This is a genomic window from Flavobacterium sp. SP2 (assembly GCF_057626655.1).
On record NZ_JBVHBT010000006.1, the window covers coordinates 173,014 to 230,684 of the forward strand.

Sequence of the window (57,671 nt, forward strand, 5' to 3'; positions counted from 1 at the left end):
TCAAGATGCACAAAATACCCTTGCAATCAACCCAACTTCAGTTTTGGCACAAGGCATGTACTTAGTACAAATAACCAATCAAGGAACCACTATTACTAAAAAAATAACCATACAATAATGAAAACACTAGTTTCAACCACACAGCGCTTTGTAGTATACCTATTTTTAGCTTTCATTTTACCGGTTGCTACCACTTGGGCAAACGAAGAAGATCCGTTTGCCGATGATACGCAAGATGTACCTACTGCACCCATAGACGATTTCATCATTCCCTTACTCATAACGGCGATCGGAATTGGCTTGTATCTTTTGCAAAAGCAAATCAGAGCCAACAGAAATCTAGAAAACAACTTAAACCAGTAATTCAAAAATCAATACAAATACAAAAGATGAAAAACATATTTTTAGCACTAGCAATAAGCCTTTTCGCATTAAACGCAACGGCACAATCTGTAGCCATCAACACCGATGGTAGCGCAGCCGACAATTCGGCACTATTGGATTTAAAAAGTACCAACCAAGGTGTTTTAGTACCTAGAATGACTGCATCACAAAGAGGTTTAATTGCCTCGCCTGCAACAGGATTGATGGTGTATCAAACCGATGCTCCTGCTGGGTTTTATTTTTATAATGGAACGGCGTGGACCAGTTTGAATGGTGCAACAGGTCCGCAAGGAGTTCAAGGTCCTGCAGGTGTTCAAGGACCACAAGGACCAGCGGGTAACAACGGACAAGGAGTACCTACTGGTGGAACAACTGGACAAATACTTTCTAAAATTAATGCAACTGATTTTAATACGCAATGGGTTACACCTAACATAGGAGGAAGTGGTGCAACAGTTCAATTATTTGCTAATAAAGTAGGAGGATCTTCTGAAACTTTACCTGTTGCAACGTCATCAACTCCAACAACTATTGTGTTTAATAATGTACTGAATGCGCCAAATTTAGGTTCTTACAACACCACCACTGGAATATTTACTGTTGGAACTACAGGTGCTGGCACCTATCTTATCCAAGTAAAACTATTATGTAATGACGCAACTCCAGCAAGTAGTACGGTTCCACCTTACTTAACTTTGATTAAAAATAATGCAGCTTATGGGTCTACTAGTGGAGATCTGTATTATGGTGATTATGCTACTTTACATAACGTATTGCCAACCGGAATTAGAGGACAGGGATCTTTGAATAAAGTTGTTCAATTTGCGGCAGGCGATACATTCAGAATTGTGGCCGTAAGTGCTAATAGCTCAACAGCTGCACAGCCTACTTCAACAGTTGCAGGCTCAAATATTACAATTATTAAGTTATAATTCCCAATCGTATAAAAATACTCAAAAGTATAGGCTCGGCATTGAACGCAGTGCCTATAATCAAAAAGTCTTGTGATTTTACGCACTATTTAACATCAACAATAAACCAATGAAAAAATTACTATTTATAGCAGTAAGCCTTTTCGCATTAAACGCAACGGCACAATCTGTAGCCATCAACACCGATGGTAGCGCAGCCGATAACTCGGCACTATTGGATTTAAAAAGTACCAACCAAGGTGTTTTAGTACCTAGAATGACTGCATCACAAAGAGGTTTAATTGCCTCGCCTGCAACAGGATTGATGGTGTATCAAACCGATGCTCCTGCTGGGTTTTATTTTTATAATGGTAGTGCTTGGGCAACATTAAACGGCACGAACGGTCAAGGCGTACCAGTTGGTGGAACTACAGGTCAAGTCCTTTCTAAAATTAATGGCACAAATTTCAATACACAATGGGTTACGCCAAGTGCGTCGAGTGCTTATCCTAGTATTGAATTGGATATTAGAAACAATACTACTCAATCTATCACAAGTTTAGGAAATGGAACTTCGGCAAATCAAATTACTTTTTCTGGCACATCATCAAATACAACGCTCACAGGTGGGAATACATGGAACGGGAATACATTTACTGTTGGTGCTACTGGTGCGGGATGGTATCAAATAAATGCACAAATTGTTGGAACTACAACCGATGGTGTAAGTTCAAGCAATATTGGAATACCTTTTTATATGGATTTAAATAACGCCATAGGAGGCACTATGACTAGTGCAATTTTATATCGCTCAAATTACACTTCTACAACTAATCACGTACATTTAAAAAATAATAATACAATAAGCACTGTACTTTATTTATCGGCTGGTAATACATTAAACTTTTATGGTTTTAGTGCTAGTAATACAGTGGCAGCTAATACAAGTAATAATGGTAGTACTTATTTGAATATAGTGAGAATTAAGTAATCCCACTGGCGCTCGTTAGTAACGAGTGCCTACTTATCTTATAAAAATAAGTCGTAGCGTTTGCAACGCGGCAAACTAAAACAGGAATAACTTTAAACAAGTATATGCTACCGCACGACCCGAGCGAAGCGAACAGACGAAGTAATCCTTTCTTTTGGTTCAGTCAATAATAAATTAAAATAAAAAACGCATCAAGATACACCAATCTTTGCTCACTATTAAAATATATCACACCAATGAAAAAACTTTTCTTTTTAGGCCTTAGCCTTATTGCATTAAACGCAACAGCACAATCTGTAGCCATCAATACTGATGGTAGCGCAGCAGACAACTCGGCACTATTGGATTTAAAAAGTACCAACCAAGGGGTTTTAGTACCGAGAATGACACAAGCGAACCGCAATGCTATTGCTAGTCCAGCAACAGGTCTTATGATTTTTCAAACCGACAATACCCCAGGATTTTATTATAATGCTGGTACGCCAGCTACTCCGAATTGGCAAGTTGTTGGTGGTAGCTCTGCGAGTAGTGGTCCAACTTTATTGGTGCGTGCCTCTGCTAATTCAGCTATTACAGTACCATTTGCTACAACAACCCCTTCAATAAATCCAAGTCCTGTTATTGCCAATTGTTTCGGTAGTGTAGCTGCAAATGTTGGCGCAGCATACAACGCAACAACAGGCGTTTTTACCGCACCTTCTGCTGGTTTATATTTAGTGAGTGTGCAAGTAATTACAGCACCTCCTGTTACAACAGCAGCTATTATCCCTTATTTAGATGTGAACAATGATTTTATAAATAATACGAGTAATACCGACACTGTTTTAGGACCCGATTTTTTAGGAACAGCTACGGCTTCAGCCTTGTCACTTCCTGGCACGCAGAACAGAGGCACATTAACGACCCAAGTTTATTTAACTGCTGGGCAAGTATTTTCAATCCGTTTTTATCAAAATAGTACAGCCGTACAACCTATTAATAGCACTAACGGCAGTACCAATTTTACAGTGGTAAAATTGTTGTAACAACAACAAAAAAGCTACGGAAAGTTTTTTTTTAGGTAATGAATCATAAACCCGAATGTACCACCATTCGGGTTTCTTTTTTTTACACTAGCACAGCAACGTCTCCAAGCCTCCAAAAGTTATCATGCACTATTGTTAATAAATTTACACGTATCGCTATATTAAGTATAAAAATTTATATTTATGTTTGAATAATAATCAATTTATTAACACTTAAACCCAATTTACCATGCCTTTTGAGAATTTAACCAACGTGCATTACACCGCTGCCGAAAAAACAGCCGCACAAGACGCATTAACTAGCTTAGAAACAACGCTAAGCGCAAATTTCAGGAACCTAACGCCCGACGAACGCCGCAAGTACGGCAGCATAAACGAGCAAAACAAGCTTATCGTAAACAAAGCGCTAGACTACCGCAACAGCCAACCAGCCTTGAGTAGTGCCGATGTTGATTGGGTAGAGTTTCAAAACGATTTCGACTCGCGCAATTTTATTGAAGCTACCGTAGCCCGATTACAAAACATTATTGATGGACTAACCAACAACAAAATTTTGCACGATTACGACAACTACCAAGCAGCGCTCACCGATTATGGCTACAGCCAATACAAAGCCGGTACCAAAGCTGCAGGTTTTGAGAACAAAGTAACCCAAATGGCACAATTTTTTAACCGTACTGGGACTACCAACAGCACACCAACACCGCCAGACACGCCAACGACCTAATACAAAACTAGCACACCACACAACCCTTTCGCTAAACCGAAAGGGTTTTTTATGCACAGTAGCCCAACTACGCCATACTTGGGGTTCGCAACCCCAAATTTGGCAATCTTAACGCCATACTTGGGGTCTTATACATAAAATTTGGGGTTATATAACGTTAATCTTGAGGTTGTTCATGTCAAACGTGGAGCTTTCTACGTCATGCATGGGGTTGTACACCTCATATTTGGGGCTAGTCCCACAAGTGATCGTGGTTTTTATTATTGTATACCGTTGGTATGTGCCAATTGGTGTTGTTTTTATAAAAACAACTGCTGCGGCACTATGCTATTTTTGATTTTAATTGTATGTTTACTTTTTTAAAAAACAAAGGTTATTATGACACTTGCACACTACCTTACCAAAATAGACACGTTGTACCGCACCGGCAACGCTCGCGAACATTCGTACCGTGGCGATTTAGCCAACCTTATTATGGCTATTTTACCTGAGATATTGGTTACCAACGAACCAGCAAGAGTAGCTTGTGGCGCACCAGATTATGTGTTGAACAATCTTTATTTATTATTTTAAAACAACTGTTAAAAGTTTTATCCTAGAATATATACATTTAATTTATATTTTAGCAATTGAAAACAAAACTCAATAAAAAAAATGAAAAATAAGTATGTAGATTTTATTTCAGATGAACACTTTTTAGATTGCGTAGCAAATCTTCACAAGGCATACTTAAAAGCCAAAAACAACATTACAAAAAAGAATTTTTACAATAATAAAGTTGACACTATAAAATTAACCTTTGATGCTAAATTCAATGATATTGATGAAGAAAGTTTAATTCAAGCTGAAATATTAAGGCAAATTGACAAATCTATAAACAATTCTATTGGAACTTTTCACGAGCAAATATTAGGTGGAATAAATGGTTTTGAGGTTGGAAATTTGAGTGGTTTTGATATAAAAGCAAAAGATGATACTTTGTTCGCAGATATTAAAAACAAACACAATACAATGAATAGCAGTTCAGCAGAAGCTCTTTTTCAAAAACTATCAAGATATGCTGACACTTACAAAAAATGCAAATGTTATTGGGTTCAAGTTTTAGCAAAAAGTAGTTTCTGTGAACTTTGGAAAGGTGAAATTAACGGAAAAGAATACAGCCACAGCAGAGTTTACAAAATTTCAGGCGACCAATTCTATGCATTACTTTCAGGAAAAGAAAATGCACTTTTTCAACTATACAAAAATCTTCCAATTGCAGTAAAAGACTATCTTAATTCAGTTGAAAAAAATGAATCTGTAAAAGAAAATTCTGCATTAGACGAAATCAAAAAGGAAACTAAAACTTCAAAAAGAACAATCTTAGACCAAATAACTTTTGAAAATTACAGTTATTATTTAGGTTTTGACAAATTGTAATAGCTATTCAAGAACTTAACAATTGAATAACCAACTTCTTTTCCTAAATTAACAGGAACGGCATTTCCAATTTGCTTATATTGTTGCGCAACAGAACCTTCAAATTTCCAATCGTCAGGGAAAGTTTGAATTCTCGCATATTCTCGAACCGTAAACGGTCGAGTTTCTTCGGGATGACATCTTTCAGTTTGTTTTTGTGCTGGACTACAAGTTAACGTTAAACAAGGTTCGTCCCAACCTATTCTTCTTGCAATTCCAGTTTTTCCACCACCAAGATGGAAACTTCCGCCCATAAACTCCTTTTGAATATCAACAGGCAAATCTCTCCAATAACCTTTTTGCGGAACTAAATCTAAAACATCAATCTTACTTTTTGGATATTTTGCACCTTCAGATTTTGGAACATCACAATCAAATAATTCGCCTTTTTTCAGAGCATCTTTTAAATTATAAACTTTCTTATAAGGATTTGGATATTCATATTTCAAATCAATGTCTTTTCTAATTCCAACTAAAATTAATCGTTCTCTTTTTTGTGGAACATTAAAATTAATTGCCTTAAGAACTTGAACAGGAACAACATTATAACCTATTTCATCCAAAATAGAAATCATTCCTTGAAGGGTTTTACCATTTTCATGACTTAATAAACCACGAACATTTTCACCAATACAAATTGGAGGATTTACTTCTTTTACAACTCTTGCAAACTCATAAAATAAAGTTCCTCTTGCGTCAGCTAAACCTAATTTTTTCCCAGCATAACTAAATGCTTGGCAAGGAAATCCACCAGTTACAATATCAACTTTATTTTTATATTCTGTAAAACTAAAAGATTTAATATCGCCTTCTAAAACATTCCAATTCGGGCGGTTTTTTCTCAAAGTGTTGCAAGCCCATTTATCAATTTCATTTAAAGCTACACATTTCAAACCAGCTTTCTCCATACCAACAGCTAAACCTCCAGCTCCAGCGAAAAGCTCCAAAACTGTATATTCATTATGCGGTTCAACATAGTTTGAAATTTTTTCATTTATTTCTTCATTTAAAAATTCTGAGAATAATGTATCAACATCAGATTTTCTATAAACTCTGTAATTACTCATTGGTTCACGGACAGCTGGCAATTTTCCTTCTTTATCCCAACGTCTTAAAGTTTCTTTACTTTTTCCGATATATTCAGAAGTTTCGGACAGCGTCATATACTCATTCATAACCAAATTATTTAACCTTACACAATGGTTACAAATTTAAAAGAAAAAAATTAATAACTATATGATTATACAGAAAAATTAACCAATTAGTTTATTATAAAACTCGCATACTCTACCCCGAAACCACGACCCAACAAAGTTTATTAGACGAAGTAGTTCGCACGCCCAATTTAAACATGGAAATAGTCAATAAAATGGCTACTGATTTGGGTATGTTTTTTTCACCTGAAAAACCCGATCATAATAAACAAACGGCAGAAGAAAATATGCTTTGTCCAATTGACATTTTAGATTATATCTATGCCGTATTACATTCGCCAAGTTATAGAGAAAAATACAAAGAGTTTTTAAAAATTGATTTTCCTAGAGTTCCTTATCCAAAAAACCAACGTCAATTTATTGATTTAGTAGATTTAGGAAGTCAGTTGCGTGAGATACATTTGCTAGAAAGCGAAGTAGTAGATAAATTAATTACGCAATATCCTGAAGATGGTGATAACATAGTTATAAAACCGCGATTTGAAAAAACAAACACAATTTTTAACGAGGGCGTAAATTCCCCTCCTCTGGAGGGGTGCCCGAAGGGTGGGGTGGTTCAAGATGTAATGATAAACTCCACTCCCATCTACTTTAATCCAAAATTAGATTTGCCGTGCAACATAAAACTTAAACCAAGAGCTAAAGAATTAAGACAAGCTGAAAATCTTTCAGAAGTCTTATTTTGGATGCAAGTCCATAAAGGGCAGTTTTACAACATAGATTTTGATAGGCAACGGATTATAGGTAATTACATTGTAGATTTTTATGTAAAAAAATTAGGTCTAATCATCGAAATTGATGGTCCGAGCCACGACAACAAAGAAAAATACGATGCCGAAAGAGACGCTTATTTTGAGTCTTTAGGTTTAAAAGTGTATCATATTCCTGTTGTAGAAGTACTACAACAAATGAAACTGGTTATGAAAAAATTGGAGGAATTTATTATCAGTACCTATAATACACCACCCCACCCTGCGGGCACCCCTCCGAAGGAGGGGAATATAGGAAGTGTATACATCAACGAAACGCAATATTTTGCCAACGTGCCCGAAGTAGCTTGGAATTTCTACATTGGTGGTTACCAACCAGCGCAAAAATGCTGAAGGATCGAAAAGATAGAGCGTTGAGTTATGAAGACATTCGTCATTATCAACAAATTATTGTGGCACTTACCGAAACCGACAGGTTGATGCAAGAAATAGATGGGATCAAATTTATGGAGTAGTTGGTAATAGCCATCGTATTGTAATAAACGAGTTATAGTAGTTTAAAACGCAGCATGAAAAAGTACATTATAGAAGACGTACCCTTAGAAATACTGTACACTCCAGGTAATGGCGCTTGGACGTACCAACTCATCATTCCCAATAGTAAAGACATCAAAGGCAAATGGGGTGATATAAAAGTGAATGGCACGATAGATGATTACGAAATACGCAACAAGAATTTGGCACCACTAAAAAATGCCGATAAGAAACTGGCGCTAAATTCTGAAATTAGAAACAGTATCGGTAAAGGCGCTGGTGAAATGGTTATGGTTACGTTGTATTTAACAAATCAAAACGTTGCGCCAATAAACAACCACAATATACTTTTGGACTGTTTTAAAGATGCTGGTGTTTTAAATACCTTTAACCAACTTCAGGTTATTGCACAAAACGAAATGATTACTGCTGTAAATAGCTGTACAAGTGAAGAGCAAAAAGTAGCACTCATTTTGAAATATATTGCAAGGTTGGAACGCCACACTTGATGCAACTGCAAGTTATTACTTCTTCAACATCCTAGCTTTCATTTTACTAAAAAACTCGGGTGTCACACCAATGAAAGATGCTATTTGTTTCTGAGGGACTTTTTGTAACAACGTTGGGTATTTTTTACAAAACTTCTCAAAACGTTCTTCGGCAGTCAAACTCAAATTATCCATCAACCGTTCTTGATTGGCAATTAACGAATTTTCGATTAAAATTCTAAAAAATCGCTCCAACTTTGGAATTTTGAGATACAATTGCTCTTGATTTTTCTTACTTAGAATTTCGACTTCAGCATCTTCTAAAACTTCAATAAAAAGATTACCGGGTTTTTGCGAAAGCAAACTGTACATATCACCAATCCACCAACCTTCACAAGCAAAACTCAATACATGCTCAACAATATTGTCGTTGATGTTGAAACTTCGTAGCAATCCTGAATTTACAAAATAGCCCTCAGTACATATTTCGCCTGAACTTAGCAGTATGGTTTTGGCTTTAAATTTCTTTGTTTCTAATTTAGATACAAACAATGCTTCTTCTTCTGGCGTTAACGAAATGATTTTGGATATGTTTTGAAGAATAGGTCTCATTGTACAAATATTTTCTTAGAGGGTTGGCAATAATTGACTCTTTCGGCAATTTTATTTACGAATAGCGCTGTTGGTAACTCGACATCTTCAAAGATACAAAATTGAAATTTTATTAAATACTACAAAGAATTCTTTTAACATCGTTTAGTAGTTCAAATAGTAGTTCTGTTAGTCTAAACAATATAAATTTTAACGTCTAATCACGTGCTGTAACTAAAACAAGAGTATAATTACTTGCGAAATTTTTGCATTTTATTAGTTAAGATTACAAATAGTAGCGACAAATTATCTAAGAAAATAAAAAAAAATTACATTATTTAACTGATATATTGTAAATTGTTGCCAAATTAACTTCTAAACAACACTTTATGAAAAAAACATTACAATTCATTACTTCGATTGCCTTAATTTTTCTGGTCGCTCCGAGTAGTACAGCTCAAAACTTACAAACAATTTCCATCCAGAGCGGTTTTAATGCCGACGTAATTGCCAATGGCGTTGGCGCTGCTACAACCTCAACAAATACAGATGTTGATGGAGTGAGTTACGCATTTATCTCAAGAGATTTTCAATTGACTTCTACCAGTCCTACCTTAACGTATGGCTTACCAATCAACGGACTTTTTACTAGCGCAGCAACTACTCCAGCAGGATTAACCTATCAATTGGCACCGTATAGCGGTAACAATGCACTACGCCTTCAAAATACAAACGACTCGGGCACTTTAGTTTTTTCAACACCTTTGGCAGCAGTCAATTTATACATGTTGGCTACAGGCGGTAGTGGTGCTTGTACCGTAAATGCAACAGTGAATTTTACAGATGCGACTACGCAAACTTTCACCAATATTGCCATTGCCGATTGGTATGGTGGAACTAATTTTGCAATTCAAGGTATTGGAAGAATTAATCTTACCAACAATAATTTAGAAACTGGCGGCGGTACCAACCCAAGGTTGTATCAACTGCCTTTGGCTATTAGCGTAGGTAACCAGTCTAAATTGGTACAAAGTGTAACGGTAACTAAAGTTGGAACAGGTGGGATTCCGAATGTATTTGGTTTCTCTGCCGATGCCTACACAAGTTGTCCTGGACCAAGTAACATAACTTACACTTCTACTACCGATGGTGGAACCTTCAATTGGACAGCACCAGCAAGTGCACCTTCCTCTGGATATGATTATTACTACAGTACAACTGCCACACCACAACCTACTGCTACGACAACACCAACAGGTAGCGTTGCTGCTGGTGTAACAACGTTAACATTAACTGGTCTTAACACAGGAGCAACGTATTACTTATGGGTACGCTCTAACTGTGGCGCACAACAAGGATTCTGGCAACTGAGAATGTTCACTACAGGTCAAGTGGTAACCACGTATACGTCTGGCGATATCAATACCGAGTTTTCTTCTGGACCAACAGTTACAAGTACAACAGCATGTCCAGGTTCGTTAACAGTAAGTGTACCAACTGGATATCAAATTGCTTCTACCAATGTTTCCTACAGCATGACTACTGTAAGTAATGGATACATGAGTGAACAAAAATCATTATTAGTGTGTACCACAAATTCTACTGCAGAAGGAGCGATAAGTTCAGGCGTTGGAAGTACAACAGGAACATATTCTTACAACCGAACTGGCTTGACTATTGCAAACGGTCTTACTGGAAATGTAAATTTCGAACTTAGAGCTTGGAGAACTTATGGAAGCTCTGCTTGTAATGCCGATTTCAACAAAGTAGACAACAATTCTTGGAAAGTCACTGTTACACTGCAACCATTATTGTCAACTGGTGAAGCTACAGCTCAGAAATTTAAAATCTATCCGATGCCATTTACCGATTTTATCAATTTAGATTATGCGCAAGAAATACAATCAATTTTGATAACCGATGTTACAGGAAAATTGATAAAAACGATTGCTAAACCGCAACAAAGCATCAATTTGGCAGAATTAAAATCAGGACTGTATATACTAACAATGAACATGGAAGACGGCAGCATTGTTACTACAAAAGCAATAAAGAAATAACAACAACTAAAAAATGGGTCAAAAACGACCCATTTTTTTTTACCTACTTGTTTGAAAAATTATCTTATTACTTTATAGTTTATTTACTATTTTATTTGGTTTTGAAGTTTTGCAAAGCCCACATGAGCAATACATTTTTCTCTTTAGGCAAACCCAATTTCGAAATAATGTTCGCCCGATGTCCTTCAACTGTTCTATCGGAAAGAAATAACAATTCGGCAATTTGTTTGCTCGTTTTTTGTTGCGCAATAAGTTCGATGACTTTTTTTTCTGTAAGCGTTAGACTAGTCAAAGCGTCGTTTCCATTTGCCACATCTAAAATTAAATCTTCGTTTAAATGTTCGCTAGTATATCTATTACCTTTCCCAACTTCCGCCAAACACTTTTCCAGTTCCGTATGTGCATATTCTTTAAGAATATAGCCGTAAATTTCATATTCGGTAGCTTTATTGAAAATGGTCATTTCTTTGTGCATGGTCAATAAAACAACTTTAGTTTTGAGCTTATGCTCTTGCACTTTTTTGGCCACATCCAAACCGTCTAATCCGGGCATATTGATGTCTAAAATAGCGATATCTGGTGCATGCATAGAAATAGAATTGAAAGCCGATATTCCGTTTGAACAGGTATCGATAACTTTGTATCCATAAGATTCTACAAAACTTTTGGTTCCTTGTAACGTAAATGGATGATCATCAGCAATTAGAATTCGCATATTATTTTTTTATTTCAACAGTTACAATTGTTCCGTTTTTATCCGAAATTATTTTGGCTTCGCCACCAATAGCTCTGCTGCGTTCGATAATATTGTGCAAACCGAAAGCGTGTTTACCAGCAAGAGTTTCGGCAACATCAAATCCTTTTCCATTGTCTTTTATCTCAATAAATATGCTATCTGTTTTGTCTATAATAGTAATTTTAGCCGCAATGGCGTTAGCATATTTTATAATATTCGATAACGATTCTTGCACAATACGATACACTTGTAACTCATTGGATGAAGACAACGAATTCTGATATTCAATTTCTGCTGTAACCATAAAATTATTTACCGATTGCGTGCGTTCTACAAGCTGTTCGATACTAGATTGCAAACCAATTTTATCAAACATTATTGGATGTAAGTTTCGACTAATAATACGAATATCATTGATAATCGAATCTATCTTTTCATTGGTAATGTCATTCTTCTCTTGAAATAAATTTTTCAAACTCAACAACTCATGACTTACACTATCGTGCAAATCGCTTGCAATACGTTTGCGCTCTTCCTCAGTTTTGTCCAACAATTGTTTGGTATATTCTTGGGCATTAAGTTTTTCGAGTTTCAATTTTTTTTGCTTTTGTTTGGTACTATAAATTACTACAGTCAACAACATTCCGATAAATAAAGAGGCTAACAATGCTATGGTGGTGTTTTTGTTTATAATTGTCTTTTCTTGAAGCGCTATTTGTTGTTCTTTTTTCTGAGTTTGATATATCGCTTCCAATTCGGCTATTTTACCTTTTGTGGCTATATTTCCAATGCTATCGGCAATAACTTTCTTTTCTTTCTCATAACGCAAGGCGTCTTTATAATCGTTATTTTCAATAGCGCTTTTTTGTAATACGCCGTAAAACATATTTACTTTTTCATATTGCTGATTGGTAATTAACGTGGGTAACGCCTTCTTGATGTCATCAAAATCCGAATAGTTAGGATCTTTCTTTATCTGATACAAAGCCTCTGAAACTTTATATTCTTGAATAAAATCATCCGAACCTACTTTCTCAACAAGAGCTTTAAACGTGTCTAAAGTCTTCTTTGCTTCGTCTAATTTATTTTCATTAATAAGATTATCGACTTTAAAACCATATAACTTTATCTTTAAAACATCGTTATTATCATTAGTTTTAAAATAGGCTTGGTACGTTGAGTCAATCAAAGCTGCTTTTCGTGTATCGTTTAGAAAATCATAAATCGAAATTTTATTGATTAATCCAATATATACATTATACGTGTTATCGATACTTTTATACGACTGAATTGCCTTGTCGGCATTATGAATGGCTCTTTTTTTATCACCAATAGCAGTATAAATATTAGCATAATTAGAATATACAAAGGCCAATCCTTTAGGATTATCAATCTTGCTAAAATATTCGAACGCCTTTTGATTGGCTTCTAAACTAAGATTTTGCTTTCCTTTTATATAATACAAATACGACAAATCGTAATAGGCTCGAGCAATATTGTAACAACTGTTATAGTCATTTGGCTCTAGCGCGGTTACTTTTTTAAAGTATTCTTCAACCTTGATTAAGTCGTATTTATCAAAATAGTAGTTGGCAATGTAAGCGTCTACAAAAGTGGTTTTTAGGGCTGGAACTTCTTTTCGGTATTTTGCATCAAACTCTTTGACCGTTTGCATAAACTTGTCATTAAAATCATAAGAATCGGCAAGAAAAACACAAGCAATATCTAATACTTTAGTCGCTTTTAGATAATCTTTATCTTTTATTTTTTGATTGTAATACTTATAAAATACAGGCAAATAATTTTTGGTTTTGCGATAATGCTCTACCTTATGAAGCCATGCCATTGTAGCATCTTCTTTTTCAACTGGCTTTTCATATACTACGCTAGTCGGTTTTTCTTCCTTACAAGATTGGAAGAAACAGAAACTGATACCCAAAATAAAGAATAGTACTATTTTTTTTACGGTCATTGTAGATTGGTATTTTAAACAAATGTATCTATTTCAAATTAATAACAAAATTTTCATTAAAATTCACGTAGAAACCCCTAAATAAAATTTAGTTGCAATTATGGACAAAATGCTATATTTGAACTACAAATAAATACCATAAGAAATGAAAACCGAAAAAGAAAAAATGTTGGATGGCGAAAACTATCTTGCCAACGATAAAGTTTTAGTTTCTGAACGCACTTTCGCCAAGAAATTATTACACAAGTTGAATGTCACCGAATATCTAATGAATGGCAATGCAAGAAATATTTTGCGTCAGCTGATGCCTAATGCGCACAAGCGACTCTACATAGAACCACCATTTCATTGCGATTATGGTTACAACATTCATTCGGGTGAAAATGTGTATTTTAATGTAAACTGCGTGGTTTTAGACACTATGAAAGTTACTATTGGAGACAATGTTTTCTTTGGTCCAAGTGTACAAGTTTATACTGCAACACATCCACTTGATGCAATTGAAAGACGAACGGTAGAATTTTCTAAGCCAGTTTCAATTGGAAATGATTGTTGGATTGGAGGAAACTCAGTAATTTGTCCAGGAGTCACTATCGGAAATGGCGTTACCATTGGTGCTGGAAGTGTTGTTACAAAAGATATTCCAGACAATTCACTTGCGGTTGGAAATCCAGCGAAGGTGATTAGAAAACTGAATGAATAAAAAAGCGGAAAATGAATTCCGCTTTAGTATTATTTTTTTTCTTGAGGCAATAACTTAAAGGAAGTTGCTACGTATTTTTCATTTACAATTTCGCCAGCAACTTCGGCTTTTCTTATGGCAGAGCAAAATCCGTCTGCAGCATGAGCATCGCCATGATCGTCTAATTTCGTGCCTTCAACGAAGTAGCTTTTTCCGTCAATTCTTATGGCTAAGTCACAACCTTTTTTGCTGGTCATTCCAAACTGACACTGTCCGCAAGAAGCTTCTACAATTTGAGTTTTTGGTGTTTCTTTTTTGTCTTGTGCAAATCCTAAACTAAAAGTTAGAATAAATAATACAGTTGCAATTGATTTCATAATTAGTATTTTATAGTTATTAATTTTGCAGCACTTTTAGCTTTCTCAACTACTTCTTCAATTGGTGTTTCTAACGTGTCATTTACTAATGAAACGCCCATTCTTCGGTAAGGTCTTGAGGTTGGTTTACCAAAGATACGAAAATCGGTTTTTGGTAAAGAAGCGATATTTTCAATTCCCGAGAAAGTTGGGTTTGTAGAATTCTCTGAAGCTAAAATTACGGCACTTGCTCCATTTTTTTCTAAAGTAATTTCGAAGATTGGCAAGCTTAAAATCGCACGAAGATGCAATTCAAATTCGTTGAAGTTTTGCGTCCCAGCTAAAGTTACCATTCCGGTGTCGTGTGGTCTTGGAGATAATTCTGAGAAATAAACCCCATCATCAGCCAAGAAAAATTCTACACCAAAAAGTCCAGCGCCACCAAGAGCTTCAGTTACTTTTTCTGCCATGTCTTGCGCTTCAAATAAATCTTTGTCAGAAATTCGTGCTGGTTGCCAACTTTCTTGATAATCACCACGTTCTTGCCTGTGGCCAATTGGCGCGCAGAACAAGGTTGGATTGTTGTTTTGAGTTACAGTTAGCAAAGTGATTTCTGAATTGAATTTTACAAATGCTTCTACAATAACTTCTACCACATCGCCACGCGAACCTTCGACAGCGTAGCTCCAAGCTTTCTCAATATCTTCTTGGGCTTTTATTGTTGATTGTCCTTTTCCAGAAGAACTCATTAATGGTTTTACCACACAGGGAATCCCAACTTCTTCAACTGCTTTTTGCAATTCTGAAACTGAGGTTGCATAACGGTAATTCGCCGTTTTTAATCCTAATTTTTTGGCAGCCAAATCGCGAATTGCTTTTCTGTTCATTGTAAAATTTGCCGCTTTTGCAGATGGAACTACTGTAATTCCTTGTTTTTCGTAGTCATAAAAACGTTCGGTTCTTATGGCTTCGATTTCTGGAACTATGAAATCGGGATTATGTTTGGCTACCATTCGATCTAATTCTGCGCCATCAAGCATGTTGATTACTTCAAAACCGTGTGCGACTTGCATTGCTGGTGCGTTTTCGTAATTATCAACAGCGATTATGGTTTGCCCTATGCGTTGTGCAGCGATTACAAATTCTTTTCCTAGTTCGCCTGAACCTAATAATAAAATTTTTGCCATTATAATGTGATTATTTTTTCGCTTTTCATTATTTCTAATGCTTTTTTTGTTTCATTTTCTCCATCATTTAATGAACCAGGAAGAAGAATTAATCGGGTTTTAATTTTTCCATTTTCGTCTTCAAAAAGAACATCAAACCTTGAACGTGTAGCGCCATATTTTGCGTTTATGAATTTTACTTCTTTAATTTTATTTCTTTCGATTGATGAAGTTGAGCTATAGTTACTACTTTGTTTAATTTTATAAAACAAATACACAGCAGCTGCAACACGAAATATTGTTGTAGCAATTTTGTTTTCTTGATATGCTTGAAAAGCAAAAAAAAGTATGAAAATAGCCAAAGCAGAATAAATGAAAAGAATTCTAGAAATTCCATTTCCAACTACTGTTTGTGAAATATTTCCAATAATTCCGTCTCGTGTTAATACTATTCTATCGGGAAGAATATGACAATACCCAGTTTTTATTTTAAATGTTTTTTCGATTTCCATTAAATAACCTGTTGTTGTATTTTATGCTATGCTTGCGTTAGGGATTGAGGCTTTGTTTGAGCTCTTTATTATTGCTGACTAAAGCAATAATAAAAGCGAGTGCCGAAAGCCCGACCTGAAAGGTAACGCCCAAATAAAAATTGTAATTAAAAAAGCCCCAATTTTAATTGAGGCAATTGTGATTTATGCTAAAACTTCTTTGATTCTTCTCATTGCTTCGGTAAGTAATTCTTCGCTTGTTGCGTAAGAAAAACGGATGCAATTTGGGTTTCCAAAAGCATCACCAGTTACAGTTGCAACGTTGGCTTCTGAAAGTAAATACATAGAGAAATCGTCGGCGTTATTGATTAAAGTACCGCGTAACGTTTTTCCGAAGAACGAGGAAACGTCTGGAAAAACATAAAATGCGCCTTCTGGAGTATTTATTTTTAGTCCTGGAATTTCTTTGATTAATCCAACAACCAAATCGCGACGGCTTTTGAAGGCGGAAACCATTTCGTTAAGTACGCTTGGATCGGCATCGACTGCTGTTATTGTTGCTCTTTGTGCAATAGAATTGGCTCCGGAAGTTACTTGACCTTGCATTTTGGTACACGCTTTGGCGATGAATTCTGGTGCGCCAATGTAACCAATTCTCCAACCAGTCATGGCGAAAGCTTTGGCAACTCCGTTTACAGTAATGGTTCTTTCAAACATTCCCGGTATGGATGCGATGCTACAAAAAGTTCCTGAGAAATTGATGTGTTCGTAGATTTCGTCTGCTACAATAAAAATGTTTGGATATTTTTTTAATACTTCGGCAATGGCTGTAAATTCTTCGCGAGAATAAACAGAACCACTTGGATTACAAGGCGAACTGTACCAAATCATTTTAGTTTTTGGTGTAATTGCTGCTTCCAATTGTTGTGGCGTGATTTTGAAATCATTTTCGATAGTAGTTGGAACTTCAACCGGAATTCCGCCCGACATTTTTACGATTTCTGAATACGAAACCCAATATGGTGCTGGAAGAATTACTTCATCACCATCATTTAATAAAACTTGAGCAATGTTGTATAAAGATTGTTTTGCACCAGTAGAAACTACAATGTTTGCTGCTTTATATTCTAAATTATTATCTCTTTTAAATTTACGACAAATGGCTTCTTTCAATTCTATATATCCATCAACTGGAGAATACGTTGAGTAGTTTTCGTCTATGGCTTTTTTTGCCGCTTCTTTAATGAAATCGGGTGTATTAAAATCGGGTTCACCCAAACTTAAACTGATAATATCTTTTCCTTGCGCTTTTAATTCTCTTGCCAAAGCAGCCATAGCAAGTGTTTGTGATGTAGAAAGGTTGTTAATTCTGTCTGATAAAAAATGTTCCATAGGTAGTTATTAGTTGTGCTGTAAATTGTTGTAAATAAAAAAGACGTACAAAAATACGTCTTTAGAATTAATTTATTATGCTGAAAGCAAAGGTTTTTGTCCTAAATCTTTTAGGTGTTTGAAATGTGCAATAACCGCACTTCTCATTGTTTTGAATTCGTGATAAGGTAAGTTACATTCTCTAGCCGTTTCCTTAACAATTTCTGCAATTTTACCGTAATGAACGTGACTAATGTTTGGAAAAATATGGTGTTCAATTTGATGGTTTAATCCGCCTGTGAACCAATTTACAATTTTATTTTTTGGAGCAAAATTGGCTGTGGTGTATAATTGGTGAATTGCCCAAGTGTTTTCCATTTCTCCATCTTCATTTGGAACAGGATTGGTAGTTTCATCAACAACATGTGCTAATTGGAATACGATACTCAAAATCAAACCGGCAGTGTAATGCATTACGAAAAATCCGATTAAAACTTGCCACCATACAATTCCTAAAATCATTGGAATGGCTAACCAAATTGAAAAGTAAATTATTTTGGTAATAATTAAAGTTGTCCATAAAATTTTTGGACTTTTGGCTTCACCATAAGATAATTTTCGCCCTAAATAAGCTTTCATTTGTTTGAAATCGGTTGTTATTGCCCAATTGAACGTTAGTAATCCGTAAAGGAAAATCGAATAATAATGTTGAAATTTATGAAAACGTCTCCATTCTGCTTCTTGTGTAAAACGGATTACTCTACCAGCATCCAAATCTTCATCATGACCGTGAATATTAGTGTAGGTATGATGTAAAACGTTGTGTTGCACTTGCCAGTTGTACACATTTCCTGCTAAAATATAGATGCTTCCACCCATGAATTTATTAATCCAAGATTTGTTAGAGTACGAACCGTGATTCCCGTCGTGCATAACGTTCATTCCAATTCCGGCCATTCCGATTCCAGTTACTATTGATAACAACAAGAATACCCAAAAAGGCATTTCGTTTAGCGTGATAATTAAAAAATAAGGTGTAAGAAAAACAGTAAATAAAATAACAGTTTTTAAATGTAATTTCCAGTTGCCTGTTTTTTCAATTTTATTCTCTTTGAAGTAAGTATTAACCCGAGAATTTAATGTTCTAAAGAACTTCAAACTATCTTGTTTAGAGAAAGTTGGCATTGTTGTATTCATAAAAAGATATAATTTTTACAAATATAAATATTATTCAGATTGCACAAGTGTTAATTAATCAAAAAATAACGTTTGTAAATTGTTTACTTTTGTCAAAAATTTAAAATCATGGAAGAAATTCTAAAACAATTTCCAAATTTAACCGATATTCAGAAGCAGCAATTTGAAAAACTAAACGAATTGTACCAAGATTGGAACGCCAAAATTAATGTGATTTCGAGAAAAGATATTGATGAATTGTACACCAAACACGTGTTACATTCCCTAGCAATTGCAAAAATTCAACCTTTTGAACCAGGGACTTATATTTTGGATGTTGGAACTGGTGGTGGTTTTCCGGGAATTCCGTTAGCGATTTTATTTCCAGAAACGCGATTTTATTTGATAGATGTTATTCTGAAAAAGATAAATGTGGTTAAAGCTGTTGCTGAAAGTTTAGAATTAAAAAATGTAAAAGCCGAACAAATTAGAGCTGAAAATGTAAAAGGCGATTACGATTTTATTGTAAGTCGCGCCGTAACCAACATGCCCGATTTTGTTTCTTGGATTTACGATAAGATTAAAAAAACGAACAAGCACGAACTTAAAAACGGAATTCTATATTTAAAAGGTGGCGATTTAACCGAAGAGTTAAAAGATTTTCCAAAAGCTACAGAATATAATATTTCAGAGTTTTTCAGTGATGAATTCTTTGAAACTAAGAAAGTTGTACATTTGCCTTTGAAGTTTAAGTCGTAAAGTCATTAAAGTCATAAAGTCATTAAAGTCATAAAGTCGAAAGTCGTAAAGTCGTAAAGTCGTAAAAAAAAGTAATAAAAATTCAAAAGCCGAATCTTATGCAGATTCGGCTTTAAAATATCTAGACTTTAAGACCTTAAGACTTTCGTCTTTCGACTAAAAATTATTCTCCCAAAAATGGATAACGATAATCCTCAGGAGTTACGAATGTTTCTTTAATTGTTCTCGGCGAAGCCCAACGCAATAAGTTCAGTGCCGAACCAGCTTTGTCGTTAGTTCCAGACGCTCTTGCTCCACCAAATGGCTGCATTCCAACAACAGCACCAGTTGGCTTATCATTGATATAGAAATTTCCAGCAGCATTTTGCAACGCTATTGTGGCTTCTTCAATTGCGTAACGATCTTTACTGAAAATTGCACCAGTTAAAGCATACTCTGAAGTTTCATCAACCAATTTCAAGGTTTCCGACCACTTTTTATCTTCATAAACATAAATCGTCATAACAGGTCCAAAAAGTTCCGTTTCCATTGTGGTATATTTTGGATTTGTTGTTACAATAACCGTTGGCTCAATAAAATATCCAACCGATTTATCGTAGCTTCCTCCAATAATAATTTCGGCATCGGCATCTTTTTTCGCTTGGTCGATATAGCTTGCTAATTTGTCAAAAGAACCTTCGTGAATTACTGCGGTGATGAAGTTTCTAAAATCTTCTGGCGAACCCATTTTTAAAGATTGTACCTCTTTTATCAGTTGTTCTTTTACATCGCTCCACAAGCTTTTAGGAACGTAAGCTCTTGATGCTGCCGAACATTTTTGACCTTGAAATTCAAATGCACCACGAACAATTCCGGTAACCACTTGCTTCACATTGGCACTAGGATGCGCCACAATAAAATCTTTTCCACCAGTTTCACCTACAATTCTTGGATAAGTTTTATACTGATGAATGTTATTTCCAATTGTTTTCCAAATGTCTTTAAAAACATGCGTCGATCCTGTAAAATGAATTCCAGCAAAATCAGGACTTGCAAAAACAGTTTCACTAATCATTTGAGCATCACCAAACACTACGTTGATAACACCATCTGGAACACCAGCTTCTTTAAACACATCGATGATTATTTTTGCAGAAAAAACTTGGCTGTCACTTGGTTTCCAAACAACAACATTTCCCATCATTGCAGCACTTGCTGGTAAATTTGCAGCAATTGCTGTAAAGTTAAAAGGTGTAACTGCATACACAAATCCTTCCAACGGACGGTATTCCAATCGATTCCAAACATCTGAATTTGATGCCGGTTGATCACCATAAATCTGAGTCATAAACTCTACGTTATAACGTAAAAAGTCAATCAATTCGCATGATGCATCAATTTCTGCTTGAAAAATATTTTTAGATTGTGCAATCATTGTTGCAGCATTTATTTTTGCACGATAAGGTCCAGCAATAAGTTCGGCTGCTTTTAAGAAAATGGCTGCACGTTGTTCCCATGCCATATTTGCCCATTTGGTTTTGCTTTCCAAAGCATTGGCTATTGCTTTTTCAACGTGACTTTTTTCGGCCAAATGATAAGTTCCTACAACATGTTTGTGGTCGTGTGGCGCCGACATGTTTTTGGTATTTCCTGTGCGAATTTCTTCGCTACCAATATACAATGGAACATCGATAGTTTCATTCCACATTTTCTTATATTCGGCTAAAACCGCTGCCTTTTCTGGAGAATTTGGAGCGTACGATTTTACTGGTTCGTTTACAGCTTTAGGTACTTGAAAAAATCCTTTTAACATATATTTGAATTTAGATTCGCTCAGTTAGGCACGCCTACGAGTGATAATTAATAAATTTATTGATTAAAAACTTTAAATAATTGCGAATTATTTAATTTATACAAAAGTACAAAGGTTCGTTTGAATATTTCTTATGTAATTGGCAAAAAGTAGAAATTTGATAATTTAATTAAAACAAAGTATAACAATAGTTAAATTGATTACAATTACTTTTGAAATGTTGGCAGTAATAGTAATTTTATTGAAACTTAAAACTATGGGCGTTCCGTTATTGGCATTTAGCGACAAAGGTATTTATTGCCAGCAGTCCGATGTTTATTTGGATCCGTGGCGACCTGTAAAAAATGCCATTATTACTCACGGTCATGCCGATCATTCTCGTTACGGACATCAGAATTATATAACGCACCACACCAATGTGCCAATTATTAAACATCGCTTGGGAGCCATAAATGTTACAGGAAAAGATTGGAATGAAACTTTCGTAATCAATAATGTCAAATTTTCGCTTCATCCTGCCGGACATATTATTGGAAGCGCACAAATAAGAGTCGAACACAAAGGAGAAGTTTGGGTTTTTACTGGCGATTATAAAACCGAGGATGACGGAATTTCAGTTCCCTACGAAGTTGTAAAATGTAATACTTTTATAACAGAATGTACTTTTGGATTGCCAGCTTTTAAATGGACACCTCAAGCCGAAGTAATGACAAATATTAACAATTGGTGGTCAGAAAATCATGCCGAAGGAAAAACTTCAATATTATTTGGATATTCCTTGGGAAAAGCACAACGATTATTAAAGTATTTAGATACCGATATCGGAAAAATATACACGCACGGCGCAATCGAAAACATGACCAATGTTCTTCGACCGATGGTGGATTTTCCGCCAACCACTTTGGTTACAAGAGAAACCAAAAAAGAAGATTTACTTGGAAATATTGTACTTGCGCCACCAAGCGCTCACGGAAGTACTTGGATAAGAAAAATGACACCTTTTGTAACTGGTTCAGCAAGTGGTTGGATGGCATTTCGTGGAGCAAGAAGACGTCGTGCTGTTGATAAAGGATTTGTACTGAGCGATCATTGCGATTGGCAATCCTTATTAGAAAGTGTAAAAGCGACTGGTGCCGAAAAAATTATTTGCACACACGGTTATACCGATGTTTTTTCCAGATATTTACGAGAATTAGGTTACGATGCACGAACTGAAAAAACACAATACGAAGGCGATGAAGGTGAAGTTGCAGAAGCAAGTGATATTGAACAAACAGAAAAAGAACTAGAAAATTAACTTCGGTAACTATGAGAAACTTTGCTGAACTTATAAAAGCATTAGACAGTTCTAACAAAACGACCGTAAAAGTTGATGCATTAACCGAATATTTTAGGAATGCTTCTGCTGAAGACAAAGTTTGGACTATTGCAATTCTTTCGCATCGTCGTCCGCCAAGACCTGTAAACACTACATTGTTGCGCCTTTGGGCAAATGAATTGGCGAACATTCCGATGTGGTTGTTCGAAGAAAGTTATCATATTGTAGGCGATTTAGCCGAAACTATTGCACTGATAATTCCAACAACGGAAACACATTCTGATAAGAGTTTAACCGAATATTTACAGGAAATTATAGCGTTAAAAAAGAAAACTGACGAGGAGAAAAAAGCCTATCTACAAGAAAATTGGTTGGCATTGAATTACTACGAACGTTTTGTTTTCACCAAATTAATCACAGGAAGTTTCCGAATTGGTGTCAGTCAGAAACTGATGACTAGAGCATTATCTAAAGCAGAAAATGTCGATGAAGACGCTTTAGCGTACAAACTAATGGGAAATTGGAATCCCGATAAGATAACTTTTCAGGAATTGATTTTAGACGAAAAAAGCAGCGATTATTTATCCAAACCGTATCCTTTTTATTTAGCGTATCCCATTGAAGGTGAAGTTTCGACTTTAGGTAATCCAGAAGATTGGTCGGTAGAACACAAATGGGATGGCATCCGTTCGCAGTCCATCATTCGTGAAAATGAAATTTATGTTTGGTCAAGAGGCGAAGAATTGGTAACCGATAAATATCCTGAATTTCAATCTTTCGTCGGAATTATTCCAAACGGAACGGTAATCGATGCTGAAATTTTAGCGTATCCAAATAATGAAATTGGTACGTTTAATGATTTACAAACTCGAATCGGACGAAAAACGACTTCTGCAGCACTATTAAAATCCAATCCAGTAATTCTCAAAGCCTATGATTTATTGGAATGGGAAGGAAAAGACATCAGAAATTCACCTTATGAAGAACGACGAAGTTTGCTTGAGAATTTACTTGAATCCGTAAAGGATAAAAATCTTCCAATCCAATTATCCGAAAGAAAAGTTTTTTCTTCGTGGAATGAAATTGCCGAGGAACGAATGCGTGCCAGAGAAATGCGAAGTGAAGGATTGATGATCAAGCATAAAAATTCAACCTACCAAGTTGGACGAAAAAAAGGCGATTGGTGGAAATGGAAATTGGAACCTTTAGTAATCGATGCAGTCTTGACTTACGCTATGAGAGGAAGCGGACGACGAAGTAATTTATTTACCGATTACACTTTTGCACTATGGCAAACTAATGAAAATGGAGCAAAAGAGTTGGTCACATTTGCCAAAGCCTATTCTGGTTTAACCGATGTCGAATTCAGACAAGTAGATGATTTTATAAAGAAAAATACAATTGATAAATTTGGCCCAGTACGAAGTGTGACGCCTCATCTAGTTTTCGAAATTGGCTTTGAAGGAATTGCACTTTCCAAAAGACATAAAAGTGGCGTGGCAACACGATTTCCTAGAATTTTGCGATGGCGACACGATAAAAAAATTGAAGAAGCTAATACTATTGAGGATTTGAAAAGTATGATTTTGTGATGGAGTTTTAAGTTTTTACGTTGCTGAGTTTCTTAGTTGCTGAGTTTCTAAGCTTTTAAAATCTTTAAAATAAATCTTTAAAATCCAAATAATCCGGTGCCATAAAAAAATGAATAGAGAAGAATTATATAAAATTGCCGAAAACTGGTTCCAAAATCAAAATTGGAAACCCTTTCCATTCCAAACTCAAACTTGGACGGCATTTTTACAAGGTAAAAACGGTTTGCTCAACGCGCCAACAGGTAGCGGAAAAACCTACGCGCTTTGGTTTCCAATAATTTTAAATTACATCAAGAAGAACCCAGATTACAAAACCAAACACAAACCCGGATTAAAAGCCATTTGGATTACACCTTTGCGAGCGCTTTCGGTAGAAATAAAACAAGCGGCCGAAAAAGTGGCGGCCGATTTAGAAACACAAATGACTGTCGGAATTCGTTCAGGCGATACAACTGCGAGCGAAAGAACGAAGCAAAAAAGCAAAATGCCCGATTTGCTAATTACTACGCCAGAAAGTTTGCAACTCCTATTAGCTACCAAAGGTTACGAGAAAACGTTTAAAGATTGTGAAGCAATTATAATTGACGAATGGCACGAACTTCTCGGAACAAAAAGAGGTGTTCAAATGGAATTGGCCTTATCTCGACTAAAAACAATTGTTCCAAAAATGCGAATTTGGGGAATTTCAGCTACCATTGGAAACCTTGAATTGGCGCAAGAAGTTTTGTTAGGAAATCAGTCCGAGTCGCTTGCTAATTCGGTTTTAATTAAAGCGGTAATTAATAAAAAAATTACTGTAAAATCGATTTTACCAGACAAAATGGAAACCTATCCTTGGCGTGGACATATGGGTTTGCATCTTATTGATGATGTAGCAAAAATCATTAGAAAAAGTAAAACAACTTTAGTATTTACCAACACACGCGCGCAATGTGAAATTTGGTTTCAAGCACTTCTAGAAAAATTTCCAGAATTTGCAGGCGAAATGGCCATGCATCACGGAAGTATTGCAAGAGAAACACGAATTTGGGTTGAAAACGCCATTAAAAACGAAGAATTAAAAGTAGTAGTTTGTACGTCAAGTTTGGATTTGGGCGTTGATTTTGCTCCAGTCGAAACCATCATTCAAATTGGCGGTCCAAAAGGTGTGGCTCGATTTCTGCAACGCGCCGGAAGAAGCGGTCATCAACCCGGAAAAGAAAGTGTAATTTATTTTCTTGCTACCCACGCGATGGAATTAATTGAAGCATCGGCGCTTAAAAAAGCGGCTGCCGAAACGATTGTTGAAGATCGAATTCCGTATTTGAATAGTTACGATGTTTTGATTCAGTATCTAAACACATTGGCGGTTTCGGATGGTTTTTTTCCTGATGTCATCTATCAGGAAGTACAAAAAACCTTCTGCTTTCAAAATCTTTCTGTTGAAAATTGGAATTGGATTTTGAACTTTATTTCGCACGGAAGTCAAAGTTTGCAAGCGTATGACGAATATAAAAAAGTTGAAATTGAGGCTGATGGTTTGTTTAAAATAAACAGCCGAATGGTTGCCATGCATCACCGAATGCAAGTGGGTACAATTGTGAGTGATGCGGTATTGAATGTAAAATTTTTAAGCGGCGGATATATTGGTTCGATCGAAGAATGGTTTGTTTCGAAATTAACTCGTGGTGACACCTTTGTATTTGCAGGAAAAAAACTGGAATTTTATGCTATAAAAAACATGAATGTTTTAGTTCGAAAGGCCGATTTCAAAAAAAACTCGAAAACCGTAAGTTGGATGGGTGGAAGAATGACCTTTTCGGCACAAATGAGTGAATTGTTGCGAGAAGAATTGTATAACGTTTCACTGGGAATATTAACTCCCGAATTAAAAGCGCTGCAACCGATTTTTGAGCGACAAAAGCGAGAAAGTATTGTGCCTAATGCCAATCAATTTTTAATAGAAACTTTCAAAACTCGTGAAGGTTTTCATGCTATATTTTATCCGTTTGAAGGTCGGTTTGTACACGAAGCGCTGGCGAGTATCTTGTCGTATAGAATAAGTTTGCTAACACCAATTAGCTTCTCGATAGCGTATAATGATTATGGTTTTGAATTGCTATCTGACCAAGAAATTGCTATGCAAGCGGTTTTTGATAATGATTTATTTTCGCCAGAATATATACATCATGATTTACAGAAAAGCTTGAATGCAACCGAAATGGCGCGAAGAAAATTTAGAGATATTGCGGTTATTGCAGGATTAGTTTTTACAGGAATGCCCGGAAAACCCATAAAAACAAAGCATTTACAAAGTGGTTCCCAACTTTTGTTTGAAGTTTTTAGAGATTTTGAACCCGACAATTTACTTTTGCAACAAGCCTACACCGAAACATTTGAACATCAATTGGAAGAAGGACGCTTGATTACGGCTTTGGAACGAATTAACTCGCAAGAAATAGTTTGGAAAGAATGTCAAAAACCAACACCGTTTAGTTTTCCTATCATTACCGATAGATTACGAGAAAAATTATCAAGCGAGACATTAGAAGAACGAATAAAAAAAATGACAGCAAGCTACTTGAAATAAGAAGCAATTAGTTTTATTAATCAATGGATATCACAATAAATCATCAACATTTTACCTTGCATGCTTCGGGTTGTATTTTTTGGATTACGAAAAAAATACTTCTCATATCTGATGTGCATTTAGGAAAAGTAGCGCATTTTAGAAAACACGGAATGGCAATTCCAAACGATGCCATTTTTGAAAATTTCACAAAGTTGAATGTTGTCTTAGAACTTTTCAAACCCGAAACAGTTATTTTTTTAGGTGATTTATTTCATAGCAAAATCAACAAAGAATGGAATTTGTTTGCCAATTGGACCAAAGAAATTTCTCAAGAAGTTATACTTGTAGAAGGAAATCATGATATTATTGACAAAGAAAATTATGAAGATTTAGGCATGAAAATTTATTCTGAACTAATCATTGAAGATTTCCTATTAACACATCATCCTTCTGAACGAAAGAATTTTTTTAATTTCTGCGGACACATTCATCCCGGAATTCAACTTAAAGGTATTGGAAAACAATACTTGAAACTTCCTTGTTTTTTTAATAAACCGCAGCAACTAATTTTGCCAGCATTTGGCGAATTTACAGGAAATTATTATTTGATTCCAACTGAAAATGATGTGGTTTATGCTGTAACCAAAAATGCAGTTTTTAAAGTCGCAATGACATCGTAAGTATAATTTTTAACCAGCTAACTCAAATAAAACTCAAAAAAAATCTTGGAATTAGTTTAATGCGTACGGCGCATTGAGTTTAAAGGAAGGAACAATTACCTTAAAGTTTCTTGTAGAAGTAAAATTTACCATGTTGAAAAATCCACTCATTGCACCATGTGGTGAAGAAAGTAAACATCCCGAACTGTACGTATGCGATTCGCCTGGTTTGATAACTGGTTTTTTACCAATAACACCTTCTCCATCAACAATTTCTAAGTCGTTTAGCGAATCGAAAATTTCCCAATGACGCGTTATTAATTGAACCGAATCCTTGCTATGATTTTCAATAGTAATTTCATAAGAAAAAGCATAGTGAATCTTATAGTTTTTAAAGTAAGTACCTTCAAAACTAGTGATTACTGATATTTTTATGCCTCTTGTTATTTGAGAAACCATTATAAAAATTTTCGTAAAGTTACAAAATTTTTAAAAACGCAAATGTTTTTAAATGTTAACTAATTTCTAATTAATAATATTAGTAGAACTTGCTATTCCTTTTCCAATTACTCGATCGTAACGTTGGTTATTTTCTCTATAATACACCAATGCAAAATAGTTGTTTTCTGTTTGATAAAAATTACCATCAACTGCATTTTCCTCATCAAGATTTCCTTTTGGATCTGAAATTGTATAATCGAAATTAGTGAAGCCTTGTTTGATCATAATTGCTTTTTCATAAATGGCTTTCTTTTCATTATATTCCATCTTGTTTTCATCAGACAATGCATAATTATTAAACATTCCGGTTACATAAACATTCTTTTTACCAAAATAACTTGGAGCGCTCAAAGTAAAATAAATCCAGGCGTAATCGGCCTCGATTTCACTGTTTTCTGCATTGGCATTCTTTATTAAAAAATTACCATTAACGTCTGGAAAGTAGGTATAAGGTTGATTTTTTCTTGCTTGATTATTGTACAAATAACAGTTGTACAATCCACCGCCCGAATCAACTCTTGAAATACTGTTATTAGCCGCTTGAATTATTTTATTTTCAAAAAACAAATACTCGTTTCCAGCCCAAAACTGGGTTTCTGTATCGTATTTATAAATTAAATCATTCCCAATTGTGTACATGGGCTTGACATTGTAAATAGCATTATTAAATTTTCCGTTTTGTAAAAGCAAAACTTTCACATTTGTTAGCGGACTTTGAAAATTAATTGTGGCCGATTTTATCGAAAACTCTAGGTTGTGTTTGAACTCAATATCTTTAACATTTCTTGCTCTTTTTACTTGCATTGGTACAGCTACCAAATCTTCAAAAACAATAAACTTTCTTGAAAACACCACTTCCCTATCTTCATTTAATATAGAAATCATGTAGTTTCCACTTACCTTCAACTGTGTAAACTGATTGGGAAATGAAATTTTATAATGAGAATATATTTGTAACGCATTTAGCGAATTAGTATAAGTAAGTATTCTTTGATCATTAAAGCCACCTAGAAACTCATTTATAGAAAGCTGCGATTGCTTCCAGTTGTAATCACAATGTGTTATATGATAATAATAATTGTCTTCGGTACCGTGCAAATCGTCAAACTGCAATTGAAAAGTATCGCCAAGTTGAAAAATAGGAATTGCATTTTGACCGCTTTGAACAAATGAAATTGTTTTAATGTGATACGGTGGATTTACTTCAGTTTCTTGAGAAAAACCTATTACTGCAGAAAGAAAACAAAATAGTAAAAATATTTTTTGCATCATTAAGTCTAATTTTATAAATGTAAAGATAGTACTATTCTAAATTTATTTTATAACGCAAGACTATATTTATATTTTATTGGTTTATAAAATTATGTTAAATATTTTACAATAAAGCAACTGATTTTGTGTTATGTAATACATTTAGTACAAATAAACTTACACCCATGAAAAAAATTAAAAAAGCAGTGCTTTTTTTAATGGTTTTTCCATTATCATTAGTAGCACAAGATTTTAAAGGTGATTCTAAAATCCCTTTTGATTCCAATGTAAGAACGGGTAAACTTAAAAATGGTTTGACCTATTACATTAGAAAAAATGCAAAACCAGAAAAGAAAGTCGATTTGCGATTGGTTATCAATGCAGGATCGATCCTAGAAACCGATGAGCAAAGAGGTTTGGCTCACTTTATGGAGCACATGTGTTTTAACGGAACAAAACGTTTTCCTAAAAATGCACTGGTAGATTATTTACAAAGTATTGGAGTAAAATTTGGGCAACATTTAAATGCGTATACAAGTTTTGACGAAACGGTTTACTTTTTACCGATTCCATCGGATAGTCCAGAAAAAGTTGAAAAAGGATTTCAAATACTTGAAGATTGGGCGTTCAATGCTAATTTAACTCCAGAAGAAATAGACAAAGAACGTGGCGTTGTTCTTGAAGAATATCGCCTTGGTCTTGGTGCAGACAAGCGCATGATGGATCGATATTTACCAAAAATGATGTACAACTCGCAGTATGCAGAACGCCTTCCTATTGGTAAAAAAGAAATATTAGAAAAGTTTACTTACGATAAATTAATCAGCTTTTATAAAGATTGGTATCGTCCTGATTTAATGTCGGTAATTGTTGTTGGTGATATTGATGTAGCCGAAATGGAAAAGAAAATAACCACCCATTTTGCAAATTATGCTAATCCAAAAAATGCAAAACCACGAAAAATTTATGAAGTGCCAAATCATAAAGAAACATTTGTAAGTATTGAAACTGACAAAGAATCGTCTGACGCTCAAGTGCAACTTCTTTATAATGATATGGAAAAGCCAAAACCTACCATAACGGTAAATGATTATCGTGAAGATTTGGTAAAAGGTTTATTTACAACCATGTTAAATAATAGATTGCAAGAGTTAACTAACGCTGCAAATCCGCCATTTGTATATGGATATTCGTATCACGGTGGAACATTTGCAAGAACTAAAGAAGCCTATCAATCGTTTGCAATGACCTCTGAAGACAAACAATTGGAAGCGTTAAAAGTATTGGTAACTGAAAATAATAGAGCTAAGAAATTCGGTTTTACGCAAAGCGAACTGGACCGAGCGAAAGCTGACGTTCTTGCCAATTATGAAAGAACATTTAACGAAAAAGATAAAACCAACTCTGAGCGTTTTGTATCCGAATATCAATCTTACTTCTTGGAAAATGTTCCTGCGCCAGGAATTGAATGGGAATTTGAAGCAGTAAAAAAAATGATTCCAAGCATCTCATTAGCTGAAACTAATAGCTTGATTAAAAATTTCATTAGAGACGAAAACCGATTTGTATTATTAACTGGTCCAGAAAAAGAAGGTTTGAAAAAAGCTAGTGAAGCTGATATTATAGCCATTTTAAATGCTGACGATTCTGATATTACTGCATATAAAGAAACGGCTGTTGCTTCAAGTTTGATTAGAAAAGAAATAAAAGCAGGTTCAGTAGTAAAAAAGGAAGCAAATGCCAAACTTGGAACTACAACTTTAATTTTGTCAAATGGTGCAAAAGTGACGTATAAAAAAACCGATTTTAAAAACGATGAAGTTTTAATGGAAGCGCTAAGCTTTGGAGGTTCTAATTTATATAGCAACGATGATATGAAAAAAGTACAATTTGCTAATGGTGGCTTAACCGAAGCAGGTTTTTCTGGATTGAAGAAAAATGATATTGACAAATTCATGTCGGGTAAAATTGCAAATGTATCGCCATATATAGGCGCAGTTACCGAAGGCTTAAGAGGAAGCACAACTCCTAAAGATTTAGAATATTTATTTCAAATGACACATGCTTACATGACCGATTTAAATTATGACAATGAAGCTTTTGAAAGTTACAAACAAAAACAATCCGCTTTTTTCAAGAATTTATCTTCGCAACCTAATGTATTCTTTCAACAAGAATTTTATGGCTATTTGATGAAAAATAATCCAAGATTCATCGGAATTTTCCCAGATGAAAAAACATGGTCAACAACCGATTATAAATTGGCTTATGATAAATACAAAGAACGTTTTGCTAACGCAGGCGATTTCGAATTTTTCTTTGTTGGAAATATAGATGATAAACAAATGGAAGAATTTTCGGCTAAATATATCGCTTCATTACCATCAAATACAACTAAGGAAAAAGCTGTGGATTTAGGAATAAGAATGCTAAAAGGCGACTTGAAAAAAGTAGTTAATAAAGGTTCAGATCCTAAAAGTAATGTAACCATTATGTATTATGGTGATGCAACTTATTCGCCTAAAGAAGCCATGGCAATCCAAGCTTTGGGTGAAGTTCTTACAATAAAATTAATTGAAGAATTAAGAGAAAATGAAAGCGGCGTATATGGAGTTTCTGCAAGAGGAAGTATGAATAAAGTGCCGAACGGATCGTATAATTTTAATATTGGTTTCCCGTGTGGACCAGAAAATGCTGAGAAATTAACAGCTTCTGCATTAAATGAACTACAAAAAATTATTGACAAAGGTCCAGATGAAAAAGATGTAGCCAAATTTAAAGAAGGAGAAATTGCTGACTATAAAAAAGACAGCAAAGAAAACAGATTTTGGTTGAGTAATTTCACAAAAGCCTACACGTTTTCATCGTCTGCTGAGGAAGTTTTGTCAATGGAAGAAAGAATCAATAGTGTTACAGCTAAAGAAATTCAGGATGTAGCTAAAAAATATCTAACCAAAGATAAAGTTATTGGGATTTTAATGCCAGAAACGAAATAATAGATTTTTTTAAAATTAAAAACCCTGCTAATGTAAAAGTTAACAGGGTTTTGTTTTTTTAAGTCTGAATTATTTAAAACAAACTGGGATAATTTCGCCTTTCGCCAAACAATATTTTTCGACTAATTCTGGTGAAAGTTTAGAAGTATAATCTTCTTCGATAACTCTAAAACCGATGCTTCTTAGTTTGTCAAAATAATCTCTTCCATAAACACGAACGTGGTCGTATTGCCCGAAGATTTTGGCTCGCTCTTTTTGATCTACAATAGAATCATCAGAGAAAGTAGTTGCTCTCGATAAATCTTGAGGAATTTGAAAAATCCCCATTCCGCCAGGTTTTAAAACTCTGTATAATTCTTGCATCGCTTTAGTATCGTCTGGAATGTGTTCTAAAACGTGGTTGCAAAAAATTACATCGTATTGATTATCCTCAAAAGGTAAATTACAAATATCAGCTTTTACATCAGCCAAAGGCGACAGTAAATCGGTTGTTGTGTAATCGATATTAGTTTGCTTCTTGAAACGTTTGTAGAATTCTTGTTCTGGTGCGAAATGCAATACTTTTAATGCTGAACTTGTTTCAGTATCTCGTAATTTAATACTTTTAGATTGCTTATTAGAAGAGATTGAATCAAGGTGAGATTGAAAAAAATCAGTTTCATTTTGTAGATAAATCCATAGTAGACGGTGTCTTTCTAAAGATAATGTACTTGGTGAAAGCACATTATTTCGCTGATTTCCGTATCCGTAAGGGAGAAACATTTTGAAGCTTTTCCCGTCGATTGGATCAGTAAAACGATTTCCTTTTAATAGAAAAGCTAAAATTGGACGCACTACAATACTCAATCGAATTAAAATTGGTCTTGGAATTGTATTTAATATGAACTTGAATAGTTTTTTCATTTTTTTGCTTTTTCAAACGAAATTTATTTTTTTCACACGAATTTCACGAATTTGCACGAATTGAATTTGACTTAAGATTTCACCAATTTTAAAACTTCGTTTTATTTTTTTACACGAATTTTTATACTTCGGTTTAATTCTAACTTAGCAATATTTCTAACTTACTAGTTCGTGAAAATTCGTGAAAATCTTGTAAAATCTGAATTATAAAATAATTCGTTTATATTTTAAACTGTCTTCTCCAAAATTCACTAGCAATCCTAGTTTGTTTTTGGAAGAAGCTAAATAATTTAGTGTTTGTTTTGTATCACTTATCGTTAATTGCGAAATTGCTTTTACTTCAAATATAATTTCATCATAAACTACAAAATCTGCATTATATTTTCGAGGTAAAATAATGTCTTTATATTGAATTTTATATTCTTTTTCTCTTTCAAAAGTAATGCTGTTCAGTTTAAATTCATATTCTAATGCGTCTTTGTAAACAACTTCGCTATGACCTTTTCCTAAAATTTTATGCACTTCCATACACAAACCAACAATTTTAAAAACCTCTTCTTTTAAATAAATTTCATTCATGGCACATAATAATTATTTCGATTTCGGCGTGTATTATTTTTTTTAATTTGTGAAATCTAACACAATACAAATTCGTGAAAATTCGTGAAATTCGTGTAAACTTTAAAAAGTATAATGATTTCTAAACTCATTCTCCTCATCACTTACAATTCCCAAAGCATCATAAATGTATTTGAAAGTTGATAGAATTTCTGGTTTTCCGTTAATTAAAGCAACGTCGTGTTCAAAGTGCGCGCTTGGTTTTCCATCGGCTGTTAGAATGGTCCAACCGTCTTTTAATTGCTTGATGTTTTTTGTCCCCATATTGATCATCGGTTCAATAGCAACAACCATTCCTTCTACAAATAGTTTTCCGCGACCTTTTTTTCCATAGTTTGGCATTTCGGGATCTTCGTGCATTTTTTTTCCTAATCCGTGACCAACAAGTTCACGAACTACACCATAACCACGCTCTTCACAATATTTCTGAATGGCATTTCCAACATCTTCCACTCGATTACCTGCGCGGAATTCTCTGATTCCAACATACAAACTTTCCTTAGTAACTTGAAGCAATCTTTTTACTTCTGGAGCTACTTCGCCAATTTCAAAACTGTAGGCATGGTCGCCATAAAATTCGTTTTTTAAAACACCACAATCTACCGAAATAACATCGCCTTCTTGCAATGGAGTGGCATTTGGAATTCCATGTACTACTTGCGCATTCGGACTCATACACAACGAGTTTGGGAAACCATACAGCCCTAAAAATCCTGGAACACCACCATTATCTCTTATATATTCTTCGGCAATTTTGTCCAATTGTAATGTAGTTACACCTGGTTTAATAACTTTTGCAATTTCACCCAATGTTTTAGAAACCAACAAAGCACTTTCGCGCATTAATTCAATTTCTTCTCTTGTTTTTGGAATAATCATTTTTCTAATTTTTCGAAATGCAAAGATACAAATTCAAATGCAATGACAAGTTCAATGTTAAAAATCAAATTCACCATCAATTACAAGTCAGGAATAACAGATTTAGTTTTGAAATTAATCTGGATTGGCCATGATTTTAAACAGTTCGGCATTCGAAATTAAATAACGATTTTCCAAACTTAACTCTGATAATTGAGAACTTACAAGATTATTTTCTCTCGAGTTAATTAAGAAAATTGAGCTTTCACCAAACGAAAACAATCGTTCTTCTGAACTCAACATGGTGGTATAATCTGTAACCAAATCAGCTATTAATTTTCGTTGTCGTTCTAGCGAATTGATTTCGGTTTGTTGCGCGCTGATTTTGTTTTTTAGTTGCACGCGCTCCAAATCTAGATCGTACTGCGTGTCTTGAATTTTGAATTTAGCCAATTGCAATCCGCCACGTTCTTTTCTTAAAAATAATGGAAAACTAAAATTCACGCCAACTTTATAATTATCGAAATTGGTATCATTCAAATAACTAGGTTCGGATAAATAACTGTAACCTACATCTATTTTAGGCAATAAACTGTTGGCTTTTAAGCGGCGTTCGACTTCTAAAATACCCAATTTACTTTGCAAAGAATTAATTTTAGGATGATTTTCTATTGATATTGTTTCTACCAAAAGTTCATTCGTTTTTAATGTTTCTTTGATGGTATTTTCAAGATTTTGCTCGGGAGTTATAGTATCTTGTAATTCTAGCGGCACATTGTTTTCTAACCATAAAAAGTTGGATAGTTCTAATTTAGATTTCATCAGTTTTAATTGAGAATCTTCTAAATTGAGTTTTCTATTTCTTACAATTATTCCAGCTTCCACGCTGTCTATTGATGGTTTGTCTCCGTTTTTAATTAAACTTGCTACACCATTAAAACGTACTTCTGCATTTTTTAAATAGTCGGTATACAATTGTACTTCGCTGAAGTTCCGTTTCCAATTAAAATACGCAACCGAAGCATTGTAAAGCACTTCTATAGCTTGCAATTTTCGTTCGGCTTGGCTTAATTGGATTTGGATTTTGGCTTTTCGTATATCGGCCATTCGCTGATTAATTAACAATCCTTGACCTAATGGTATGTTGATTCCAAATGAAGTTAGTCCTTGATTTGGCACTGTATTTTGCGGATTTAAATAAATTCCATCGTTGTTTTCAAATCCTGCTTTTACTTCGATACCATACCAAGTTGGAATTTTGAAACTGCTGTTTAAAAGCGAATAATACTCGGTATCTTTAAATTGTTTTTTATCAAAATCTACTTCAATTTTGGGATCAAAACCACCGCGTGCCATCATTAAATTGGCTTGTGCGCTTGAAACTTCAAGATTAGCGCTTTTAACCATGGGATGGTATTTTTTCACATATCCTAAATACTCGTTATAAGTGAGTTCTTTAAGATTTTTTTCTTGTGCCGAAACCCAAGTGGTGAATAGTATGATTAATAGTGATTTGAAATTCATATTTAGTGACCTTTAGCTTATTATCTAACCCTGATGGTAGGAAATGCCGTGCATGACGGACAGCAGGAATAGGGATTGTTGCGATGCCCGAACCATTTGTTCCTGAATAATTTATTTTTTTTCTTTAGCTGTTTCCGCTTTTGGCTGGTAATAATTTGGAGGAAAACCGTTGAGCTTTCGCCATAATTCGAACCAAATTGGCACGTTGTCTAAAAGTGCTAGTGTTTGCGCGCCAGAACCAATACTGATTTGTTTTGGCCAAGCGTCTTCATTTTTATCTGGCGCAATGAGCACTCTAAATTTTCCATTGGTACTGATGAAATTTTCTATGGCTACAATTTTGCCTCCAAACGTTCCGTAACTCATGTTGGGCCAACCCGAAAATACAATGGTAGGCCAACCGTCGAACCAAATTCTGACTTTTTCGCCTTTGTGAATAAGCGGCAAATCGGTTGCTGAAACAAAAGTTTCGACTGCAATATCGTATTTCGAAGGCATGATGCTTACAATTTGTGTTCCTTCTTTTATAGTTTCGCCAAGTCCCGATTGAATGGCGCGGTTTACATAACCGTCTTGTGGCGCTTTTATGTAATACATTCCGTTTCGAATTTGGTAGTTTACATATTGATTTTGCAACTTGTTTACTTGCGCTTCGGTATCGTATTGGCTGCTTAACGCAGTGAATTGATCGCTTCTGGCTTTGGACGATTTCTCGGCGTATTCTGCGCTAATTCTATTTATTTCAACTTTAGCATTTATGAGTTCGTTTTTACTGCCTAAAAGTTTGTTTTCTTGTGTGATGATTTTGGCTTCTACTTCTTGTAATTTTAACCTTTTTTCTTCGACGTCGGTAAGTGGTTTTAGTCCTTCTTTGTTTAACGTTACCGATCGATTGAATTGTGTATTGGCAATTTTTATTTGAGTTTTCACCGCTTCTAAATCCATGCTGTCGCTTTGTACTTTTAGAACTGCTTGACGAATTTTGTTTTGCGCTTGTTGTAGTTTTAGTACTCGTTCGTTTTCAATAGCATTAATTTGAGCCGAAAGCGAAGTTACTTTTCCGCCATAGGATTCGCCAGCCATTTTCTTGGCATCGACTTGACTTTTAGTGTTTTGAACTAAATTGGGATCGAAATAATCTTCTTTAATTTCGGAAATGAACAAAATCGTATCGCCTTTTTTAACAAAATCACCTTCTTGAACGTACCATTTTTCTATTCGTCCCGCTATTGCCGACTGAATGGTTTGAGGTCGTTGGTTGGGCTTTAAAGTGGTAACCGCTCCAGAACCTGAAATATTTTGGGTCCAAGGAAGAAATAAAATTACTACTCCAAAAATGGATACGTATAAAATGATTTTGTTTAATATTTTATAATGTGGTCTGTTCGTTAAATTTTTTACCGTGCTGTATTGCTCAATGTTTTCGGTAATTGGATTTTTTTTAGAAATATTTAGCATGGCCTTTAGTTTTTAAAATCAGCAATTATTTTTCCGTATTGCATTGTTATTTTTCTGCTGCATTTTTGACTCCAATATTCGTTTTTAGACGAAACTATCAATGTCCATTTATTTTTAGGATCGGTTATAAAATCGATAATTTCATTGGTTGCTTCTTCATCCATTTTATCCAAAGGATCTTCGTAAAATAAAATTTTTGGTTTGTTGACAATACTTCTGGCAAGTAATATTTTTTGTGCATTGGACGATGACAATTGTCTTCCATCTGGGAAAATTTTAGTATCTAAACCATTAGGAAGTGATTTTATAAATGTTCCCAACTTTACGCTTTCAATAGCCCATTTTATGTCATCATGCGTAACCAATGGATTATTGAAGGTAATGTTTTCTAAAATTGTACCTTCAAAAGGCGTCTCGTCGTGAAGAATTGTGCCGATATGTGAACGGTATTGCGCTAAATTAATTTTACGATAGGTGTCGTCGTTGATGAAAAATGAGCCAACGGTTGGTTGAATGAAACCTGATAAAATTCGCATTAAAGTTGATTTTCCAGAGCCATTATCACCTTCTAAATAAATTTTTTCTGATGGTTCTATTTTCAAATTTATTTTTTCTAGCACGTTATCTGGCGAATCTGGAAATTTGAATGTTAAGTTTTCTGTTTCAATAGAGATGTTAGTAAAACAATAATCATGGGTTTGACTGGAAATTTCCTCTATATTTAAATCTACGATTTGTCCTATTTTTTCCACAGAAGTCAAAACATCGTACAGACTTTCTAATCCGATAATGATTTTTTCTACCGAGTTAATTACTAATAATATAATGATTTCGGCCGCTACGAACTGCCCAATATTCATTTGTTGGTTGAGCACCAAATAACCACCAATAAACAATAAACCAGCAGTAATCACAACTTTAAAAACAATTAACTGAGTGTATTGCCTTTTCATGATTTTAAAATGCTTTTCTCTGTAATTAGTATACTCTTCGACTAACGAATTGTTTCTATGTAGAGCAAAATCAAAATTTTCTTGCTTTCTGAAACTAAAATTATTTCGAGCTATTTCTTGCAACCAGCCTGCAACTTTGTATTTGTATTTCGATTCTTTTAAACTTGATGCCAATCCAGAATTGTATGAAAACTTGAATATTGCATAAAGTGCCAAGCCAAGTAATACTCCAAAAAATATAAAAAACGGATGGTAAAGCGAAAGCAGAATGATACCAAAAAGTATTTGTAAAAATGCTGTTGAAAAATCAATTAATAATTTAGATGTTCCTTTTTGGATGGATATTGTATCGAAAAAACGGTTGGCCAATTCTGGTGGGTATTGATTGTACAATTCAGCAAACTTGATTTTTGGCAATCGATAGGCAAATTCAAAAGAGGAACGAACGAAGATTTTCTGTTGTAAATTTTCGGTTATTCGCAGTTGCATGAGTGATAAAATTCCTACCAATGCAACTCCTACCACTACAATTACAACCAAAACAACCCAAGAAATACTAACTTGCCCGGCTTGAATTAAATTGATAATGGCTTGAATTCCTAATGGTAGCGAAAGGCTCACTATACCGGCAAAAATGGCATAGAAAAATATTTGATATACATCTTTTTTATCTAGTTTTAACAGATTGTAAAATCGTTGTAGAGGTGTTTGATTCATGGCTATTTTTTTAATACATTATCAATTAAATTGATGTAGAAATCGGTTGGAGAAACAACCTCATTACAGTTGGTTATAGTAGTAAGATGGTCTTTTAAAAAATGCTGATGCAATGCACCTTCTACTATTGATGAGGCTAAGCTTTTGGCAAAAGGATAGGAAGGATTTACGGCTGTAATCATTTCAATAATTCTGTTGATTATTCTCTTGTAAACAAGAAAAAAACCTTCTTTATTTTCTTCATCAACCTCTTTGGTAAGCAATGTTTTGGTAAATTCTTGAATGATTATTCGGTTAAGAATTGCTTCGTTGATGTGTAAGGTAGTATTGTCGTCTTCTACTTTTTCGGTTACAATGGTTATTCCTTTTTTAAGGCGTTCCAATGGATTGTCAATATTATTGGTTGCAAAAGCCAACTTATATTCCATCCAACCCCAATACCATGAAGAAAGATACAACATCAACTTGTGTTTACTTTCGAAATATCGGTAAATAGAACTTTCATTAGAGTTGATTTTCTCTCCTAATTTTTTAAAGGTAAAGTTTTCAAATCCTACCTCATCAATTAACAATATACTTTGTTCTATGATTTTTTTTCCTAAATCAGATGTTTCAGGATTTTTGACATAGAGCTTTTCGTTTACCGAAATAATTATGTTAGATAAAATATTTTGCATTGGTTATTTATTGGTATTTGTGTTTGGAACAGTTTTCATTTGAATAATATCAACTAAAAAGGCAAATGCCATAGAAAAATAGATGTATCCTTTTGGTATTTCAAATTGAAAACCCTCAGCAATTAGCGATACACCAATCATCATAAGGAAGCACAATGCCAAGACTTTAAACGATGGATGTTTAGAGATGAAAGCACTTATAGGTTTGGAAGCAATAAGCATAATAACAACAGTTACTACAACTGCAGTGTACATGATCCAAAGTTCACTAACCATTCCTACTGCTGTAATAATTGAATCTATTGAAAAAACCAAATCTAGAAGAATTACTTCGCCTAATAGTTTACCAAAACTGCCTTGTTTAGGTAAGGAATCTTCATTGTTTTCAGAAATTTCGGTTTTATGATAAATTTCTTTGGTGCTTTTGTATATCAAAAATAGTCCTCCTAAAATCAATATTATTCCTTTTCCTGTAAAGTCAATTTCAAATAATGAGAACAAAGTTTTGTCTAATTTTAAAATCCACGAAATAAAAGCAAGCAACGCCAGTCGCATCACCATTGCCAAACCTATTCCCCAAAAACGCAGTTTATTTCGCTGACTTTCTGGAAGCTTATCGGCAAGTATTGAGATGAAAATAATGTTATCAATTCCTAAAATTACTTCTAATGCAATTAAAGAAAGTAAGGGTACAATGGCATCAATCATAATAGTATATTTTTAAAAATTAACTTTAAATCCGAAATTTAAGTTTTTCATTTCCTGCAAATTTGTATTGATATTGTTGTCTTTTAAATCAAGATATTGTAAATGATCTAATGCTTCTAGTTTTGGCACTTCAACAAGTTTATTTTTATTTAAGTATAGATTTTCTAAGTTCTTAAATTTTAAAATTTCAGAAGGTAAAATGGTGAGATTATCTTCTTCCAAATGCAACGATTTTAACTTTGGAAGTTGAGTTAAAATTGAAAGTGTTGCTGGTAAATCGATATTTTTTTCGTTGTTTAAGTACAACTCTTCTAAGTTTACCAATGCGCTAAATTCTTTTGGCAATGTTTTAAAATCATTACCACTAATATCTAAATATTTAATCTTTTTTAAATTAACTATACCCACTGGTAACTCAAGTAAATGGTCGTTTTTTAAAGTTAATTTTTCTAGATTTATAAACTTCGCCCATTCTGCATTAGTAAGATTAATTTGTTGGTTACTTAAATTTAATTTGTATACTTTTTCTGGATTTTTTAATGCTTCTTGCAACGAGGTAAATTCTTTTTCTTGACCAATAACTTGGCTAAACAGAATGTTTGTTAAGAACAATAGGAACACAGTAATTAGGTATTTATTTTTCATAACACTATTTTTTAATTTTTATACAAAATTAAGTGCATTTTCGATAGTAATACTATCAATAAAGAAACTTTAACTTTTAATTATAATTTGAGCCAAAAAAAAGAGACTCATTTTACTGAATCTCTTTTCGTTTAAATTACTATAGATTATAATAATGAATGTTGCGTCATGACTGTTGGTTTTTCAATTCCCATTAATTCTAAAATGGTTGGAGCAATATCTCCCAAAACGCCATCATGAATAGTCTTTAAATCTTTATCCACCAATATAATCGGAACTGGATTGGTTGTGTGTGCGGTGTTGGGCGAACCATCAGGATTAATCATGGTTTCACAATTTCCGTGATCGGCAATTACAATAGTAGTGTAATCATTTGCCAAAGCGGCTTCTATAACTTCCTTTACACAAGTATCTACTGCTTCACAAGCCTTAATTGCCGCAGCCATAACTCCAGTGTGACCAACCATATCACCGTTTGCAAAATTCAAACAAACGAAGTCTACTTCTCTTTTATAAAGTTCAGGAACCAAAGCATCTTTCAATTCGAAAGCGCTCATTTCAGGTTGCAAATCGTAAGTTGCTACTTTTGGTGAATTTCTTAATATTCTAGTTTCTCCCTCAAATGGCACTTCTCTTCCACCAGAAAAGAAAAAAGTTACATGTGGATACTTTTCGGTTTCAGCTATCCTAATTTGTTTTTTTCCAGCTTTTTCTAGTACCTCTCCAAGTGTTTCAGTAATATTATCTTTATCATAAATTACATGAACATTCTTGTAGGTATCGTCATAATTAGTCATTGTTACATAATACAAATTCAATTTGTGCATGTTTTGCTCATGACAATCATATTGCGATAAAACTTCGGTAAGTTCACGACCACGATCGGTTCTAAAATTGAAAAACACGACTACATCTTCTTCTTCAATTGTAGCAATGTTGTTATCAAACTCATCAACCATAACAATTGGATCGATGAATTCGTCGGTAATTTCTTGATCATAACTCGCTTGAATTTCTTCGGCTATGTTATGGCATTTTTTACCTTTCCCATTAACTAATAAATCGTAAGCTAGTTTTACTCGTTCCCAACGTCGGTCTCTATCCATCGAGTAATATCTTCCAATTACTGACGCTAATTTAGCTTTAGATTTTGACAAATGATATTCTAAATCTTGTAAATAAGTTTTTCCAGATTTTGGATCCACATCACGACCATCGGTAAACGCATGAACATACACTTTTTCTAATCCAAATTCAGAAGCCGCATCTAGCAAAGAATATAAATGTGAAGTATGAGAATGCACACCACCGTTAGATAAAAGTCCTAAAAAATGAACCTTCTTATTATTTGCTTTAGCATATTGAAACGCGTCAACTAATGGTTTTTCGGTTTTTAAAGTATCGAATTGAACTGCCAAATTGATGCGAGCTAAGTCTTGATATACAATTCGTCCAGCACCAAGATTCATGTGGCCGACTTCAGAATTACCCATTTGTCCTTCTGGTAAACCCACATTTAAACCGTCGGTACGAAGTTGAGCACTCGGAAAATTATCGTATAAACTATTGATAAACGGTACATTGGCATTGTCTATAGCAGATACTTTTGGATCGGGCGATTTTCCCCAACCGTCAAGTATCATTAGAATTACTTTTTTGTTCATTGTATAAAATATTTACTACAAAGATACTCCATTTACGAAGAGTAAATCAAACACGAAAAGCAAAATTGAGGATAAAAAAATATCCGATTGATAATAATCGGATATTTTAAAGTTTGGTTTAAAAATTTATCGTTTTAATGAATTATAATCAATAAAGTAACGAATACTTACCGATAAAACGTGGTCTAAATTATCTTGATTGACCACATTTCTAAAATTTTTTGAAATATCTTTATCAAAATTTCTTTCAAATAATGACGCGTTGTTTCGGTACAATACTGATATTTGACTTCCTGGTGCAAACCACCATGAGTAAGATAAATCTAAATTCCATGTATTTAAATTGGAGTTTTTGTTCTCTTGATAGACTGTATTTGTTTGTACTGAGCCATTATCTTGTAAATCCAGAATTTCATTATTAATAGCATAACTCATGTAATGACGAACAGATAAATTGAGGTTCATCACATTATTCAATGTGAATTTTCCGGAAACAGTATTGGTATAGGTATTTCTATTTCTTCTTGCAAGAATGGCGTTACCATTGTCATCAAAATCAATCCAACCAATATTATTTACTTGTCTATTAAATCGAAAACTATAAACCAGCGACAGTTTATCAGAAAATCGGTATCTTGGACTTACAAAAAAATTGAAATTTATTCGGTTTTTTTCGTTAATAAAAACTATCGACGGATTTAAATCTAATGCAAATTTTCTATTGTAATTGGATGAAAAATAGTAGTACATTCCGATATTTCTTGGTACGATAAGATATTTTTCATCATTATCCGACCTCGGTTCATAAAAATCATGAACATCGGTAAGTCTACCATTAATTCCATAACCATGGTAATCGTTCTTCTTGGTCGTAGTGTTTATATCTAGACTTACACTGCTTTCTTGTATTTTTCCAGTACGATTATCAAATTCGAAATAGTTATTTTGAAAGATACTAAAACTATTAAAAGTCTTGCTTGGATTTAAGATTCGGTAACTTGAATTGGTATATAAAGCGTGGTAATGTGTTTGAAAATTTATTCCTAAATCATTGTTATCCCAACCGGTAGAAACATATTGTCCACCACCGCCAAATCGGTACTTTCCACTAGTTTCACCAAAATTTAATGACGTATTGAAACCTTTTTTATTTGGAAGATTTCCAAATTCGTTAATGTAACTGTATTTATAATCACCCGATAAGTTGTAGGTATTCTTCTTGGTATTCAAATCGAATAAGGCTGCTGAAACATTGGCATCCCGAAATTGATTGTTTCGAGTTACATTAGTATTAATAAAGGAAACCGAAGAATTTTTACGAAATCGTTGGTCTAGTACAAAAACATTATAATTAGCGAGTGGTTCAATAACTTGACTTCTAGTATCACCAGTTACCGTGTTTTTTATAGAAGCCTCGGTTTTATCGGTAACTGCATTTAAAACTCCAATTCCAAGTCCGCCTTTGGTTCTACCCGAGACTTTTAATGCATTTAGCAAATTAACCTTAGCTGGATTTTCGATGAAGGTTTCGTCTTCAGAAATTTCGGCAGCCGTTGATGGACTTCCGCCAATTCGCCTGGAATACACTAAATTTCCTTTACTAAATAATTCGGTTCCTTCGGTAAAAAACGGACGGTTTTCTGCAAATTGTTGCTCGAACGGACCAAGATTTAGTTCTACATTATCAAAAGCTGTTTGACCAAAATCGGGAACCAAAATAGCATCTAAGGTAAAGGCATCATTAATTCCATATTTTATATCCAAACCACCTTTGAATTCGCCTTTGGTTTTTTGATTGTCGTTTCCGTTCAGGTAAAATGAAGAATAGGGAATTAAAAATAGTCTTGTTGGAGTTTTTATGTTTTCTATACCTTCTAAAATTCCAGCTTGATTACTTTCTGAACCAATTTTATTGTCAATTAAATTCCATGTATATTGTTGACGATCGCGTTGTAACTCTCTATAAAAGTTTAATCCCCAAGTTTGCTTATTCTCTGAAGAAAATCGCAATGCAGCATACGGAATCTTCATTTCCACAACCCAACCTTCGTTTGTTATTGCTACTTTACTATCCCAAATTGCGTTGAACGAAAGGTCTTCTCCGAACGATTCTGTGTATAAAATGTCTTGTTGTACTCCAGCAGAACTTACAAAAAATCGAAATTCTTGCTGACCATCGTTATATCCATTTAGAAAAACCCCAAAATGTTCGGCAGTAGCAAAGTTATCACGTAAAGTTAATTCTTTAGTTATTTTGGAAGGTTCGTTGTCGTGAAGAATTGCCGCAATATAAATGGCATCATTATCGTATAAAACTCGTACTTCTGTATCTTTCTCAATTGCTGCATGCTTTCCATTATCGGGAGAAATCATAAAAAAATTGGAGGCAATTGCAGCTGTTTTCCAAGACGCTTCATCAAATTTTGCATCGATAACAATTTTTTCAGTTGTAAACTGGGTTGTCAACGATTTTTTTTGAGAAAATCCGTCAAAGTAAAACAGTAAAATTACAATGGTAGTAAGACTTTGTACTTTATTCATTTATTCTTTTGTTAATTAGGCAAATATAATTTTTTATCTAGAATATGGCAATTGAAATTGTAATAGTATTCTTATTTAAGATTACTTTAAGTTAAAAAAGGTATAAATACGTGAAATTAATCTTACAAAAAATAGAACAAATTAGCTTTATAGCGTTAAAATTTGTATTTAATCGATACATTTAACATAGGTATTAGATGAAAACATTTGATTACCAATTATATTTGCCATCCTTACTTTTAATTTAACGCAATTATACAATAATGGAGTATTTTAAATATCTATACGTTTTAATCTTTGCATTTTCTTCTTATGTTCCATCGACAAATAAAGAAACGCAATTTTCAGATAATATTGCAAATAGTGCGGCTAGCAAGCTAACGGCAACCTACAACAAACTAAACACTAATAACTTAAAAGCTCCAAATTTTGAAAGTTTTTCAAAAGCTATAGAAGGATATAATTTATTGAAAATAAGTGGTAAAATAAAAAATAATATTTTGACCCTAGTAGATTTTAGTTTGAGTTCTACCGAAAAAAGACTGTGGGTAATTGACATGAATCAAAACAAAGTTTTATTTCATTCGTTAGTCGCTCATGGGCAAAATTCGGGCGAAGAATATGCTAACCATTTTTCAAATGAAAATAATTCTTTTCAAAGTAGCTTGGGATTTTTTACCACAGCAGAAGTCTATCATGGCATTCACGGATTATCGTTAAAACTGGATGGTTTAGAAAAAGGCATCAACGACAAGGCGAGACAACGGTCAATTGTTATACATGGAGCTGATTATGTTTCTGAAGATTTTATAAAAAACCACAACCGATTGGGAAGAAGTCAAGGTTGCCCAGCATTACCAATTGAGTTGAGTAAAAAAATTATAGAAACAATCAAAGATAAATCGTGCCTGTTCATTTATGCGCCTAACGAAAACTACAATTCTAGAACGAAGCTAGTATCTTAGTTTGGCAAAAACATCATGATCTAAACAATAAATATCTTCTCTAAATTGAAGAATACCATTTTCTTCCCACGCTGTCCAATACAATTGATGAATTAAAATCGTTTCGGGTACTTTGACTACAATTGTTTTCAGTTCGGGTTTTGGAAAAACTTTCGGGACAATTATTAAATCTGGATTTTTGGCTAGTAACTTAGCATTTTTTAATTCTATTTTTTTCTCTTTCTCGCGTTTTAATTTATTATAATAATTGATATCTGTAGTATCTTTTATTCGTTTTAAAGACCATTTTACAGTATCATTTAATATGTAAGCTGCCATTTCTAAGGGTTTTTCCATTCGAACACAACCAGAACTTAACGAACGCTTGGTAAATTCAAAATAATCCCGGTGGTTGGTGTCATGCAAGTAAACCGAAAATTTATTCGGAAAGTTTATTTTCATCGAACCTAAAGAGTTATTTCTACTCGGATTTTGGACATATTTGTATTTCCAAGCATCTTTTATCGTCCAAGAATACGGACTGACTTCATTATTTTTTCTATCAAATATTTTAAGCCCTTTTTTTCTAAAAACATCTGGATTTTTTATGGCATCTGGATAAATATCTTCTTTCAATATCGTTGGAGGAACAGTCCAATTTGGATTCAAATTGATATTGGATATTTTCGATTCTAAAACCGGTGTTCTCCTAGTATCTTTACCAACTACAACGCGTTGAATTTGCATGGTATCTTTATCTTTTATAGCAACCAATTTATAATCTGGAATATTGATCAATAAATAATGAGTTCCAAAATCATTAGCAAACCAACGCCAACGCTCTAAATTGGCAATTACTTGCTCGATGCGCATACTTTTACTGAAATTTAAAGCTTCAAGAGTTGCTTTTCCAATAACTCCGTCTGGATTCAAACCATGTCTTTTTTGGAAAAATTTCATTGATTTAACTGTAGCAGCATCATAAACAGAAGTAATGGTATCTTGAAATTCTAAGTCGCGCCAATACATAAGTCGCCTCTTAATTATTGGTACTACTTTATTTTTTTTATTGACAATAATTTTAGACTTTAACTCAATAAAAGGCAGCGTATCGTCTGAAAATTCACGTAAAATTTTCAAGCTATTCTTTAACTTCTTATAAACAGCATGTTGCGGTTTTGCATTTTCAAATTCAGACTTTAAATCATTATTTTCAAAACCTTTAAACAGGAAGGAGTTAACATCAATTTCTTTTTCTTTCAAATCCCAATCTCGGTAAACATCACTAGGTTTAATTTTACCTTTACTAACATGAGACAAATACTTTTGACAATTTAATGTTAGAAGTATATCGTAGTGTATTAGTGTAGAATCGGCAATGTCATCATAATTATCTTCTAACAGTTGTAATGTTTTATAACCATAATCTTGAGATTCTAAACCATCCAATTCTGCATTTTTAAATTCATCAATAATTTGACTTCTAAGATTTTTAGATTGCCAAACGGTTTTATAATTGAATTTTTTATAAAACGATACTAAATCAGAATTTTTAAAGCTGTTGATATAAGTAGAGTCAACATCTAAATCATTAGAATCGAAAATTGAATTAATTGTAATAATAGAGGCATTGGAAGAAGATTTCTCTGAAAAATCGTTCTTACAACTTACTAAGATTATGATAAGAAATGGTAAGTATAATTTACTCATAGGCTTGCAATCAATTCTTTTTTCATCACATAATGAGTGCCAACATCTTTTATGTTAAAAGCATCACCCACCACATTATAATTCATTTTTTTATAAAACAAAACTGCAGTTTCTCTTGCGTTAAACCAAATCAGTTCGGCATTTTGAGATGCGCAGTAACCTTCGCAATGAACTAGCAAATCGTGGCCAAAACCTTTTTTCTGAAACTGATCTAAAACTGCCATTCCGCGAATCTGATATTGATTTTGAGAATTAAAAATACTATTATTATTTTTAAAAACGGATACAACTGCCGTTAATTTTTCATCAATAAATAGTCCGAAATGTTTCGTAAAAGGCAAATTATCACCTTCAAAACTACATGTTTTAATAGGTTTTCCTTTTCTTAAAACAGGATGTCTCACCTCAAAAGTGTCTATTGCTGCTATTTCTAAAATTTTTTTCATATTTTTTTCGGACTGCAAAGAAACGATAACAAATTAGAAATAAAACTTTTAGACTTAAAAAAAATTGTAAAATATTTATTACATTATTTTTTTTCAAAAAAAAGTTTGCAGAAAACAAAAGTAGTGTTATATTTGCACTCACAAATGCGGAAGTAGCTCAGTTGGTAGAGCTCCAGCCTTCCAAGCTGGTTGTCGCGAGTTCGAGCCTCGTCTTCCGCTCTGCAAAAAGCCTCAAATCGTATTTGAGGCTTTTTTATTTTATCTAAAATTCTAAAGTAACGTTTTCAAATCGGTTTCAGTTGCGATTTCAATTGGCTTTTCATTTGGCTTGAACCATCTAGCAGTTAAAGTTCCTTTTAAAATTATTTGCTCTCCTTTTACAGCCAACCAACTTCCTTCTCTTAATCCAAGAACTGGTGTAGCATTAAATGCATGAAACTCTCTAATTCTTGTTTCTCTAGTTTCACCCATATGTTTACTTTGCAAATCAGCATCAAGGTAATGTGGGTTTAAATTAAAAGGAATTGCATTTAAGGTGTCAAAACTTGGCGGATATACAATTGGCATATCATTGGTAGTTTGCATAGAAATTCCCGTTATATTACTTCCAGCGCTTGTACCCAAATAAGGAGTTCCAGATGAAACAACATCTGCCAAAACTTTCATAACATTAGTACGATACAATTGTGTAACTAATAAAAAAGTGTTTCCGCCACCAGTAAAAATTCCTTGAGCATTCTTTAAAGCAGCAACAGGATTTTCAAATTCGTGTAAACCCACTACTTTTTTATTAATTTTTAAAAATGCTTCACTTACTTTTTGGGTATATTGGCTGTGCGAAATCCCACCAGGTTGCGCATAAGGAATAAATACTATAGTGTCGCAATTATCAAAGTGAAGTTCTAGTTCTGGCAATAAATAATCTAGATATTCGCCACCGTAAAGAGTAGAGGTACTTGCAATAATTAAGTTTTTCATGATTCTATTTTTGAGCCACGAATTTAAAACTAATAATTAACATAATTTTACAATTGCATTGGCTAATTTTTTGGACGACATTCAAATACATTTACTCACATCTAATCAATCGAAATTTATTTTGCAAAACGTTACAATTCGTCTCTTCTTTTTGTTGATTTTCCAAATATCCTTTGGTCAGCAAACTGTTGTAAAAAATTTAAAAGGAAAAATAACCTCAAATGCATCCGATTTAGAAGGAATTTATATTGCTAATTTAAAAAGCAACGAAGCCACTCTTACCGATAAAAACGGCTATTTTGCCATCAACGCAAGTGTTGGCGACACCCTACTATTCTCAGCTTTACAATTTGTTGGCTTAAAAAAAGAATTACAAAAAGAAGATTTTGAACAACAATTATTTTTTGTAAAACTAGAAACAATGGTCAATGTTTTGGATGAAATCAAAATTAATCAATACAAAAACATCAATGCAGTTTCTCTTGGTTTGGTTCCGAAAAATCAAAAACAATACACACCAGCAGAACGAAGATTGCGAAGTGCTGGAGAATTTAAATGGTACAGTCCATTACTAATTCCCTTAGGCGGAATGGGTGTTGACGGATTACTGAACGCCATTAGCGGCAGGAAATCACAACTAAAAAAAGAACTACAAATTGAAAAGAAAGAATTTTTAATAGTAAAAATAGAAAACACGTTCCAAGACAATCATTTTACAGACGTTCTAAAAATACCAGCCGAATATGTAAACGGATTTAAGTTTTACATTGTTGAAGATGAAAAATTTGTGGCGGCAATGAATAATAACAATAAAACAATGGCTACCTTTTTAATGGGAGAATTAGCGGTTGAATATTTAAAAATAATCAAAGAATAATTTGATTATTTTTGACTTTATGAATTCACAACTAAAAAAAGATTATTTCAAACAAACACCAATGATTAAAAAGCTACACCATATGTCTCCGCTAAAAAACAAATTTTAAACAGATGAAAAGAAAATTTCAAACGCTTGTTTTATTTGTACTATTTGTATCATTAAGTTCTTTTGTGGCGCATAAATTTTACGTTTCTATTTATCAAATAAATTATGTGCCTCAAAAAAAGATGCTTCAAATTACTTCTCGCATATTTATCGATGACATGAATGATGCTTTAGAGAAAAAATTTAACAAAAAAACATTTGTTGGCACCGATAGAGAGACTGAAAATGATGTTGTTCTCATGAAAAAATATCTTGCAGAAAAATTTATTTTAAAAGTAAATGGTACTGCAAAACCTATAAATTTTTTAAGTAAGGAAATAGAAGCCAATGTAATTGTATGTTATTATTCAATCAAAGAAATCCCTAAAATTACAACGTTAAGTATTGAAAATAGTGCTTTATTAGAGGTGAATGAAGAACAACAAAATATAATTCAAGCCAATATAACTGGCGAAAAGCAAAGCTTATTGCTTACAGCAGACAATTATAAAGGAATGTTAAAATAAACTCTTGTTATTTTAGTTAAATAAAAATAAGTACTTTTATAGCTTGAATTAACTGTAAATTATGAAATCGCCAGTATCAACAAGTTTGTTATAAACAAATTTCGATAGTTTAAAGGCGATATCATATTTCCTTATAAAAAATATAAATATAAACAGATGAAAATAAGTTTGTCAATAGTAAAATTAGGTTTATTTTTAATTTCGGTGAGTGTTTTAGCACAAGAGAAGCCAAAACCTACACCACAGAGCGAAAAAAATCCTGATAAATTTAAACAAATGTACGATTTGTTGGCAACACCAAATATGTATAGAACTGCATCAGGCGCACCTGGTCCAGAATATTATCAACAGCAAGCCGATTATAAAATTGACATTGAACTAGACGATAAAAATACCAAACTTTACGGTAAAGAAACTATAACGTATACCAACAACGCTAAAGAATCTTTAGATTACCTTTGGGTTCAATTGGATCAAAATCAGCAATCGAGAAAATCGTTAACACCATTAGTTTCAAGTAACAAAACCGATCCTGCTGCAGGAGTTCAATCGTTTTCAAGAACCTATCTTGAAGAAGATTTTGATGGTGGATTCAATCTTGATTATGTAAACGATTCAAAAGGTTCGCCATTAAAATACACGGTAAACCAAACCATGATGCGTGTAGAATTGCCAAAACCACTAAAAAAAGGTGAGAAATTTGTGTTCTCAATCAAATGGTGGTACAACATCAACAACTATTTAATTGACGGAGGTCGATCTGGCTATGAAAAGTTTGATAAAGACGGTAACAATCTATATGTATTGGCGCAGTTTTATCCAAGAATGGCGGTGTACAACGATGTCGAAGGTTGGCAAAATATGCAATTTTGGGGTTCAGGAGAATTTGCTTTACCATTCGGAAATTTTGAGGTAAACATTACTGTTCCTGCCGACCATATTCTTGAAGCTACTGGAACATTATTGAACCGAAATGAAGTTTTTACACCCGCACAAGTAGCACGTTATGCGCAAGCAGAAAAGAGTTTTGACAAACCTGTTATTATTGTTACACAAGCCGAAGCTGAAGCTGCAGAAAAAGGATTTTCTGACAAGAAAAAAACATGGAAATTTAAAGCTGAAAATGTTCGTGATTTTGGAATCTCGACTTCTAGAAAATTCATTTATGATGCCATGGCGGTAAAACTTGGCAACAAAACGGCAATGGCAATTTCGTTATATCCAAAAGAAGGAAATCCGTTATGGGAAGAATATTCTACTAGAATGGTAGCTCATACCTTAAAAAGTTATTCTCAATATACATTTGATTACCCTTATCCAAAAGCAATTTCAATCAATGCGAAAGATCAAGGAATGGAATACCCAATGATTTGTTGGAATTATGGTCGTCCTGATGAAACTGGAAAATATACAGATCAAACTAAATACGGTATGCTTGGAGTAATCTGTCATGAAGTAGGACACAATTATTTTCCTATGATTGTAAACTCTGATGAACGCCAATGGACATGGATGGACGAAGGATTGAATTCATTTTTAGAATTTCTTGCAGAGCAAACCTTTGACCCAAATTTCCCAACGCGTCGCGGACCAGCCAAAAATATTATTCCATACATGAGCGGTGATCAAAAAGGTTTAGAACCTATTATGTCCAACTCAGAAAGCATTCGCCAGTTTGGAAACAATGCTTATGGAAAACCGGCTACCGCTTTAAACATACTTCGTGAAACCGTAATGGGTCATGAATTGTTTGACTATGCATTCAAAACCTATGCCAACAGATGGAAATTCAAACATCCAACTCCAGAAGACTTTTTTAGAACTATGGAAGATGCTTCTGCCGTTGATTTAGATTGGTTTTGGAGAGGTTGGTTTTACACTACCGACTATAATGATATCGGTATAAAAGAAGTTAAAAAATACTTCGTAAGCAACGAACCTTCTAAAGAAGTTGCCGAGTTCATGAAAACCAGAAGACGCCGTGATTCGAATCCTGGTGCAATGGTATACATGATTGCCGATGGTAGTGAAGACTACAAAACAGAAATGAACAAGCCATTTAAAATTTCAGATTACAAAGCGCTAGATGACTATGTAAATCAAAATTTTACAGCAGAAGAAAAAGCAAAATTAAAACAACCAAAATACTTCTACCAAGTAACATTTGATAAACCAGGAGGTTTGGTTATGCCGATTATTGTTGAACTTACTTATGAAGATGGTACTTCAGAAATTCAAAAATTCCCAGCTCAAATATGGCGTATGAACGATAAAGAAGTTAGCCGAACATTTGCGACTGATAAAGCGGTAACTAAAATTGTGATTGACCCAAAATTGGAAACTGCCGATATTGATGTTACCAATAATACTTGGCCAAAAAGCGAAGTGAAATCCAAATTTGATTAAAATAAATTACATTTATAAACAATTTTTAAATTAAAAAAAATGTTTGGAATAGGTGGTGGAGAATTAATATTCATAATTATTGTAGCGCTGATGCTTTTTGGAACCGATAAAATTCCAGAAGCAGCCAGAACGTTTGGCAAAATTATGTCACAAGTAAAAAATGCTTCGAACGACATCAAAAGCGAAATTCAAAAAAGTGCATCAGAAAATGGATTGGATACTTCTATAAAAGAAATTACAAGTAATTTCACTAATGAGGTTGATCAAATAAAAAATAACGTTTTAGAAAGTACTACTGGAATTAATACCAATCCTATAGAAGAAGTAAAACAAGACTTTGAAGAATTGACTGGCCCGATAAAAAGACAAAAATAATGCTTGAAAAAATAGTTTCGTTAGACAAACAACTTTTTGTTTACTTAAACAGTCTGGGATCTGAAAACTACGATAATTTATGGTTGTTTATTACTAAACAAATAAATTGGCTGCCTTTTTTTATAGTAGTTTTTTATCTTTTGTACAAAAAAGTAGGCTGGAAAAACCTTGGTATAACTTTATTATTCATCGCATTTTTGATGTTGGTTTGTGATCAAACCGCCAATTTTTTTAAAAACACAGTTCAACGGTTACGTCCTTGCAACGATCCTGAAATAAACGAATATATTAGAATTGTTAAAAGAAGTGCTACTTTTAGTTTTTATTCAGGTCACGCCACCAACTCCATGGCAGCAATGACGTTTATATTTATGATTATTAAAAAACAATATAAATATGCGTTTTTATTGTTCTTATTTCCTTTAATATTTGCTTACAGTCGAATTTACCTTGGACTTCATTTTCCTTTAGATATCATCACAGGTTATACCACAGGAATTTTATTTGGATTGCTGTTTTATAAACTTTATACCTTACTTCAAGACAAGTTTCCCGAATTAAAAAACAATTCTAAAGCACTCTAGAAACAGTTAATCCGTCGCGAATAGGAAGTAAAACTGTTTCGACACGCTCGTCTTCATTTACAATTCTGTTGTATTCCAATAAAATTTTGGTGCTAGTATCTTTGGGATTTAATTCTTCCAAAACCTTACCACTCCAAAGCACGTTATCAGACAATATAATACCGCCTTGGTTCATCATGGGAACAACAAGATTAAAATAATTGATATAATTTTCTTTATCGGCATCAATAAAAACCAAATCGTATTTTTTATTTAACGTTGGAATAATTTGAATGGCGTCGCCAAGATGTGCGTTAATTTGACTTTTCCACTGAGATAAATCAAAATATTTTTGCTGAATTGAAACCAACTCTTCTTTCACATCAATAGTGTCGAGTGTACCGTCTTTTTGTAAACCTTCGGCCAAACACAACGCAGCATAACCCGTATAAGTTCCTATTTCTAAAATGTGTTTCGGATTTATAATTTTAGACAACATGCTTAACACTCTTCCTTGAAAATGGCCGCTTAGCATTCGAGGTTGTAATACTTTTTGATGGGTTTCTTTAAATAATTGCACCAACAATTCAGGCTCATGTTGTGAATGTTGCTCAACGTAATGTTCTAATTCTTCTGATATGAAATGCATGTTTAATTATTTTCAAAAGTTTGTATTAAAAATTCTCTCGCCATATCAACATCGCCATCATAATTGTACAATGAAATTGCATAAGCATAAGGCTTTTTAAAACCAAGTAAGTAGTTTATAATTATATCTTTATTAAAGAGTTTAGAATACATTGTTAATTTATAGATGTAATAATTATTACTGGTGTCTTTTTCTGAACTAATTATTTTACATTTTAGCCTATCAAAATAATTTAAATAAGTAAATTTTATATCTCTTAAACTATGACCTAGCATCAGATTTTTTTCATTGGTGTCTTGAATACTGAATTGCATCAAATTATTGTATTCATCTGTATACATAGGTAAATGCGATGAAAATTTATCAACTATTATGTATGTCTTATGCCAATTTCCAGTAATTAACAATTCGTCGCCTATTTTTATGTCCTTTGCATTTTTAACTAGAGAATCATTTTGCCCTAAGACAATAGAAGAACAAAATAAGACGAGAAACAATAACAAACTATTCATATTTTTTTATTTCACAGATAGAAAAAAAATCCTAATTACCATTAAAAATCCCAACTAAAAAATCTGAATCCAAAGTTCTAGTAAGACTATCCACTTCAAAAAGAGCCAATCGATAAATCTTCTGATTTTTAACTCCCAAGAACTCGAGTCTACGCGTTCCGTCTTCTATAATTTCGTAAATAGTATAGTTGTTTTCTTCGTTCAAAGCCAACGTAGTGTGTTGCAATTTCTTTTTCTCCAAGTTAATACAAAAATTCTTATTTGCTTCTTTAAAAACAATATCACTTGGAAACATCGTAAGCTTATATTTTTTTTCATATCGAATCCAAAGTTCTAAAATCAGATTGGTTTCGTCAATTAGCATTGGGCAATGCGTAACATAATTAACCTTAAAATTCTTTAAATCAAAATCGCTCCATTTGCCATTTATAAAAAACATTTTATCGTCAAAATCTCCTACTTGCGTTACATTGGCATCTGGATCATAGGATTTGCAATTCACATTGTTTTTTATGTAAAAATCATCAAATTCATTTTGAGCATAAACGGACGAAAATGCTACCAAAAAAAGGAGAGTATAAATTATTTTTTTCATTTTTAATAAATAATATTTTGAAATAAACTTCAAAAGATTGACATCACAAAAATAGGATTAATAGTTGAAGAATGTAAAAACATTTCATAGTAATAAAAGATACTATTACAACGAATAATAATTTTATCAAAAATAAAAATACAAAATAAATCCTACCTTTGCAGTATGATTGAAAAAAAAGACATCCGATCTATAAGTAAAGAACAACTTCGAGATTTTTTTGTAGCACAAGGTGACAAAGCATTTCGCGGCAATCAAGTTTACGAATGGCTTTGGAGCAAAGGCGCGCACAGTTTTGAAGACATGACCAACGTGTCTAAAGAAACGCGTGCAATGCTTCAGGAACATTTTGTCATCAATCACATCAAGGTCGACCAAATGCAACGAAGCGAAGACGGAACGGTAAAAAATGCAGTCAGACTTCACGATGGTTTGGTAGTCGAAAGCGTTCTAATTCCAACACAAACCCGAACCACAGCTTGTGTATCATCACAAGTAGGTTGCAGTCTAGATTGCAATTTCTGTGCAACCGCACGACTAAAAAGAATGCGAAATCTAGAACCAGGCGAAATATACGATCAAGTTTTAGCCATCGATAACGAAAGTAAACTGTACCACAACCGACCACTTTCCAACATCGTTTTTATGGGTATGGGCGAACCACTCATGAACTACAAAAACGTAATCAAAGCCATCGACATGATTACCTCCAACGAAGGCCTTGGTATGTCGCCCAAAAGAATCATTGTATCCACATCAGGAATCCCAAAAATGATTAAAAAAATGGCCGACGACGAAGTAAAATTCAAACTCGCCGTTTCATTACACTCAGCTATCGACGAAGTTCGCGCCAAAATCATGCCGTTTTCTTCCAACTTTCCACTCAAAGATTTACGCGAAAGTTTAGAATATTGGTACCGCAAAACCAAAAGCAAAGTATCCTACGAATACGTGGTTTGGAAAGGCATAAACGACAATAAAGAAGCTGTCGATGCCTTAGTAAAATTTTGCAAATACGTACCTTGCAAAGTCAACCTCATCGAGTACAACCCAATAGACGACGGTGAATTTCAACAAGCCTCAGAAGAATCTATAAATTTGTATATCAAAGAATTAGAAAAAATCAACGTCGTTGTAAAAGTGCGCCGAAGCCGAGGCAAAGACATCGACGCTGCCTGCGGACAACTTGCTAACAAAGAAAACTAAAAGACTAATTTTAGGAGCAAATGGCTTGCGCATTGTAGCAATCCCTATTCCTGCTTTTCGATACAATA

Annotated in this window: 55 protein-coding genes and 1 tRNA gene (1 of these 56 running past the window's edge); 27 read left to right on the top strand and 29 right to left on the bottom strand. The window is 33.8% G+C overall.

All coding sequences use genetic code 11. The features are described from left to right. The 8 genes from ACZ098_RS13345 to ACZ098_RS13380 form a co-directional block, all read left to right on the top strand. A protein-coding gene (locus ACZ098_RS13345; RefSeq protein ID WP_487312252.1) for a T9SS type A sorting domain-containing protein crosses the window boundary here: on the top strand, positions 1 to 118 show its end. Its footprint begins 2,219 nt before the window's first position; the window shows 118 of its 2,337 coding nt (coding positions 2,220–2,337); the start codon falls outside the window, past its left edge; its stop codon occupies positions 116 to 118. Further along, positions 118 to 363, top strand: coding sequence for a hypothetical protein (locus ACZ098_RS13350; protein ID WP_487312253.1), 246 nt, complete (start codon positions 118 to 120; stop codon positions 361 to 363). The genes ACZ098_RS13345 and ACZ098_RS13350 overlap by 1 nt, the downstream gene beginning before the upstream one ends. 26 nt (positions 364 to 389) lie before the next feature. Beyond that, a complete protein-coding gene (locus tag ACZ098_RS13355) occupies positions 390 to 1,316 on the top strand; it encodes a hypothetical protein (protein ID WP_487312254.1) in 927 nt (308 codons plus the stop codon). Between the two features lie 109 nt (positions 1,317 to 1,425). Further along, complete coding sequence (locus ACZ098_RS13360; protein WP_487312255.1) at positions 1,426 to 2,286, top strand: hypothetical protein; 861 nt, start codon at positions 1,426 to 1,428, stop codon at positions 2,284 to 2,286. A gap of 236 nt (positions 2,287 to 2,522) precedes the next feature. After that, positions 2,523 to 3,311, top strand: a complete 789-nt coding sequence (locus ACZ098_RS13365) for a C1q-like domain-containing protein (protein WP_487312256.1) — start codon at positions 2,523 to 2,525, stop codon at positions 3,309 to 3,311. Positions 3,312 to 3,540: 229 nt separating this feature from the next. Beyond that, entirely contained in the window at positions 3,541 to 4,038 is a 498-nt protein-coding gene (locus ACZ098_RS13370) for a hypothetical protein (RefSeq protein WP_487312257.1), read from the top strand. Between the two features lie 378 nt (positions 4,039 to 4,416). Then, the gene (locus tag ACZ098_RS13375; RefSeq protein WP_487312258.1) at positions 4,417 to 4,611 is read left to right on the top strand and encodes a hypothetical protein; all 195 of its coding nucleotides are present in this window, start codon (positions 4,417 to 4,419) and stop codon (positions 4,609 to 4,611) included. A gap of 81 nt (positions 4,612 to 4,692) precedes the next feature. Continuing rightward, entirely contained in the window at positions 4,693 to 5,457 is a 765-nt protein-coding gene (locus ACZ098_RS13380) for an Eco47II family restriction endonuclease (RefSeq protein ID WP_487312259.1), read from the top strand. Here ACZ098_RS13380 and dcm read toward each other — a convergent pair. Then, positions 5,433 to 6,671, bottom strand: coding sequence for a DNA (cytosine-5-)-methyltransferase (gene dcm / locus ACZ098_RS13385; protein ID WP_487312260.1), 1,239 nt, complete (start codon positions 6,669 to 6,671; stop codon positions 5,433 to 5,435). The genes ACZ098_RS13380 and dcm overlap by 25 nt on opposite strands. 107 nt (positions 6,672 to 6,778) lie before the next feature. Between dcm and ACZ098_RS13390 the strand changes: the two genes are divergently transcribed. The 3 genes from ACZ098_RS13390 to ACZ098_RS13400 are packed head-to-tail and all read left to right on the top strand — an operon-like array spanning position 6,779 to position 8,463. After that, the gene (locus tag ACZ098_RS13390; protein WP_487312340.1) at positions 6,779 to 7,813 is read left to right on the top strand and encodes an endonuclease domain-containing protein; all 1,035 of its coding nucleotides are present in this window, start codon (positions 6,779 to 6,781) and stop codon (positions 7,811 to 7,813) included. After that, positions 7,807 to 7,935: a hypothetical protein gene (locus ACZ098_RS13395; protein ID WP_487312261.1), complete on the top strand. Its 129-nt coding sequence runs from the start codon at positions 7,807 to 7,809 to the stop codon at positions 7,933 to 7,935. Before ACZ098_RS13390 ends, ACZ098_RS13395 begins: the two co-directional genes overlap by 7 nt. Before the next feature lie 54 nt (positions 7,936 to 7,989). After that, positions 7,990 to 8,463 (top strand): DUF1905 domain-containing protein, encoded by a 474-nt coding sequence (locus ACZ098_RS13400; RefSeq protein ID WP_487312262.1) that lies wholly within the window; start codon positions 7,990 to 7,992, stop codon positions 8,461 to 8,463. A gap of 15 nt (positions 8,464 to 8,478) precedes the next feature. On the opposite strand, the gene ACZ098_RS13405 is transcribed toward ACZ098_RS13400, so the two are convergent. Then, positions 8,479 to 9,054, bottom strand: coding sequence for a Crp/Fnr family transcriptional regulator (locus ACZ098_RS13405; protein ID WP_487312263.1), 576 nt, complete (start codon positions 9,052 to 9,054; stop codon positions 8,479 to 8,481). 368 nt (positions 9,055 to 9,422) lie between these two features. Here ACZ098_RS13405 and ACZ098_RS13410 point away from each other — a divergent pair, with 368 nt between their 5' ends. Next, on the top strand, positions 9,423 to 11,093 hold the full coding sequence (locus tag ACZ098_RS13410) for a T9SS type A sorting domain-containing protein (RefSeq protein WP_487312264.1): 1,671 nt from the start codon (positions 9,423 to 9,425) through the stop codon (positions 11,091 to 11,093). Between the two features lie 91 nt (positions 11,094 to 11,184). On the opposite strand, the gene ACZ098_RS13415 is transcribed toward ACZ098_RS13410, so the two are convergent. Both ACZ098_RS13415 and ACZ098_RS13420 read right to left on the bottom strand, forming a co-directional pair. Beyond that, positions 11,185 to 11,808 (bottom strand): response regulator, encoded by a 624-nt coding sequence (locus ACZ098_RS13415; protein ID WP_487312265.1) that lies wholly within the window; start codon positions 11,806 to 11,808, stop codon positions 11,185 to 11,187. Between the two features lies 1 nt (position 11,809). After that, entirely contained in the window at positions 11,810 to 13,801 is a 1,992-nt protein-coding gene (locus tag ACZ098_RS13420; RefSeq protein ID WP_487312266.1) for a tetratricopeptide repeat-containing sensor histidine kinase, read from the bottom strand. Between the two features lie 145 nt (positions 13,802 to 13,946). On the opposite strand from ACZ098_RS13420, the gene ACZ098_RS13425 reads away from it, so the two are divergent. Then, positions 13,947 to 14,504 (top strand): sugar O-acetyltransferase, encoded by a 558-nt coding sequence (locus tag ACZ098_RS13425; protein ID WP_487312267.1) that lies wholly within the window; start codon positions 13,947 to 13,949, stop codon positions 14,502 to 14,504. Positions 14,505 to 14,533: 29 nt separating this feature from the next. Here the strand turns inward: ACZ098_RS13425 and ACZ098_RS13430 are convergent, their stop codons facing one another. From ACZ098_RS13430 to ACZ098_RS13450, 5 genes are all read right to left on the bottom strand, one after another. Next, entirely contained in the window at positions 14,534 to 14,860 is a 327-nt protein-coding gene (locus tag ACZ098_RS13430; RefSeq protein ID WP_487312268.1) for a DUF6370 family protein, read from the bottom strand. Between the two features lie 2 nt (positions 14,861 to 14,862). Beyond that, complete coding sequence (gene purT / locus ACZ098_RS13435; protein WP_487312269.1) at positions 14,863 to 16,026, bottom strand: formate-dependent phosphoribosylglycinamide formyltransferase; 1,164 nt, start codon at positions 16,024 to 16,026, stop codon at positions 14,863 to 14,865. Then, entirely contained in the window at positions 16,026 to 16,517 is a 492-nt protein-coding gene (locus ACZ098_RS13440; RefSeq protein WP_487312270.1) for a phosphoribosylaminoimidazolesuccinocarboxamide synthase, read from the bottom strand. Before ACZ098_RS13440 ends, purT begins: the two co-directional genes overlap by 1 nt. A 183-nt stretch (positions 16,518 to 16,700) precedes the next feature. After that, positions 16,701 to 17,888: a pyridoxal phosphate-dependent aminotransferase gene (locus ACZ098_RS13445; RefSeq protein WP_487312271.1), complete on the bottom strand. Its 1,188-nt coding sequence runs from the start codon at positions 17,886 to 17,888 to the stop codon at positions 16,701 to 16,703. A gap of 75 nt (positions 17,889 to 17,963) precedes the next feature. Beyond that, a complete protein-coding gene (locus ACZ098_RS13450) occupies positions 17,964 to 19,064 on the bottom strand; it encodes a fatty acid desaturase family protein (RefSeq protein ID WP_487312272.1) in 1,101 nt (366 codons plus the stop codon). Between the two features lie 108 nt (positions 19,065 to 19,172). Between ACZ098_RS13450 and rsmG the strand changes: the two genes are divergently transcribed. Then, the gene (gene rsmG, locus ACZ098_RS13455; RefSeq protein WP_487312273.1) at positions 19,173 to 19,802 is read left to right on the top strand and encodes a 16S rRNA (guanine(527)-N(7))-methyltransferase RsmG; all 630 of its coding nucleotides are present in this window, start codon (positions 19,173 to 19,175) and stop codon (positions 19,800 to 19,802) included. A gap of 163 nt (positions 19,803 to 19,965) precedes the next feature. Here the strand turns inward: rsmG and pruA are convergent, their stop codons facing one another. Beyond that, a complete protein-coding gene (pruA, locus tag ACZ098_RS13460; protein WP_487312274.1) occupies positions 19,966 to 21,594 on the bottom strand; it encodes an L-glutamate gamma-semialdehyde dehydrogenase in 1,629 nt (542 codons plus the stop codon). 256 nt (positions 21,595 to 21,850) lie between these two features. Here pruA and ACZ098_RS13465 point away from each other — a divergent pair, with 256 nt between their 5' ends. The 4 genes from ACZ098_RS13465 to pdeM all read left to right on the top strand — a co-directional run bounded on the left by ACZ098_RS13465 (position 21,851) and on the right by pdeM (position 27,735). Continuing rightward, the gene (locus ACZ098_RS13465) at positions 21,851 to 22,891 is read left to right on the top strand and encodes a ligase-associated DNA damage response exonuclease (protein ID WP_487312341.1); all 1,041 of its coding nucleotides are present in this window, start codon (positions 21,851 to 21,853) and stop codon (positions 22,889 to 22,891) included. Positions 22,892 to 22,902: 11 nt separating this feature from the next. Further along, positions 22,903 to 24,504: an ATP-dependent DNA ligase gene (locus ACZ098_RS13470; protein ID WP_487312275.1), complete on the top strand. Its 1,602-nt coding sequence runs from the start codon at positions 22,903 to 22,905 to the stop codon at positions 24,502 to 24,504. A gap of 109 nt (positions 24,505 to 24,613) precedes the next feature. Continuing rightward, positions 24,614 to 27,073: a ligase-associated DNA damage response DEXH box helicase gene (locus ACZ098_RS13475; protein WP_487312276.1), complete on the top strand. Its 2,460-nt coding sequence runs from the start codon at positions 24,614 to 24,616 to the stop codon at positions 27,071 to 27,073. 23 nt (positions 27,074 to 27,096) lie between these two features. Continuing rightward, a complete protein-coding gene (gene pdeM / locus ACZ098_RS13480) occupies positions 27,097 to 27,735 on the top strand; it encodes a ligase-associated DNA damage response endonuclease PdeM (protein WP_487312277.1) in 639 nt (212 codons plus the stop codon). Positions 27,736 to 27,786: 51 nt separating this feature from the next. Here pdeM and apaG read toward each other — a convergent pair whose 3' ends face one another. Together apaG and ACZ098_RS13490 are read right to left on the bottom strand one after the other, a co-directional pair. Next, complete coding sequence (gene apaG / locus ACZ098_RS13485; RefSeq protein WP_487312278.1) at positions 27,787 to 28,173, bottom strand: Co2+/Mg2+ efflux protein ApaG; 387 nt, start codon at positions 28,171 to 28,173, stop codon at positions 27,787 to 27,789. 66 nt (positions 28,174 to 28,239) lie between these two features. Further along, the gene (locus tag ACZ098_RS13490; protein WP_487312279.1) at positions 28,240 to 29,487 is read right to left on the bottom strand and encodes a type IX secretion system plug protein; all 1,248 of its coding nucleotides are present in this window, start codon (positions 29,485 to 29,487) and stop codon (positions 28,240 to 28,242) included. Between the two features lie 164 nt (positions 29,488 to 29,651). Here ACZ098_RS13490 and ACZ098_RS13495 point away from each other — a divergent pair, with 164 nt between their 5' ends. Continuing rightward, positions 29,652 to 32,462 carry a M16 family metallopeptidase gene (locus ACZ098_RS13495; protein ID WP_487312280.1) on the top strand — a complete coding sequence of 937 codons (2,811 nt, stop codon included), beginning with the start codon at positions 29,652 to 29,654 and terminating at the stop codon, positions 32,460 to 32,462. A gap of 69 nt (positions 32,463 to 32,531) precedes the next feature. On the opposite strand, the gene ACZ098_RS13500 is transcribed toward ACZ098_RS13495, so the two are convergent. From ACZ098_RS13500 to ACZ098_RS13550, 11 genes are all read right to left on the bottom strand, one after another. Further along, the gene (locus ACZ098_RS13500; RefSeq protein WP_487312281.1) at positions 32,532 to 33,365 is read right to left on the bottom strand and encodes a class I SAM-dependent methyltransferase; all 834 of its coding nucleotides are present in this window, start codon (positions 33,363 to 33,365) and stop codon (positions 32,532 to 32,534) included. Between the two features lie 204 nt (positions 33,366 to 33,569). After that, positions 33,570 to 33,944 (bottom strand): GxxExxY protein, encoded by a 375-nt coding sequence (locus ACZ098_RS13505; RefSeq protein WP_487312282.1) that lies wholly within the window; start codon positions 33,942 to 33,944, stop codon positions 33,570 to 33,572. A 102-nt stretch (positions 33,945 to 34,046) separates the two neighbouring features. After that, the gene (gene map / locus ACZ098_RS13510) at positions 34,047 to 34,862 is read right to left on the bottom strand and encodes a type I methionyl aminopeptidase (RefSeq protein WP_487312283.1); all 816 of its coding nucleotides are present in this window, start codon (positions 34,860 to 34,862) and stop codon (positions 34,047 to 34,049) included. Positions 34,863 to 34,976: 114 nt separating this feature from the next. After that, entirely contained in the window at positions 34,977 to 36,365 is a 1,389-nt protein-coding gene (locus tag ACZ098_RS13515; protein ID WP_487312284.1) for a TolC family protein, read from the bottom strand. A 111-nt stretch (positions 36,366 to 36,476) separates the two neighbouring features. Next, complete coding sequence (locus tag ACZ098_RS13520; RefSeq protein WP_487312285.1) at positions 36,477 to 37,823, bottom strand: HlyD family secretion protein; 1,347 nt, start codon at positions 37,821 to 37,823, stop codon at positions 36,477 to 36,479. A 5-nt stretch (positions 37,824 to 37,828) separates the two neighbouring features. Further along, positions 37,829 to 39,493 carry a peptidase domain-containing ABC transporter gene (locus ACZ098_RS13525; protein ID WP_487312286.1) on the bottom strand — a complete coding sequence of 555 codons (1,665 nt, stop codon included), beginning with the start codon at positions 39,491 to 39,493 and terminating at the stop codon, positions 37,829 to 37,831. A gap of 2 nt (positions 39,494 to 39,495) precedes the next feature. After that, complete coding sequence (locus tag ACZ098_RS13530) at positions 39,496 to 40,170, bottom strand: TetR/AcrR family transcriptional regulator (protein ID WP_487312287.1); 675 nt, start codon at positions 40,168 to 40,170, stop codon at positions 39,496 to 39,498. Positions 40,171 to 40,173: 3 nt separating this feature from the next. Continuing rightward, a complete protein-coding gene (locus ACZ098_RS13535; protein ID WP_487312288.1) occupies positions 40,174 to 40,878 on the bottom strand; it encodes a TerC family protein in 705 nt (234 codons plus the stop codon). 12 nt (positions 40,879 to 40,890) lie between these two features. Next, positions 40,891 to 41,523 carry a leucine-rich repeat domain-containing protein gene (locus tag ACZ098_RS13540; RefSeq protein WP_487312289.1) on the bottom strand — a complete coding sequence of 211 codons (633 nt, stop codon included), beginning with the start codon at positions 41,521 to 41,523 and terminating at the stop codon, positions 40,891 to 40,893. Positions 41,524 to 41,669: 146 nt separating this feature from the next. Continuing rightward, positions 41,670 to 43,187 (bottom strand): 2,3-bisphosphoglycerate-independent phosphoglycerate mutase, encoded by a 1,518-nt coding sequence (gene gpmI, locus ACZ098_RS13545; protein WP_487312290.1) that lies wholly within the window; start codon positions 43,185 to 43,187, stop codon positions 41,670 to 41,672. Positions 43,188 to 43,313: 126 nt separating this feature from the next. After that, positions 43,314 to 45,728 carry a DUF5916 domain-containing protein gene (locus ACZ098_RS13550; protein WP_487312291.1) on the bottom strand — a complete coding sequence of 805 codons (2,415 nt, stop codon included), beginning with the start codon at positions 45,726 to 45,728 and terminating at the stop codon, positions 43,314 to 43,316. 263 nt (positions 45,729 to 45,991) lie between these two features. Here ACZ098_RS13550 and ACZ098_RS13555 point away from each other — a divergent pair, with 263 nt between their 5' ends. Then, on the top strand, positions 45,992 to 46,693 hold the full coding sequence (locus ACZ098_RS13555; protein ID WP_487312292.1) for a murein L,D-transpeptidase catalytic domain family protein: 702 nt from the start codon (positions 45,992 to 45,994) through the stop codon (positions 46,691 to 46,693). Here the strand turns inward: ACZ098_RS13555 and ACZ098_RS13560 are convergent. Both ACZ098_RS13560 and ACZ098_RS13565 read right to left on the bottom strand, forming a co-directional pair. Further along, positions 46,682 to 48,382: a L,D-transpeptidase family protein gene (locus ACZ098_RS13560; protein WP_487312293.1), complete on the bottom strand. Its 1,701-nt coding sequence runs from the start codon at positions 48,380 to 48,382 to the stop codon at positions 46,682 to 46,684. The genes ACZ098_RS13555 and ACZ098_RS13560 overlap by 12 nt on opposite strands. Next, positions 48,379 to 48,828, bottom strand: a complete 450-nt coding sequence (locus ACZ098_RS13565; RefSeq protein WP_487312294.1) for a GNAT family N-acetyltransferase — start codon at positions 48,826 to 48,828, stop codon at positions 48,379 to 48,381. Before ACZ098_RS13565 ends, ACZ098_RS13560 begins: the two co-directional genes overlap by 4 nt. A gap of 146 nt (positions 48,829 to 48,974) precedes the next feature. Between ACZ098_RS13565 and ACZ098_RS13570 the strand changes: the two genes are divergently transcribed. Next, a tRNA-Gly gene (locus ACZ098_RS13570) sits at positions 48,975 to 49,047 on the top strand. A 51-nt stretch (positions 49,048 to 49,098) separates the two neighbouring features. Here ACZ098_RS13570 and pepE read toward each other — a convergent pair. Next, positions 49,099 to 49,806, bottom strand: coding sequence for a dipeptidase PepE (gene pepE, locus ACZ098_RS13575; protein ID WP_487312295.1), 708 nt, complete (start codon positions 49,804 to 49,806; stop codon positions 49,099 to 49,101). Positions 49,807 to 49,927: 121 nt separating this feature from the next. Here pepE and ACZ098_RS13580 point away from each other — a divergent pair, with 121 nt between their 5' ends. From ACZ098_RS13580 to ACZ098_RS13600, 5 genes are all read left to right on the top strand, one after another. Next, positions 49,928 to 50,683, top strand: coding sequence for a hypothetical protein (locus ACZ098_RS13580; RefSeq protein ID WP_487312296.1), 756 nt, complete (start codon positions 49,928 to 49,930; stop codon positions 50,681 to 50,683). A gap of 113 nt (positions 50,684 to 50,796) precedes the next feature. Beyond that, the gene (locus ACZ098_RS13585; RefSeq protein WP_487312297.1) at positions 50,797 to 51,297 is read left to right on the top strand and encodes a DUF6702 family protein; all 501 of its coding nucleotides are present in this window, start codon (positions 50,797 to 50,799) and stop codon (positions 51,295 to 51,297) included. Positions 51,298 to 51,453: 156 nt separating this feature from the next. After that, a complete protein-coding gene (locus ACZ098_RS13590; RefSeq protein ID WP_487312298.1) occupies positions 51,454 to 53,703 on the top strand; it encodes a M1 family metallopeptidase in 2,250 nt (749 codons plus the stop codon). 39 nt (positions 53,704 to 53,742) lie between these two features. Beyond that, on the top strand, positions 53,743 to 54,078 hold the full coding sequence (locus ACZ098_RS13595) for a Sec-independent protein translocase subunit TatA/TatB (protein ID WP_487312299.1): 336 nt from the start codon (positions 53,743 to 53,745) through the stop codon (positions 54,076 to 54,078). Next, positions 54,078 to 54,662 (top strand): phosphatase PAP2 family protein, encoded by a 585-nt coding sequence (locus tag ACZ098_RS13600; RefSeq protein ID WP_487312300.1) that lies wholly within the window; start codon positions 54,078 to 54,080, stop codon positions 54,660 to 54,662. The genes ACZ098_RS13595 and ACZ098_RS13600 overlap by 1 nt, the downstream gene beginning before the upstream one ends. Here ACZ098_RS13600 and ACZ098_RS13605 read toward each other — a convergent pair. The 3 genes from ACZ098_RS13605 to ACZ098_RS13615 are packed head-to-tail and all read right to left on the bottom strand — an operon-like array spanning position 54,649 to position 56,397. After that, positions 54,649 to 55,290 (bottom strand): O-methyltransferase, encoded by a 642-nt coding sequence (locus ACZ098_RS13605; RefSeq protein WP_487312301.1) that lies wholly within the window; start codon positions 55,288 to 55,290, stop codon positions 54,649 to 54,651. The two genes, ACZ098_RS13600 and ACZ098_RS13605, sit on opposite strands and share 14 nt — an antisense overlap. Positions 55,291 to 55,292: 2 nt before the next feature. After that, positions 55,293 to 55,802 (bottom strand): hypothetical protein, encoded by a 510-nt coding sequence (locus ACZ098_RS13610; RefSeq protein WP_487312302.1) that lies wholly within the window; start codon positions 55,800 to 55,802, stop codon positions 55,293 to 55,295. Positions 55,803 to 55,833: 31 nt separating this feature from the next. Further along, positions 55,834 to 56,397 (bottom strand): hypothetical protein, encoded by a 564-nt coding sequence (locus ACZ098_RS13615; protein WP_487312303.1) that lies wholly within the window; start codon positions 56,395 to 56,397, stop codon positions 55,834 to 55,836. Between the two features lie 165 nt (positions 56,398 to 56,562). Between ACZ098_RS13615 and rlmN the strand changes: the two genes are divergently transcribed. After that, positions 56,563 to 57,603, top strand: coding sequence for a dual-specificity RNA methyltransferase RlmN (gene rlmN / locus ACZ098_RS13620; protein WP_487312304.1), 1,041 nt, complete (start codon positions 56,563 to 56,565; stop codon positions 57,601 to 57,603). Positions 57,604 to 57,671: the final 68 nt, after the last annotated feature.

Coding starts and splice junctions, on each gene's coding strand:
- ACZ098_RS13350 (WP_487312253.1), top strand. CDS start 118: ATGAAAACACTAGTTTCAACCACACAGCGCTTTGTAGTATACCTATTT.
- ACZ098_RS13355 (WP_487312254.1), top strand. CDS start 390: ATGAAAAACATATTTTTAGCACTAGCAATAAGCCTTTTCGCATTAAAC.
- ACZ098_RS13360 (WP_487312255.1), top strand. CDS start 1,426: ATGAAAAAATTACTATTTATAGCAGTAAGCCTTTTCGCATTAAACGCA.
- ACZ098_RS13365 (WP_487312256.1), top strand. CDS start 2,523: ATGAAAAAACTTTTCTTTTTAGGCCTTAGCCTTATTGCATTAAACGCA.
- ACZ098_RS13370 (WP_487312257.1), top strand. CDS start 3,541: ATGCCTTTTGAGAATTTAACCAACGTGCATTACACCGCTGCCGAAAAA.
- ACZ098_RS13375 (WP_487312258.1), top strand. CDS start 4,417: ATGACACTTGCACACTACCTTACCAAAATAGACACGTTGTACCGCACC.
- ACZ098_RS13380 (WP_487312259.1), top strand. CDS start 4,693: ATGAAAAATAAGTATGTAGATTTTATTTCAGATGAACACTTTTTAGAT.
- dcm (WP_487312260.1), bottom strand. CDS start 6,671: ATGAATGAGTATATGACGCTGTCCGAAACTTCTGAATATATCGGAAAA.
- ACZ098_RS13395 (WP_487312261.1), top strand. CDS start 7,807: ATGCTGAAGGATCGAAAAGATAGAGCGTTGAGTTATGAAGACATTCGT.
- ACZ098_RS13400 (WP_487312262.1), top strand. CDS start 7,990: ATGAAAAAGTACATTATAGAAGACGTACCCTTAGAAATACTGTACACT.
- ACZ098_RS13405 (WP_487312263.1), bottom strand. CDS start 9,054: ATGAGACCTATTCTTCAAAACATATCCAAAATCATTTCGTTAACGCCA.
- ACZ098_RS13410 (WP_487312264.1), top strand. CDS start 9,423: ATGAAAAAAACATTACAATTCATTACTTCGATTGCCTTAATTTTTCTG.
- ACZ098_RS13415 (WP_487312265.1), bottom strand. CDS start 11,808: ATGCGAATTCTAATTGCTGATGATCATCCATTTACGTTACAAGGAACC.
- ACZ098_RS13420 (WP_487312266.1), bottom strand. CDS start 13,801: ATGACCGTAAAAAAAATAGTACTATTCTTTATTTTGGGTATCAGTTTC.
- ACZ098_RS13425 (WP_487312267.1), top strand. CDS start 13,947: ATGAAAACCGAAAAAGAAAAAATGTTGGATGGCGAAAACTATCTTGCC.
- ACZ098_RS13430 (WP_487312268.1), bottom strand. CDS start 14,860: ATGAAATCAATTGCAACTGTATTATTTATTCTAACTTTTAGTTTAGGA.
- purT (WP_487312269.1), bottom strand. CDS start 16,026: ATGGCAAAAATTTTATTATTAGGTTCAGGCGAACTAGGAAAAGAATTT.
- ACZ098_RS13440 (WP_487312270.1), bottom strand. CDS start 16,517: ATGGAAATCGAAAAAACATTTAAAATAAAAACTGGGTATTGTCATATT.
- ACZ098_RS13445 (WP_487312271.1), bottom strand. CDS start 17,888: ATGGAACATTTTTTATCAGACAGAATTAACAACCTTTCTACATCACAA.
- ACZ098_RS13450 (WP_487312272.1), bottom strand. CDS start 19,064: ATGAATACAACAATGCCAACTTTCTCTAAACAAGATAGTTTGAAGTTC.
- rsmG (WP_487312273.1), top strand. CDS start 19,173: ATGGAAGAAATTCTAAAACAATTTCCAAATTTAACCGATATTCAGAAG.
- pruA (WP_487312274.1), bottom strand. CDS start 21,594: ATGTTAAAAGGATTTTTTCAAGTACCTAAAGCTGTAAACGAACCAGTA.
- ACZ098_RS13465 (WP_487312341.1), top strand. CDS start 21,851: ATGGGCGTTCCGTTATTGGCATTTAGCGACAAAGGTATTTATTGCCAG.
- ACZ098_RS13470 (WP_487312275.1), top strand. CDS start 22,903: ATGAGAAACTTTGCTGAACTTATAAAAGCATTAGACAGTTCTAACAAA.
- ACZ098_RS13475 (WP_487312276.1), top strand. CDS start 24,614: ATGAATAGAGAAGAATTATATAAAATTGCCGAAAACTGGTTCCAAAAT.
- pdeM (WP_487312277.1), top strand. CDS start 27,097: ATGGATATCACAATAAATCATCAACATTTTACCTTGCATGCTTCGGGT.
- apaG (WP_487312278.1), bottom strand. CDS start 28,173: ATGGTTTCTCAAATAACAAGAGGCATAAAAATATCAGTAATCACTAGT.
- ACZ098_RS13490 (WP_487312279.1), bottom strand. CDS start 29,487: ATGATGCAAAAAATATTTTTACTATTTTGTTTTCTTTCTGCAGTAATA.
- ACZ098_RS13495 (WP_487312280.1), top strand. CDS start 29,652: ATGAAAAAAATTAAAAAAGCAGTGCTTTTTTTAATGGTTTTTCCATTA.
- ACZ098_RS13500 (WP_487312281.1), bottom strand. CDS start 33,365: ATGAAAAAACTATTCAAGTTCATATTAAATACAATTCCAAGACCAATT.
- ACZ098_RS13505 (WP_487312282.1), bottom strand. CDS start 33,944: ATGAATGAAATTTATTTAAAAGAAGAGGTTTTTAAAATTGTTGGTTTG.
- map (WP_487312283.1), bottom strand. CDS start 34,862: ATGATTATTCCAAAAACAAGAGAAGAAATTGAATTAATGCGCGAAAGT.
- ACZ098_RS13515 (WP_487312284.1), bottom strand. CDS start 36,365: ATGAATTTCAAATCACTATTAATCATACTATTCACCACTTGGGTTTCG.
- ACZ098_RS13520 (WP_487312285.1), bottom strand. CDS start 37,823: ATGCTAAATATTTCTAAAAAAAATCCAATTACCGAAAACATTGAGCAA.
- ACZ098_RS13525 (WP_487312286.1), bottom strand. CDS start 39,493: ATGAATCAAACACCTCTACAACGATTTTACAATCTGTTAAAACTAGAT.
- ACZ098_RS13530 (WP_487312287.1), bottom strand. CDS start 40,170: ATGCAAAATATTTTATCTAACATAATTATTTCGGTAAACGAAAAGCTC.
- ACZ098_RS13535 (WP_487312288.1), bottom strand. CDS start 40,878: ATGATTGATGCCATTGTACCCTTACTTTCTTTAATTGCATTAGAAGTA.
- ACZ098_RS13540 (WP_487312289.1), bottom strand. CDS start 41,523: ATGAAAAATAAATACCTAATTACTGTGTTCCTATTGTTCTTAACAAAC.
- gpmI (WP_487312290.1), bottom strand. CDS start 43,187: ATGAACAAAAAAGTAATTCTAATGATACTTGACGGTTGGGGAAAATCG.
- ACZ098_RS13550 (WP_487312291.1), bottom strand. CDS start 45,728: ATGAATAAAGTACAAAGTCTTACTACCATTGTAATTTTACTGTTTTAC.
- ACZ098_RS13555 (WP_487312292.1), top strand. CDS start 45,992: ATGGAGTATTTTAAATATCTATACGTTTTAATCTTTGCATTTTCTTCT.
- ACZ098_RS13560 (WP_487312293.1), bottom strand. CDS start 48,382: ATGAGTAAATTATACTTACCATTTCTTATCATAATCTTAGTAAGTTGT.
- ACZ098_RS13565 (WP_487312294.1), bottom strand. CDS start 48,828: ATGAAAAAAATTTTAGAAATAGCAGCAATAGACACTTTTGAGGTGAGA.
- pepE (WP_487312295.1), bottom strand. CDS start 49,806: ATGAAAAACTTAATTATTGCAAGTACCTCTACTCTTTACGGTGGCGAA.
- ACZ098_RS13585 (WP_487312297.1), top strand. CDS start 50,797: ATGAAAAGAAAATTTCAAACGCTTGTTTTATTTGTACTATTTGTATCA.
- ACZ098_RS13590 (WP_487312298.1), top strand. CDS start 51,454: ATGAAAATAAGTTTGTCAATAGTAAAATTAGGTTTATTTTTAATTTCG.
- ACZ098_RS13595 (WP_487312299.1), top strand. CDS start 53,743: ATGTTTGGAATAGGTGGTGGAGAATTAATATTCATAATTATTGTAGCG.
- ACZ098_RS13600 (WP_487312300.1), top strand. CDS start 54,078: ATGCTTGAAAAAATAGTTTCGTTAGACAAACAACTTTTTGTTTACTTA.
- ACZ098_RS13605 (WP_487312301.1), bottom strand. CDS start 55,290: ATGCATTTCATATCAGAAGAATTAGAACATTACGTTGAGCAACATTCA.
- ACZ098_RS13610 (WP_487312302.1), bottom strand. CDS start 55,802: ATGAATAGTTTGTTATTGTTTCTCGTCTTATTTTGTTCTTCTATTGTC.
- ACZ098_RS13615 (WP_487312303.1), bottom strand. CDS start 56,397: ATGAAAAAAATAATTTATACTCTCCTTTTTTTGGTAGCATTTTCGTCC.
- rlmN (WP_487312304.1), top strand. CDS start 56,563: ATGATTGAAAAAAAAGACATCCGATCTATAAGTAAAGAACAACTTCGA.